This is a genomic window from Telluria sp. ZB4P37 (assembly GCF_059685855.1).
In genome coordinates this window covers 106837-163920 of record NZ_JCASID010000004.1, presented here as the reverse complement: position 1 = coordinate 163920, position 57084 = coordinate 106837, and the positions used below count along the sequence as shown (strand labels likewise).

At 63.7% G+C, this 57084-nt stretch carries 48 protein-coding genes and 3 tRNA genes (1 of these 51 only partly in view); 23 read left to right on the top strand and 28 right to left on the bottom strand.

What is annotated here, in order from left to right:
- Both rlmB and rnr read right to left on the bottom strand, forming a co-directional pair.
- Positions 1–75 carry the start of a 23S rRNA (guanosine(2251)-2'-O)-methyltransferase RlmB gene (gene rlmB / locus AC56K1_RS10070; protein ID WP_497157702.1) on the bottom strand. Its footprint begins 669 nt before the window's first position, so only the first 75 of its 744 coding nucleotides appear in the window; its start codon is at positions 73–75; its stop codon lies beyond the left edge, outside the window.
- A 3-nt stretch (positions 76–78) separates the two neighbouring features.
- Complete coding sequence (gene rnr, locus AC56K1_RS10065) at positions 79–2946, bottom strand: ribonuclease R (protein WP_497157701.1); 2868 nt, start codon at positions 2944–2946, stop codon at positions 79–81.
- A gap of 336 nt (positions 2947–3282) precedes the next feature.
- Between rnr and AC56K1_RS10060 the strand changes: the two genes are divergently transcribed.
- The 3 genes from AC56K1_RS10060 (at position 3283) to AC56K1_RS10050 (ending at position 3667) form a co-directional block, all read left to right on the top strand.
- A tRNA-Leu gene (locus AC56K1_RS10060) sits at positions 3283–3367 on the top strand.
- A gap of 62 nt (positions 3368–3429) precedes the next feature.
- Positions 3430–3514: transfer RNA gene (locus AC56K1_RS10055), tRNA-Leu, on the top strand.
- Positions 3515–3582: 68 nt separating this feature from the next.
- Positions 3583–3667 (top strand) — tRNA-Leu (locus AC56K1_RS10050).
- A 90-nt stretch (positions 3668–3757) separates the two neighbouring features.
- Here AC56K1_RS10050 and cueR read toward each other — a convergent pair.
- On the bottom strand, positions 3758–4168 hold the full coding sequence (cueR, locus tag AC56K1_RS10045) for a Cu(I)-responsive transcriptional regulator (protein WP_497157700.1): 411 nt from the start codon (positions 4166–4168) through the stop codon (positions 3758–3760).
- Positions 4169–4270: 102 nt separating this feature from the next.
- On the opposite strand from cueR, the gene AC56K1_RS10040 reads away from it, so the two are divergent.
- Complete coding sequence (locus AC56K1_RS10040; RefSeq protein ID WP_497157699.1) at positions 4271–4471, top strand: hypothetical protein; 201 nt, start codon at positions 4271–4273, stop codon at positions 4469–4471.
- Positions 4472–4525: 54 nt separating this feature from the next.
- On the top strand, positions 4526–5077 hold the full coding sequence (locus AC56K1_RS10035) for a phasin family protein (protein ID WP_497157698.1): 552 nt from the start codon (positions 4526–4528) through the stop codon (positions 5075–5077).
- Between the two features lie 71 nt (positions 5078–5148).
- Here the strand turns inward: AC56K1_RS10035 and tssA are convergent, their stop codons facing one another.
- The 7 genes from tssA to AC56K1_RS10000 form a co-directional block, all read right to left on the bottom strand.
- Entirely contained in the window at positions 5149–6135 is a 987-nt protein-coding gene (gene tssA, locus AC56K1_RS10030; RefSeq protein ID WP_497157697.1) for a type VI secretion system protein TssA, read from the bottom strand.
- 8 nt (positions 6136–6143) lie between these two features.
- A complete protein-coding gene (gene tssH, locus AC56K1_RS10025; RefSeq protein WP_497157696.1) occupies positions 6144–8798 on the bottom strand; it encodes a type VI secretion system ATPase TssH in 2655 nt (884 codons plus the stop codon).
- 51 nt (positions 8799–8849) lie between these two features.
- Positions 8850–9311: a type VI secretion system baseplate subunit TssE gene (gene tssE / locus AC56K1_RS10020; protein ID WP_497157695.1), complete on the bottom strand. Its 462-nt coding sequence runs from the start codon at positions 9309–9311 to the stop codon at positions 8850–8852.
- A 67-nt stretch (positions 9312–9378) separates the two neighbouring features.
- Positions 9379–9870 carry an Hcp family type VI secretion system effector gene (locus AC56K1_RS10015; protein ID WP_497157694.1) on the bottom strand — a complete coding sequence of 164 codons (492 nt, stop codon included), beginning with the start codon at positions 9868–9870 and terminating at the stop codon, positions 9379–9381.
- A gap of 31 nt (positions 9871–9901) precedes the next feature.
- On the bottom strand, positions 9902–11401 hold the full coding sequence (gene tssC, locus AC56K1_RS10010) for a type VI secretion system contractile sheath large subunit (protein ID WP_497157693.1): 1500 nt from the start codon (positions 11399–11401) through the stop codon (positions 9902–9904).
- Between the two features lies 1 nt (position 11402).
- Positions 11403–11915, bottom strand: coding sequence for a type VI secretion system contractile sheath small subunit (tssB, locus tag AC56K1_RS10005; RefSeq protein ID WP_497157692.1), 513 nt, complete (start codon positions 11913–11915; stop codon positions 11403–11405).
- A 53-nt stretch (positions 11916–11968) separates the two neighbouring features.
- Positions 11969–12574: a tetratricopeptide repeat protein gene (locus AC56K1_RS10000; RefSeq protein WP_497157691.1), complete on the bottom strand. Its 606-nt coding sequence runs from the start codon at positions 12572–12574 to the stop codon at positions 11969–11971.
- Positions 12575–12771: 197 nt separating this feature from the next.
- Here AC56K1_RS10000 and tssJ point away from each other — a divergent pair, with 197 nt between their 5' ends.
- The 3 genes from tssJ (at position 12772) to icmH (ending at position 15513) form a co-directional block, all read left to right on the top strand.
- Entirely contained in the window at positions 12772–13335 is a 564-nt protein-coding gene (gene tssJ, locus AC56K1_RS09995) for a type VI secretion system lipoprotein TssJ (protein ID WP_497157690.1), read from the top strand.
- 73 nt (positions 13336–13408) lie between these two features.
- Entirely contained in the window at positions 13409–14755 is a 1347-nt protein-coding gene (gene tssK / locus AC56K1_RS09990; protein WP_497157689.1) for a type VI secretion system baseplate subunit TssK, read from the top strand.
- Entirely contained in the window at positions 14752–15513 is a 762-nt protein-coding gene (gene icmH / locus AC56K1_RS09985; protein WP_497157688.1) for a type IVB secretion system protein IcmH/DotU, read from the top strand. The genes tssK and icmH overlap by 4 nt, the downstream gene beginning before the upstream one ends.
- 78 nt (positions 15514–15591) lie before the next feature.
- Here icmH and AC56K1_RS09980 read toward each other — a convergent pair whose 3' ends face one another.
- The 4 genes from AC56K1_RS09980 to AC56K1_RS09965 form a co-directional block, all read right to left on the bottom strand.
- A complete protein-coding gene (locus AC56K1_RS09980) occupies positions 15592–16356 on the bottom strand; it encodes an OmpA family protein (RefSeq protein ID WP_497157687.1) in 765 nt (254 codons plus the stop codon).
- The gene (gene tagF, locus AC56K1_RS09975) at positions 16353–17318 is read right to left on the bottom strand and encodes a type VI secretion system-associated protein TagF (protein ID WP_497157686.1); all 966 of its coding nucleotides are present in this window, start codon (positions 17316–17318) and stop codon (positions 16353–16355) included. Before tagF ends, AC56K1_RS09980 begins: the two co-directional genes overlap by 4 nt.
- Entirely contained in the window at positions 17318–21091 is a 3774-nt protein-coding gene (gene tssM, locus AC56K1_RS09970) for a type VI secretion system membrane subunit TssM (protein WP_497157685.1), read from the bottom strand. The genes tagF and tssM overlap by 1 nt, the downstream gene beginning before the upstream one ends.
- A 124-nt stretch (positions 21092–21215) precedes the next feature.
- Positions 21216–22058: a M15 family metallopeptidase gene (locus tag AC56K1_RS09965; protein ID WP_497157684.1), complete on the bottom strand. Its 843-nt coding sequence runs from the start codon at positions 22056–22058 to the stop codon at positions 21216–21218.
- A 92-nt stretch (positions 22059–22150) separates the two neighbouring features.
- On the opposite strand from AC56K1_RS09965, the gene AC56K1_RS09960 reads away from it, so the two are divergent.
- The 3 genes from AC56K1_RS09960 (at position 22151) to AC56K1_RS09950 (ending at position 26967) form a co-directional block, all read left to right on the top strand.
- Complete coding sequence (locus AC56K1_RS09960; RefSeq protein ID WP_497157683.1) at positions 22151–22960, top strand: hypothetical protein; 810 nt, start codon at positions 22151–22153, stop codon at positions 22958–22960.
- Positions 22961–23062: 102 nt separating this feature from the next.
- The gene (locus AC56K1_RS09955; RefSeq protein WP_497157682.1) at positions 23063–24709 is read left to right on the top strand and encodes a VRR-NUC domain-containing protein; all 1647 of its coding nucleotides are present in this window, start codon (positions 23063–23065) and stop codon (positions 24707–24709) included.
- Positions 24706–26967 (top strand): ATP-dependent DNA helicase, encoded by a 2262-nt coding sequence (locus AC56K1_RS09950; protein ID WP_497157681.1) that lies wholly within the window; start codon positions 24706–24708, stop codon positions 26965–26967. Before AC56K1_RS09955 ends, AC56K1_RS09950 begins: the two co-directional genes overlap by 4 nt.
- Here the strand turns inward: AC56K1_RS09950 and AC56K1_RS09945 are convergent.
- The 7 genes from AC56K1_RS09945 to AC56K1_RS09915 all read right to left on the bottom strand — a co-directional run bounded on the left by AC56K1_RS09945 (position 26964) and on the right by AC56K1_RS09915 (position 33747).
- Positions 26964–27692 (bottom strand): LytR/AlgR family response regulator transcription factor, encoded by a 729-nt coding sequence (locus AC56K1_RS09945; protein ID WP_497157680.1) that lies wholly within the window; start codon positions 27690–27692, stop codon positions 26964–26966. The two genes, AC56K1_RS09950 and AC56K1_RS09945, sit on opposite strands and share 4 nt — an antisense overlap.
- 10 nt (positions 27693–27702) lie before the next feature.
- Positions 27703–28773 carry a sensor histidine kinase gene (locus AC56K1_RS09940; protein ID WP_497157679.1) on the bottom strand — a complete coding sequence of 357 codons (1071 nt, stop codon included), beginning with the start codon at positions 28771–28773 and terminating at the stop codon, positions 27703–27705.
- Positions 28774–28786: 13 nt separating this feature from the next.
- Positions 28787–29500, bottom strand: a complete 714-nt coding sequence (locus AC56K1_RS09935) for a LiaI-LiaF-like domain-containing protein (RefSeq protein ID WP_497157678.1) — start codon at positions 29498–29500, stop codon at positions 28787–28789.
- Positions 29490–29867, bottom strand: a complete 378-nt coding sequence (locus tag AC56K1_RS09930; RefSeq protein WP_497157677.1) for a LiaF transmembrane domain-containing protein — start codon at positions 29865–29867, stop codon at positions 29490–29492. Before AC56K1_RS09930 ends, AC56K1_RS09935 begins: the two co-directional genes overlap by 11 nt.
- Positions 29868–30098: 231 nt before the next feature.
- On the bottom strand, positions 30099–30272 hold the full coding sequence (locus tag AC56K1_RS09925; RefSeq protein ID WP_497157676.1) for a hypothetical protein: 174 nt from the start codon (positions 30270–30272) through the stop codon (positions 30099–30101).
- 63 nt (positions 30273–30335) lie between these two features.
- Positions 30336–30497: a hypothetical protein gene (locus tag AC56K1_RS09920; protein ID WP_497157675.1), complete on the bottom strand. Its 162-nt coding sequence runs from the start codon at positions 30495–30497 to the stop codon at positions 30336–30338.
- 286 nt (positions 30498–30783) lie between these two features.
- A complete protein-coding gene (locus AC56K1_RS09915; RefSeq protein WP_497157674.1) occupies positions 30784–33747 on the bottom strand; it encodes a TonB-dependent receptor in 2964 nt (987 codons plus the stop codon).
- A gap of 232 nt (positions 33748–33979) precedes the next feature.
- Here AC56K1_RS09915 and AC56K1_RS09910 point away from each other — a divergent pair, with 232 nt between their 5' ends.
- The 11 genes from AC56K1_RS09910 (at position 33980) to AC56K1_RS09860 (ending at position 47764) form a co-directional block, all read left to right on the top strand.
- Complete coding sequence (locus tag AC56K1_RS09910; RefSeq protein ID WP_497157673.1) at positions 33980–34960, top strand: N-acetylmuramoyl-L-alanine amidase-like domain-containing protein; 981 nt, start codon at positions 33980–33982, stop codon at positions 34958–34960.
- A 492-nt stretch (positions 34961–35452) separates the two neighbouring features.
- Positions 35453–37363 carry a polysaccharide biosynthesis protein gene (locus AC56K1_RS09905; RefSeq protein WP_497157672.1) on the top strand — a complete coding sequence of 637 codons (1911 nt, stop codon included), beginning with the start codon at positions 35453–35455 and terminating at the stop codon, positions 37361–37363.
- Positions 37364–37410: 47 nt separating this feature from the next.
- Positions 37411–38739 carry a nucleotide sugar dehydrogenase gene (locus tag AC56K1_RS09900; protein ID WP_497157671.1) on the top strand — a complete coding sequence of 443 codons (1329 nt, stop codon included), beginning with the start codon at positions 37411–37413 and terminating at the stop codon, positions 38737–38739.
- Between the two features lie 19 nt (positions 38740–38758).
- Positions 38759–39820, top strand: a complete 1062-nt coding sequence (locus AC56K1_RS09895) for a Gfo/Idh/MocA family protein (protein WP_497157670.1) — start codon at positions 38759–38761, stop codon at positions 39818–39820.
- Between the two features lies 1 nt (position 39821).
- Positions 39822–40487: an acyltransferase gene (locus AC56K1_RS09890; protein WP_497157669.1), complete on the top strand. Its 666-nt coding sequence runs from the start codon at positions 39822–39824 to the stop codon at positions 40485–40487.
- A 3-nt stretch (positions 40488–40490) separates the two neighbouring features.
- A complete protein-coding gene (locus AC56K1_RS09885) occupies positions 40491–41621 on the top strand; it encodes a DegT/DnrJ/EryC1/StrS family aminotransferase (protein ID WP_497157668.1) in 1131 nt (376 codons plus the stop codon).
- Between the two features lie 145 nt (positions 41622–41766).
- The gene (locus AC56K1_RS09880; RefSeq protein WP_497157667.1) at positions 41767–42897 is read left to right on the top strand and encodes a glycosyltransferase family 4 protein; all 1131 of its coding nucleotides are present in this window, start codon (positions 41767–41769) and stop codon (positions 42895–42897) included.
- Positions 42869–43567: a hypothetical protein gene (locus AC56K1_RS09875; RefSeq protein ID WP_497157666.1), complete on the top strand. Its 699-nt coding sequence runs from the start codon at positions 42869–42871 to the stop codon at positions 43565–43567. Before AC56K1_RS09880 ends, AC56K1_RS09875 begins: the two co-directional genes overlap by 29 nt.
- The gene (locus tag AC56K1_RS09870) at positions 43564–44343 is read left to right on the top strand and encodes a hypothetical protein (protein WP_497157665.1); all 780 of its coding nucleotides are present in this window, start codon (positions 43564–43566) and stop codon (positions 44341–44343) included. Before AC56K1_RS09875 ends, AC56K1_RS09870 begins: the two co-directional genes overlap by 4 nt.
- Before the next feature lie 46 nt (positions 44344–44389).
- Positions 44390–45499: a non-hydrolyzing UDP-N-acetylglucosamine 2-epimerase gene (wecB, locus tag AC56K1_RS09865; RefSeq protein WP_497157664.1), complete on the top strand. Its 1110-nt coding sequence runs from the start codon at positions 44390–44392 to the stop codon at positions 45497–45499.
- Positions 45500–46498: 999 nt separating this feature from the next.
- On the top strand, positions 46499–47764 hold the full coding sequence (locus AC56K1_RS09860; RefSeq protein WP_497157663.1) for a right-handed parallel beta-helix repeat-containing protein: 1266 nt from the start codon (positions 46499–46501) through the stop codon (positions 47762–47764).
- Here the strand turns inward: AC56K1_RS09860 and AC56K1_RS09855 are convergent.
- The 6 genes from AC56K1_RS09855 to AC56K1_RS09830 form a co-directional block, all read right to left on the bottom strand.
- A complete protein-coding gene (locus tag AC56K1_RS09855) occupies positions 47761–48423 on the bottom strand; it encodes a hypothetical protein (RefSeq protein WP_497157662.1) in 663 nt (220 codons plus the stop codon). The genes AC56K1_RS09860 and AC56K1_RS09855 overlap by 4 nt on opposite strands.
- A gap of 49 nt (positions 48424–48472) precedes the next feature.
- The gene (locus AC56K1_RS09850) at positions 48473–49675 is read right to left on the bottom strand and encodes a DegT/DnrJ/EryC1/StrS family aminotransferase (RefSeq protein WP_497157661.1); all 1203 of its coding nucleotides are present in this window, start codon (positions 49673–49675) and stop codon (positions 48473–48475) included.
- A gap of 7 nt (positions 49676–49682) precedes the next feature.
- A complete protein-coding gene (locus tag AC56K1_RS09845; protein ID WP_497157660.1) occupies positions 49683–50264 on the bottom strand; it encodes a sugar transferase in 582 nt (193 codons plus the stop codon).
- 83 nt (positions 50265–50347) lie between these two features.
- Positions 50348–51580 carry a glycosyltransferase family 4 protein gene (locus tag AC56K1_RS09840; RefSeq protein WP_497157659.1) on the bottom strand — a complete coding sequence of 411 codons (1233 nt, stop codon included), beginning with the start codon at positions 51578–51580 and terminating at the stop codon, positions 50348–50350.
- 33 nt (positions 51581–51613) lie between these two features.
- Positions 51614–52819 (bottom strand): O-antigen ligase family protein, encoded by a 1206-nt coding sequence (locus AC56K1_RS09835; protein WP_497157658.1) that lies wholly within the window; start codon positions 52817–52819, stop codon positions 51614–51616.
- 34 nt (positions 52820–52853) lie between these two features.
- The gene (locus tag AC56K1_RS09830; RefSeq protein ID WP_497157657.1) at positions 52854–54137 is read right to left on the bottom strand and encodes a lipopolysaccharide biosynthesis protein; all 1284 of its coding nucleotides are present in this window, start codon (positions 54135–54137) and stop codon (positions 52854–52856) included.
- Between the two features lie 947 nt (positions 54138–55084).
- On the opposite strand from AC56K1_RS09830, the gene AC56K1_RS09825 reads away from it, so the two are divergent.
- Positions 55085–56287, top strand: coding sequence for an acyltransferase family protein (locus tag AC56K1_RS09825; RefSeq protein ID WP_497157656.1), 1203 nt, complete (start codon positions 55085–55087; stop codon positions 56285–56287).
- Between the two features lie 337 nt (positions 56288–56624).
- On the opposite strand, the gene AC56K1_RS09820 is transcribed toward AC56K1_RS09825, so the two are convergent.
- Positions 56625–57084 (bottom strand): choice-of-anchor Q domain-containing protein (locus AC56K1_RS09820; RefSeq protein WP_497157655.1); only part of this gene is annotated, 460 nt, incomplete at its 5' end.

Here is a 57084-nt window from a genome sequence, read left to right as displayed (position 1 = left end):
CTCTTCCACCGATTGCGCCTCATGCCGCAGGCGCGAGGTCACCGCGTGGAACCCGAATAACATTTTATTTTTCATTGCTTACTTCTTCCGGCTGGTTTTGGCGGCGGGGGTCTTGGCCTCTGCCTTGGTTTTCGGTGCGCTCGTCTTGGCGGCACTCTTGCTTGGGGTCTTGGCTACAGATTTCACTGCGGTCTTGGCCGGAGCCTTGGCTGGCGTCTTGGCCGGTGCCTTGGCCACGGTCTTCGCCGGGGCCTTCCTGGCCGGCGCCTTGGCCTTGGCTGGCGCCTCGGCTGGCGCCGCGACTTCGGCCGGGGCTTTGGCCTTGGCCTTGGCCTTGGCTGGCTTGGCTGCCGGCGCCGCAACAGGCGATACAGGCGTCACGGCATGCATGGCCACGCCCTGGGGAGCACGGTTGCCATTGGCGGCGCCATTGTCCGCGCTGTTAGCGGCATTCCGGGCTGCAGAAGCGGCCTTGCGGGCGCTGCGCGATGGACGCCTGGAAGACGCAGCCACATCCTGTTGGTTTGCAGTCTCGGCTTCGGTGCTCATGAAACGCGACGGCGCAGCGGCGGCAGCCTCCGGTGCGCGACCCTTGCCGCGGCCGCGGTCCTTGTCGCGGCCGCGGCGCGAACCGGATGACTTGTCGGATTTCTGGCCCTGTGGCTCCATCGCATCGATGGCTGCCTGGCGGGCGCGTTCCATCGGCGCCGGCATGCTCTCGCCGCTGTCGGCCAGCACCAGGTCGATCTTGCGCGACTCGAGGTCGACCTTCGCCACCTTGACGCTGACCTTGCTGGTCAGGCCGTAGCGCTGGCCGCTACGCTCGCCGCGCAACTCGTGGCGCGCTTCGTCGTACTGGAAGTAGTCAGTGCCCAGGGCGCTGATGTGCACCAGGCCTTCGACGTAGAGCTGGTCAAGCGTCACAAAAATGCCGAAGGCAGTCACGCCGGACACGGTGCCGGTGAAGTCTTCACCGAGCTTGTCCTGCATGAAGAAGCACTTGAGCCAGTTCTCGACGTCGCGCGAAGCTTCGTCGGCGCGGCGCTCGTTGGCCGAGCAGTGCACGCCGAGCGCGTCCCAGATGGTCAGGTCTTTTTCGTTCTTCTGCGTGCCGGCGGCCTTGTCCCTGGCGGCCTGCTTGCGCGCCGAATTCGACATGGTCGTGTTCAGCTTGCCCAGCTCGATGCCCTTCGGCTCGTAGCGCCTGCCTTGCAAGATGGCCTTGATGGCGCGGTGGGTCAGCAGGTCGGGATAGCGGCGGATCGGGCTGGTGAAGTGGGCATAGGCCTCGTAGGCCAGGCCGAAGTGGCCGACGTTGTCCGGGCTGTAGACGGCCTGCTGCATCGAACGCAGCAGCATGGTCTGCAGCAGCGCGGCGTCCGGGCGCTCCTTGATCTTCTGCATCGTCTCGGCATAGTCGCGCGCGGTCGGCTTGTTGCCGCCGCCCAGGTTCAGGCCGACGAGCTTCAGGAAGGTGCGCAGCTGGTTCAGCTTTTCTTCGGTCGGCACCGCGTGCACGCGGAAGGTGCCCGGGTGCTTGTGGTGGATCAGCAGGTCGGCGGCGCAGACGTTCGCGGCCAGCATGCATTCCTCGATGAGGCGGTGCGCATCATTGCGGGTGCGCGGAATGATCTTCTCGATCTTGCCCACGGCATTACAGACGATATAGGTCTCGGTGGTCTCGAAGTCGATCGCACCGCGCTGCTGGCGGGCCTTGAGCAGCGCGCGGAACACTTCGTTCAGGTGCAGCAGGTGCGGCACGATGCCCGGGCGGCGCTGGGCTTCCGGGCCGGCGGTGTTGCCGAGGATGTCGGCCACTTCGTTATAGGTCAGGCGCGCGGCCGAGTGCATCACGGCCGGATAGAACTGATAGGCCGTGACCTCGCCGTCCATGGTGACGACCATGTCGCACACCAGGGTGCAGCGGTCCACCGCCGGGTTCAGCGAACACAGGCCGTTGGACAGCTTCTCGGGCAGCATCGGGATCACGCGGCGCGGGAAATACACCGAGGTGCTGCGCTCGATCGCATCCTCGTCCAGAGCGTCGTTCGGCTTGACGTAGTGGCTGACGTCGGCGATGGCCACCAGCAGGCGGTAGCCGCTGGTCTTGCCTATCTTGACCGGCTCGCAATAGACCGCATCGTCGAAGTCGCGCGCGTCTTCGCCGTCGATCGTCACCAGGGGCACGTCGCGCAGGTCGACGCGGTCCGCGAGGTCGGCGTCGATCACTTCGTTTGGCAGGCGGTTGGCCTGCTTCAGTGCACTTGGGGAGAACACATGCGGCACGCCGAACTTGCGCACGGCGATTTCGATTTCCATGCCCGGGTCGTCCAGCTCGCCGAGCACTTCGTGGATTCTGCCGGTCGGCTGCTGGAAGCGCGATGGCTGCTCGATGACTTCGACGCTGACGACCTGGCCGGCCTTGGCCTTGCCCGGTCCGCCCGCCACCAGCACATCCTGGCTCATGCGGTTGTCTTCCGGCGAGACGATCCAGACGCCGCCCTCGTTCATCAAGCGCCCGATGATGTGGGTGTTGGCGCGCTGGACGACCTCGACGATCGTGCCTTCCAGGCGGCCGCGGCGGTCGGTGCCGGTGACGCGTGCGCGCACGCGGTCGCCGTTCAGGACCTTGTTCATTTCCTTGTCGTTCAGGAAGAGGTCGTCGCCGCCTTCATCCGGAATGACGAAGCCGTAGCCGTCGCGGTGCGCGTTGACGCGGCCGGTAATGAAGCTGGACTGGTCTGCCAGCGCATAGGTGCCGCTGTTGTCGGAACGGATCTGGCCGTCGCGCTCCATCGCGTTCAGGCGGCGGCCCAGCACTTCATGGGCGGCTGGCTTGACCTTCAGGGCACGCGCCAGTTCAGCCGCGTCGAGTGGGCTCTTGGCAGTACGGAAGACGGCGAGGATTTCCTCGCGGCTCGGAATGGTATGAGTAGGTTGCTTCAAATCGTTTTCTTATTTCTCTTGATTGTGGGCGCCGCCATTTGCGCAGCCGAGGATTGTGTTTGATTGACACCTTGACAGGCGTAGTGTAACGGAGGACGCAGGGATTCGCCTAACATATGGCGTGAAGCGTGCTCCGGGAAAAGCGCAAAGGGCCATGCTGCGGCTCTTTGACTTTTGCAAACCTTCCGCTATAATCTCGGTCTCTTCAGCAAGGGGCGCAAGCCGCAGCGGGAGCGAAGGCAGTAGTGGGAAGTTTGTTTTGCCGCGATGAGCGACGAAAGTTGATCTAGCGAAAAATGACAAAGCCTGCTATTGTAGCAGAGTAAGCAGTTCAGTGCCCACGTGGCGGAATTGGTAGACGCGCATGGTTCAGGTCCATGTGCCGCGAGGTGTGGGGGTTCGAGTCCCTCCGTGGGCACCACTCTACCGGAAGTAGATCCGCAGCAGTTCGTAGCAAAGCGTAGTTGATGTTGCAGTACCAGTGCCCACGTGGCGGAATTGGTAGACGCGCATGGTTCAGGTCCATGTGCCGCGAGGTGTGGGGGTTCGAGTCCCTCCGTGGGCACCACTCTACCGGAGATGTTTTCCGCGGCAGTTCGTTGTATCGCAGTTTGTTGTTGCAGTAGCAGTACCAGTGCCCACGTGGCGGAATTGGTAGACGCGCATGGTTCAGGTCCATGTGCCGCGAGGTGTGGGGGTTCGAGTCCCTCCGTGGGCACCAAACTCTACCTGGATATTATGTCCCGCAAAACGCCGTAAGCTTTGAAAAAGGCTTAAGGCGTTTTGCGTTGTGCGCCCCCTTTTCCCTTCGCTAATGCGCGGCCAGGTCGTCCAGGATCGGACAGCTCGAACGCGCGTCGCCATGGCAGGACGCGGCCAGCGCTTCCAGGGTACGGCGCATGGCTTCCATCGCCGCGATCTTTTTATCCAGTTCGGCGATATGGCTGCGCGCCAGCGCGCGCACGTCGGCGCTGGCGCGGTCCTGGTCGCGCCACAGGCCCAGCAGCTTGCCGATCTGCTCGAGCGAAAAGCCGAGTGCGCGGGCGCGGTGCACGAACTGCAGCACGTGCACGTCCTGTTCGGTGTACACGCGGTAGCCGGCGTCGGTGCGCCGGGCCGCGCCGATCAGCCCGATCGATTCGTAGTGGCGGATCATCTTGGCCGATACGCTTGACGCCTTTGCCGCGTCGCCGATATTGAACAGCGTTTCTCCCTGGCGCATTGTCATCTCCCGTTGTTTCCCGCAGCAGGATACACCTTCCCATCGTAGGAAGGTCAAGGCAGCGCTTGACATGCCGCCCCATCGGGGTAAGCTCGACTGGCCATGAAACACATTGTCCCTAGTCTCCTGATCCTCGTCCTCGCGGCAAACACCGCGCTGGCGGGCCCGGCGCCCTGGTTCCAGTGGCGCAGCAAACTCAACGGCGCGGTGGCTTGCTCGCAGACCCCGCTCGGACCCGGTTGGGAAAGATCTGCCGGGCCGTATCGGGACGCGCGTTGCGAAAAACTCATTGTTGCTAAATAATGGCGTAGCAAGCGCAGCTCAACGATCCATTCCAATCATACGGAGGAGACACCGATGTTCACCAGTCCGGAGCAGTTCGCCAACGCAACCAAGACCTTGTTCGACCTGCAGATGCAGACCTTTAACGCCCTCGCCAGCAAGACGGTGAAAGGCGTGGAACAGGTGGTGGCGCTGAACATGAATGTAGCGAAGAGCTCGATGGAAGGCTCGATTGCCGCCGGCCAGGAAATGGCCAAGGCCGGCGACCCGAAAGCGGCGATCGCCGCCCTGCATGCCCGCATGCAGCCAGGCGTGGCCGGCGCCACCGAGTACCGCGAGCAGATGAAGACCATCATCGACGAGATGCACCAGGAGTTCCGCCAGGCCGCCGATATCCATGTGGCTGAAGCCAAGAGCACCCTGTCGGCACTGATCTACGACGTCACCCAGAACGTCAAGCCGGGTTCGGAAAACGCCGTCGATATCATCAAGACCGCGATCGACAATGCCTTCAAGGGTTATGAGCAGGTGACGCAAGCCACCCGCCAGGCGGTCCAGACCGTCGAAGAGCAGATCGCCAAGGCCAGTTCGATGGTCCAGCCGGGAACGGAAAATAAGGCGGACTAGCCGCCGACCAGTCCGCCTTCCCCGTGAAAGAAAATTTCATTTTTCGCGCCACATGAAATTTTCTTTCACATTCACCCTTCAGCTTCCGCTTCGATCCCCAGCAAATCCTCCAGCCGCGCCAGCGACGCGTCATCCTTGATGACCGAGCGCAGCCATGCGTGCAGCGGCTGCTCGCCCCAGCGCGCGGCCTTGTCCGCCAAATAGGCCACCGGACTATGCGGCTCGGTGCGCCGGAAAAATTCGGCCACGGCCCGCAATTGCGCCAGCGCGCCCTCCCGGCTGTGCAGCGGGCCGTCCGGCACCCGCAGCTGGACACCCGCCGTCTCCATGGCCCGCATGGCCGGCTGCACCTGGGCCGGCGCCGCGAGCGGCGTGCCTGATGGCGGCGCCGCCATGTCGGCCAGGTCGCGCAAGGCCGCCCTGCCCGCTCCGAAGCTGGGGCCGTCCGCACCGAGCCGCTTGTCCACCGCGTGTTCGAGTTCGGCCAGCGCCGCGATGCAGTCCTCGGCCTCCTGCAGCAGCGCCTGGCGTGCCGCGTGGGGAGCGCGCGAGCGCACTGCATCGAGTTCGGCCACCGCCTCCGGACCGCGCGCCCGCGCCGCTTCCCAGGCGATAATGGTCACGCCCTCTGCCACCGGGATCTCCTTGACCAGGGGCGCGACGCGTGCCGCGATCCAGGCGAGGTTGCCGATGCGCCGTTCGTGGCCGTCTTCGTCAGGCAGCGGATGCACGCCCTCCCAATAGCGCTCGCACAGGCCGGCGACCAGGCGCAGGCCGGTCCCCAAGCCGCGCAGCCCGTTCGTCTTGGCGCTTGCCTCCGCCAGCCAGACCGCCAGCCCCAGGTGCTTGCTGCGCGATTCCAGCAGTTCGATGCAGCGCCTGGCGACGAACTTCCAGTCGGCCTCTTTCAGCGTGGTGACCCAGGCGCCCTGCTCGATCGACGGATCGTCGGCCTGGCGCGCGCGGTTGATGGCGTCGACGTCGGGCGAGAACGCGAGATCCTCGCCGCAGGGCCGGTCCATGCTGATCGGGACCAGCAATTTGTCGAGATTAAGCATGCTGCCTCCTAAGTCGCGTTAGCCTCGATGGCGTACTTGAACTTGCCGGCCTTGGTCGCGCTGACTTTCACGCGCGCGATCGCCCCGCCTTCGGCCATCTGCGCCAGCACGCTGTCGGCGATCTCGGGCAGCAGCGTGCCGTTGAGGATATTGTCGACATTGCGCGCGCCGGAATCGACTTCGGTGCAGCGGCTCAGCACCGCCGACACCAGCGCCTCGTCGTACTCGAAGCGCGCGCGGTGATTGCCCATCACGCGCTCCTTGATGCGATCGAGCTTGAGGCGAATGATCCGGGTCAGTACCTCGTCGCGGATCGGGTAGAAAGGCACGACGCTCAAGCGGCCCAGGAAGGCCGGCTTGAAATGCTTCATCAAGAGCGGACGGATCAGCTCCGCCAGCTGTCCGGGGTTCGGCACTTCGCTCGCCGGCTTGTTCAGGCAGGCCTGCATCATCTGGCTCGAGCCCACGTTCGAGGTCAGGATGATGATCGTATTGCGGAAGTCGATCTGGCGCCCCTCGGCATCATCAAGCACGCCCTTGTCGAACACCTGGAAGAACAGTTCCAGCACGTCAGTGTGGGCCTTCTCCACTTCGTCGAGCAGCACCACGCTGTAGGGATTGCGCCGCACCGCCTCGGTCAGCACCCCACCCTCGCCATAGCCGACATAGCCCGGCGGCGAGCCTTTCAGGCCGGAGACGCTGTGCGCTTCCTGGTATTCGCTCATGTTGATCGTAATGAGCTTGCGCTCGCCGCCGTAGAGGATGTCGGCCAGCGCCAGCGCGGTCTCGGTCTTGCCCACGCCCGAGGTGCCGACGAACAGGAACACGCCCTTCGGCCTGTTCGGGTCATCCAAATTGGCGCGCGCCGTGCGCACCCGCTGGGCTACCGCACCGCTGGCATGCGACTGGCCCAGGATGCGCTCGTCCAGTAGCGACTGCAGGTTGACGACCGTGCGCAGTTCGTCCTTGACCATGCGGCCCAGCGGAATGCCGGTCCAGCTGGCGACGATTTCCGCCACGGTGTTGCCATCGACCTGCACCGGCACCAGTGGCGACTCGCCCTGCAGGCTGCGCAGCGTTTCAACGCGGGCGTGCAGTGCCCCCGCGTCCTGGGTCCTGCCTTCTTCGAGCGCGCTGCGCATCTCGCCGATCTCTGCGGCGATGCGCTGTTCCTCCTCCCAGCGCCGCTGCAGGCCGATGCGCTCGTCATCCAGACCGGCGCGCTGCTGGCGCAGTGCGGCGACCTTCTCCCCGTGCGCGGCGCCGGCGCTCGCCTCGCGCAACAGGGACGCCGTCTGGGCATCGATGCGCTCGATCTGGCGCGTGCAATCTTCCAGCGCCGCCGGGGTCGAGCTTTTACCCAGCGCCACCTTGGCGCAGGCCGTATCGAGCACGCTGATCGCCTTGTCCGGCAGCTGGCGCCCGCTGATATAGCGGTGCGACAGGCGCACGGCCTCGGTCACCGCATCGTCGTAGATGCGCACGCCGAAGTGGGCCTCCATCAGCGGCGCCATGGCGCGCAGCATGGCGCTGGCGGTCGCTTCGTCCGGCTCTTCGACCTTGATCACCTGGAAGCGGCGCGCCAGCGCGGCATCCTTCTCGAAGTATTTCTTGTATTCGCTCCAGGTCGTGGCCGCGATGGTGCGCAGCTCGCCGCGTGCCAGCGCGGGCTTGAGCAGGTTGGCCGCATCGTTCTGGCCGGCCGCGCCGCCCGCCCCGATCATCGTGTGGGCCTCGTCAATGAACAGGATGATCGCGTGCGGGCTCTTCTTGACCTCGTCGATCACGTTCTTCAGGCGGTTCTCGAACTCGCCCTTGACGCTGGCGCCGGCCTGCAGCAGGCCCATGTCCAGCGTATGGATTTCGACGCCGCGCAGCACCTCGGGCACGTCGCCCAGCGCAATGCGCAGCGCCAGGCCCTCGACCACGGCGGTCTTGCCCACGCCCGCCTCGCCGGTCAGGATCGGGTTGTTCTGGCGCCGGCGCATCAGGATGTCGATGGCCTGGCGAATCTCGGGATCGCGCCCGATCACCGGATCGACCCGGCCGTCGCGCGCGCGCCGGGTCAGGCAGGTGGTGTACTGGTCAAGCGCAGGCGTAGAGCGCGCCGGACCGGCTGCGATCTCGTCGGCCGCGTCGCCCGGTGTCTCGTCCACCTCGATGGCCGCCGGCTGCGCCTCCAGCGAGCCGCGCGTGATTTTCTGGAAATCGTGCTTGAGCCGGTCGATCGGGAATTTGCGGAACAGCTTTGACGCGCGCTGCGCCAGTTGCGCCAGCGAGGGCTCGCTGAGCAGGGCCAGCAGCATGTGGCCGCTGCGGATCTGGGTCGGTTGCCCCTTATTTGGCGACTCCAGCGAGGCAATCAGCCAGGCTTGCTCGAAGAGCGTGGGCAGGTGGCGCGAGAATACCGGCGTGCGCGCGCTGCCGGTGGCGAAGCGCGCGATCTCGTTGCGCAAATCGGTCTCCAGGCCGGTCAAGCTGATGTCGCAGGCCTGGGCGACGGTCGCCAGGTCGCTGCCGGGCTGCTCGATCAGGCCCAGGAACAGGTGCTCGATCTCGACTTCGTACTGTCCCAGTCCGACGCAGATGGACGCCGCGCGCGTGGCCGCGGCGCGGGTGGTGTCGTTCAACTTGCCGATCAGGGTCTTGAGATTGATGTCCATCGTGTGGCGTCCTTTGAATGATTGGTGAGCGCAGGGCCGGCACGCTCGCGGCTAGCGGTTGCGCTTGACGGCGTAATGCAGCGACGAGGGCTGCAGCACCGCATTGAAATTCACCGGCTCGGCGCCGGGCGACACGGCGAGCCGGGCGTGAATGGCGAAGTTGAGGCGGTTGACGCTGCCCTGGTCGAGTTCGAGCGTGGCGCTGACATTGACCAGGCGCGGCTCATGGGCTTCGATCGCGTCCTGGATGCTGGCGCAGACGGCGGTGCGGTCGATGCTGCTGGTCAGGCAGTAGCCGGCGAAGTCCGCCAGGCCGTAATGCAGGAGCGAGCAGCGCGCTTCGGGGTAGCCAACCAGGATCGCGGGGTCGAACGCCAGCCGGGTATTGAGCAGCGCCTCGAGGTCGCGCGCCACGCTGTCCTTGAGTTGCTCGCTCGTGACCGGGGCGCCGGCGGCGTCAAGCGGGCGCTCGTCCATCAAACGATCCAGCAGGCCCGGGGTAAAGTCCTTCATGGTCTCTCCCAAAAAGAAGCGCGGCGCCGCGCTGAGCCGCGTGGCGCCGCGAGAGCGTGCTGCTGCCTCAGACGATCTTGTTGGCTGCCAGGTCCCAGCCGCCCGAGGTGTTACCGCCGGAGCCGCCGTTGATCTTCTGCTGGGTGTACTTCCACTTGATCTTCGAGAACTTCAGGCCGACTTCTTCCTGGATGATGCTGCCCTCCTTGACGCTTGGCTGCACGCCGCCGATCAGGACGTTTTCCAGTTCGATCTCGAAATACTTGATGCGCTCGCCCTGGCCATCGGCACGCATGAATTCCAGCTTGGCCTTGGGGATGGTCTTGCCGGCCGAGCAGGTCTGCAGCAGGATCGGCGAAGCCAGGTCGGCCAGCTTCTTGAACTTGATCTCTTCGTGCTCGCAGCGCTCGGCGGTGTGGCCGCCGCCGGTCGAGGCAGTCGCCGAACGTGGTTGCGTCACGCCCCAGTCCACGGCAATGCACTCGATCCAGTCGCGGTGCTTGTCATCCATCGATTCGCCTTTGATACCATCGATTTGCAGATATACGTCAATTGCCATGTTCTACTCCATTCACGTTGAGAAAAACTGCTTAAGCCTTGGTCGATTGGGGAAGCTCCGCGACCAGTCGGAGCGAAACGGACAGCTCGTCGAGCTGGAAGTGCGGGCGCAGGAAGGACACCGCGCGGAACACGCCGGGACGGCCCGGTACTTCCGACACCTGCACGCTGGCTTCGCGCAGCGGGAACTGGGCCTTCTGGTCCTGGCTCGCGTTGTCGTCGAGTAGCACGTACTGGGTCAGCCAGCGGTTCAGGTAATCCTCGACGTTCGAGGCGGCGGCGAAGCTGCCGATCTTGTCGCGCATCATGGCCTTCATGTAGTGGGCGATGCGCGAGACCGCGAAGATGTACTGCAGCTGCGAGGACAGCACCGCATTCGCATTCGCCGCCTCGTTGTTGTACTTCTTGGCCTTCTGCGCCGACTGCGCGCCGAAGAAGGCCGCGTACGAGGTATTCTTGCAGTGGACCAGCGAGATGAAGCCCAGATCCGACAGCTCCTTTTCGCGGCGGTCGGTGATGGCCAGCTCGGTCGGGCACTTGAGCGCGACTTCGCCTTCGTCGGTCTTGAAGGTGTGGGCTGGCAGGTTCTCCACCAGGCCGCCGCCTTCGACGCCGCGGATCGCCGCGCACCAGCCGTAGTCCTCGAACGCCTTGGCCAGCTTCGAGGCAAACGCATAGGCGGCGTTACACCACAGGTATTTCTGGTGATCGCTCCCATCCACGTCTTCCACGAAATTGAAGCCCTCGGTGGCCGTGCCGTCGAGCGGGTTGTAAGGCAGGCGCCCCAGGAAGCGTGGCAGGGTCAGGCCGACGTAGCGTGCGTCTTCCGATTCGCGGAAGGCCTTCCACTTGGCGTATTCGACGGTGTCGAACACCTTGGCCAGGTCGCGCGGTTTACCCAGGTCGCCGAAGCTGTCGACGCCGAACAGTTCCGGCGAGCTTGACGTGATGAAGGGCGCATGGCTGGCGGCGGCCACGTGCGACATCTGCTCGAGGAAGTAGATGTCTTCGGGCTGGCGCGAGATCTCGAAGTCGCCGATCAGGGTGCCGTAAGGGGCGCCGCCGAAGGTGCCGAATTCTTCTTCATAGACCTTCTTGAACATCGTGCTCTGGTCGAACTCCATGGCCGACTGGAAGTCCTTGACCAGCTCGCGCTTGCTGGCGTTGAGCATGCGCACCTGCAGGTTGGCGCCGGTGGCGCTGTTCCTGACCAGGTAATTCAGGCCGGTCCAGCTGCGCTCGAGCTTCTGGAATTCAGGCGCGTGCATCACGCTGGACAGCTGCTCCGAAATCATGCGGTCGAGCTCCGCCAGGCGCGCATCGATCATGGCCGACAGGTTGTTCGACATGACCATCGTGCCCTGCATGACCTGGGTCACCAGCTCCGAAATAATGTCGCGCGCGCGTACGTGCTCGCTGCTGGATTTGGCCACCCGGCTCTGCTCGACGATCTGGTCGAGCAGCGAAGTTTCCAGCTCCACCACCTGGGCCGGCGCCGCCCGGCCGTTCGCGCTATCGAGGACTGCCGCCATCTCATGCCTCCTTGTCTTCGGTAGCCTGCTTGCGCAGGCCGTCGAGTTTCTCGGTATTGCCCAGCACTTCGCTGAGGATGTCCTCGAGCTTGTCGTTCCCGGCCAGCTTGTTGCGCAGGTCGGCCAGCTTGGTGCGGGCTTCCAGCAGGCCGCTCAGGGGTTTCACCTGGCGCACCACCGACTCGGGGCGGAAATCGTCCATCGACTTGAACTGCAGCTCGACCCCGAACTGGCCGCCCTCCGGCGACAGGTGGTTCTCCACCTTGAAGCTGGCCACCGGGGCCACGGCGCCGAGCACCTCGTCGAAATTGCCGGCGTCGACGTTGACGAACTTGCGGTCCTTCAGGCGCCTCTTCTCGGCGCCAGGGTCGTTGCCGAAGTCGCCCACCACGCCGACGACGAAGGGCAGTTCCTTGTTCTCGGTGCCGTCGCCGATCTCGACGTCGTACGTCATCTGCACGCGCGGCGCGCGCACCTTCTGCAAGCGTTTCTGGACGCTTTCATTCTTGGCCATGTCGACTCCAGGTTGCGGGGGATGGTGATGGGCCGGCGGCGCCGGCCGCGGGATTATTTGAGACCGCTGAAGGGGTCCTTGTCGTTGCTGCTGCTATTGGTATTGCTGTTGCTGGCGGCCCTGGTTGGGACTACTGCCGGGTCGCGTGGCGCGCGCACACGCACCGGGGTGGTCTTGGCCGCATCGCCCTTCTTGAACAGCTCGTGCTCGCCGAGACTGGTGCGCAGCAGCTTGGCCAGGTCCTGCGCCTCGCTCTTCACGTCGCCATTCAGGTTGTTCTTGCGGGTCAGGTCGGCCAGCGCCTTGCTGGCCACGCGCAGCCCGCTGACGGCGACGATGCTGTGCGCGACCGCATCGTCCGGGTCGCGTTCCAGCGCCTCGTGCGCATTGGTGATCGCCTCGCCATACACGCCGGCGTTGAAGCGGATCTGCGCCATCTTCACCCAAGGCCGCTTGTCGACCGGGTGGGCGTCCCCGGCGGCCTTGAGCATCGCATAGGCTTTCTCTTCCTGTTTGGCCGCGATGGCCTTGTCGGCCTCGGTAAAGACTTGTTCCCCGGCAGCGGGATTGGACCGGCTGCTTGCGACTTGCGGGCCGCTGGCGCACCCGGCCAGGGCGACGACTCCCACGATCAACGGCATCAAGCGTTTCAACATCATGCTGGCTCTCCACGACAGTTAAACCAGCCATCATTATTCTCATCGCCGTCTTTGCGAAATTGCGCCCTGTCAATCAATGCCGAGTTCGCTTCAAAGCGCTGCACCATGCCTTGAGCTTGCGCGCGATCACGGCAATCCTGCGCCAGTCCGGTTCAATCCCAGCTTGACCTCGCAAATTTTGAGTAAAGGAAATGGCGATGAGAACAGGTACTCTGTTGACGGCGCTGGTTTCAAGCGCGCTGCTGGCCGGCTGCGGCAGCAACGGGCTGGCCAACGCGGCGCTCGAGGCCACCGGCTTGCGCAAGGCGCCCGAACTGCCAGACGCGCAAAAGCCCCCACGCACGGTCGCCCTGCGCCTGCATGCGTCGAACAAGCTCAACGTGGACAAGAACGGCCAGCCGCTGGCCTTGAGCGTGCGCCTGTACAAGCTGCGCCACAAGGAGGCCTTCGAGCAGGCGCCCTATGCCGCCTTCATGAGTCCGCAGGGCGAGCGGGAGAGCCTGGGCGGCGACCTGGTCGAGGTGCGCGAGATCATGCTGATGCCGGGCCAGCGCTACGAGGTGCTGGAAAAGGTCAGCCGCGAAGCCGGCCACCTGGCCGTGGTCGCCCTGTTCCAGCGCCCGGCCGAGCGGCGCTGGCGCGCCAGCTTCCCAGCCGCCGAGCTTGAGCGCGACGGCTTGACAGTCGGCCTGCACGCCTGCGCCATGACCGTGGGCGGCAGCTCCCTGTCGTCGACGCTTTCGTCTGTGCGCTGTCAATGAAGCGCTTGTTGTTTCCGCCAATCTAGGAATTTCAGGACGAAACCTGGGCACGGAAGGCGAGGTCGATGTGAGCATGCCGGCGAAACTACTCTGGGGTGAAGGACTCTTCCTGCGGCCCCAGCATTTCCAGCAGCAGGACCGCTACCACGAGGCGCGCCTGAACCAGACCGCCTGCGCGCTCCATCCCTATGCCTGGGGCGTGCGCAAGCTGACAATCGACCATGACGCCCTGCGCCACGACGTGCTGCGGGTGGAGGAATTGTCGATCCTGTTCCCCGACGGCGAGGTCTACCGCGCACCCAGCGGCGACCCCCTACCCCTGCAGGTGCGGCTCGGCGAGCTGCCGGCCGGGCTGCAGGCGGTCACCTTCCACGCCGCCCTGCCCTCGCTCAAGGCCTATGGCGAAAACTGCGCCCTGGATGGCCAGGGCGAACTGCAGCCGGATGCGCGCTTTTCCAGCATCGACCGCGAGACCCAGGACCTGTACACGGGCGCGGCCGAGGCGCCGATTACCTACCTGCGCAAATGCCTGAAGCTGGTGGCCGACAACGGGCCACTCGAAGCCTACGACAGCTTCCCCCTGGTACGGCTGCGGCGCACGTCCCTAGGGGGCTTCGAGGCCGATCCGTCCTTCGTGCCACCGAGCCTGTCGATTGACGCAGCGCCCGGCCTGCACCTGAACCTGGCGCGGCTGATGGAAAAGCTGCTGGCCAAGGTCAATGCCCTGTACGGCCACCTGCGCGAGCCGAGCAAGAACGTGATCGAGATCCGCGGCGGCGACGTCTCGGCCTTCTGGCTGCTGCATACGGCCAGCACAGGCTATGCGTCGCTGTCGCACTACCTGGGCCACCGCGACCTGCACCCGGAGCGCCTGTTCGGCGAGCTGCTCTCGCTGGCCGGCGGCCTGATGACCTATTCGCGCAGCTACCGGCTGGAGGACCTGCCCGCCTACGTGCACGCCGATCCGGGCCCGCAGTTCGCCAAGCTCGATGGCATCATCCGCGACCTGCTGGACACCGTGATTTCGTCGCGCTATTTCACGATCGTCCTGAACCGCGAGCGGCCCTCCTACTACCTGGGTGCACTGGACTCGGGACGCATCAACCTGCAGACCACGCTCTACCTGGCGGTGGCGGCCGACATGCCGGCGCTGCAGCTGGTGGACGTGGTGCCCCTGCAGTTCAAGGTGGGCGCGCCGGAAGACGTCGACAAGTTCGTCCTGTCGGCCCTTCCCGGCGTGAAGCTGGTGCATGCGCCGCAGGTGCCCGCGGCGGTGCCGGTGCGGCCCGATACCTATTACTTCATCCTGGAGAACCGTGGCATGCTGTATGAAACGATGCTCAAAGCGCAGGCGATCTCGGTCTTCGTCCCGAACGGGATCCGCGACCTGCGCCTGGAACTGATCGCGGTGGCGGCATGAACGCATTCGTCGAACGGCGCGTCGCGCCCCAACCCGGCCAACAGCAGGCGCGCCCGCCCCAGCGCCTGTCCGACATCATGTACGAGGGTTTTTACGCCCTGTTCCTGCTCAAGAACGGCTGCAGTCCGCAGGACAAGGTGGCCTTCGCCGACAACATGACGGCCTTCCTGGGCGACGTCGACCGCAATGCCAAGGCGCTCGGCATCTCGGCCGAAGACGTCACCGCCGCCAAGTACGCGTTCTGCTCGGCCGTGGACGAGATCATCCTGCGCTCGACCTTCGACGTGCGTGAAGCCTGGGAAACCCGTCCGCTGCAGCTGCGCGTGTTCGGCGACCAGCTCGCGGGCGAGCACTTCTTCCACCGCCTGGAAGACCTGCGCGCCAAGGGCCAGGTGCACGTGGAGGCGCTGGAAGTCTTCCATATGTGCCTGCTGCTGGGCTTCCAGGGCCGCTACGCGCTGGACGGGCGCGACAAGCTCGATTACCTGGTGGCGCGGCTGGGCGACGAAATCGCCCGCATGCGCGGCCGCACCCGCGGCTTCGCGCCGCACGCCGAGCGGCCGGACCAGGTGGTGAACCGGCTGCAGAGCGACTTGTCGCTGTGGGTGCTGGGGGCGGTGTTCATGGTGGCGGGGCTGGGAGCCTACCTGGGCTTTCGGACCGCGCTATCGAACGAGACCGGGATGGCGATGGCGCAGTACAACGATCTGGTGAAGCTGCCGCCGAAGGCGGCGCATGTGACGATAACTTTGCCTTGATGTGCTCAGGATCCCGTTACGCGACGAACTTGGACGGGCCAATGCCAGTGGCATTGGCCCGCTCAATTCAACTAAACGCTACTGGATCACCTTGAACTCGATCCGCCGGTTGCGCGCCTTGCCGTCCGCCGTCCGGTTATCCGACACCGGCCTGTCCGGCCCCTCGCCCGACACCGCGATCGACGCCGCCGCAATCCCCTTCCCGACGATATAGGTCTTGACGGCCTCGGCGCGCGCCTGGCTGAGCGACAGGTTGCCGGCGCGCGAGCCGGCGTTGTCGGTGTGGCCGATCACCTCGACCTTGACGCCCTTGAGTTTTTGCATCGCGGTGCTCATCTGGTCCAGCACCGTCATCCCCGCCTCGGTCAGCGTCGCCTTGCCCGATTCGAACTCGATGATCCGGTCGGCCAGCGCCGCGTCGAGCACGCGTTGCTGCGACTCGGCCACGCGCAGGCCGTTGCTGACGGTATAGGTCGGGTTCAGGCTGGCCGCGATATCGGTGGCGATCTGCCGGCGCTGCTCTTCGTTGGCGACGTCGCCACGCAGGTTGACGCTGTTGCCCTCGACCTTGAGCTGGCCGCGGCTGACCAGCTTCAGGTTGGGGTTGATCAGCTTGGCCACGTACTCGCCCCAGGCGGCCGGCGTGGCTACGGTGCCCACCGAGAGCTGGTCCACCACCCGCGAAGCGCCGTAGACGATGCGCAAACGCTCGAGCAGCGCTGCCTTGGTCGGCTCGTCGGCCACGGTGCCGCTGACCACGATCGGAGGCTCCTGGGCCCGGGCAGCGCCGGCGGCCAGCAAGGACGCGAGAAGGATGGCGGTGGGTTTGACGGGTAATCTCACGGCGCGGCTCCAATGAAGGTCTTCATGAACATGTCGCGCGCCAGCCCTAGCGGCAGGTCGGACTGCGCCAGGTAGCTGGCCAGCGAGCGTACATCGGTGTCGATATACAGCTGCTCGTCGATCCAGCCGGTGTCGCTCAGGCGCACCTGCTGCTCGGCGCCGACCAGCGGATCGACCAGCCCGCGCAGTGTCTCGGCCAGCGCGGCGCAGAAACCGATCACCAGCACCGGCCGGCCTTCCTGGCGGGTGACGAAGATCGCCAGGTCGAAGCTGGCGCGGCGCAGGAAGGGCGCCACCAGCTGCAGCCAGAAGGCCGCCACCGGGTAGCGCGCCCCTGCATCGTCCGGCAGCGGCAGCACCAGGCTTTTATGCAGTTCGCTCGGCTGGCTGTGCATCACCGGCTGCAGCAGCAGCCCGAGCGCCAGCAGCATGCGCGCGAACTGGCGCTCCTCCAGCAAGCCGCCGAGCGAGCCGAGCGTGCCGTTGGCCAGCAGGTGCGACAGGGTCGGCTCGGCGTCGCCCAGGGTGATCGCAGCATCGGCAATCGCATGCAGGTGCGGCGCCGGATCGGCATCGCACAGCACCCGCGGGCACATCGTCTCCAGAAAAGACCACAGTGGGCCGAAGGCCAGCGGACAGCGCGTGACGAATCCGGCCGGATCAAGCACCTCGTGGGTACGTGCAGCCAGGAAGGGAAAGCGCCGCCCCGACTGGTCGTGGCTGGCCAGCAGGTGGCCGGCCACGGCATGCCGGCGCGCCGGGCCCACCAGGGCAAAGCTCACCGGCGGCATGGCGTCGTAATTGATGCGCCAGCGCGCGTCCGAAGGCAGCAGCGTCATCACCTGGGCCAGCCAGCGGTCCAGCATGGCGATCGCCGCCGGGTCGTCGGCCAGCTTGACGAAGTCGGCGCGGGCCGGCACTTTCCCGAAATACCCGATCCGTTCCGAAGTGGGGCCGCGCATCACTGGCCCCCAATGGTAGCGGCCAGCGCGGGCTGGTTCGGCGCCAGCTCGGGCGGGCGTCCGACGATGGTGGGGGGCAGGCGCAGGCCGCGAAAGCCCACGCCCTGCTCTCCGCTGCCGCTGGCGCTGGCGCTGCTGACGATCTTCAGGTCTACCGCCACCGACACGTTCTGCGCGCTCCAGCGCAGCTCGAACACGCCGCCGTCCTTGCGCTTCTTCTGGGCGGCGTCGATCATGCGCTTGAGTCCCGACTGTCCCGGTTCGTTGAACAGTTCGACGCTGCGCCCGTCAAACGTGACAGCCGAAATGCGCACCCCCGCCATGCCCTGCGGCCCCGGATGGACCATGTTGGTCCAGCTCGGCGGCGTGTTCTTGTAGCGCAGCTGCTGGCCATCGATGTCGAGCGTGTATTCCAGCGTGCCGGGCGCGGCTTGCGGCAGGATCTGGAAGACGGTCTGCGGGCCGCTGTTGGTGGCCACGCCTTTCGAAGACAGCGGCGCGACCCAGCCCGGGAAGCCGGAGACGGCCTGGGGCGCCAGCGTGATGCCGATGTCGGCCCAGGTGCGGGCGGCCAGTACGTCGCCGCGGCGCACGACCAAGGGGCCCATGGCGGTGTTGACGAATTTCGCAACCTCGCCCTGGGGACCGAAGATCTGCCCGATCTCGTCCGGCGTCGCCTCGACGCTGGCGCCCGCCGCGAACGGGTACTTGCCCGCCAGGGTGCGCTGGAAGGGTTCGACCACCTGCACCTGCCAGGTCTTGTTGATCTCGGCCTCGGAGGGCAGCACGATCATGGCGAAGGTCTGCATCAGCGGGCGCACCAGCAACGGGCGCAGGGCCTGTTTCTGCGAATCGCTCATCCCGGTCAGCATCTGCTCGTCGACATAGCGCAGCGCGTCGGCCAGCTCGGAGCCGCTGCCCTCCAAAGTCTGCTGCATGAACTGCTTGGCGCCGGGACCGGGGTCGCCCTGGTTCTTCAGGGCGTTCAGGCGGGTGCGCAATTTAGAGAGGGCGTCCAGGTAGCCGGTCATCAGGGAAGCGTCCTTCTCCTTGGCGCCGACCAGGCGCGCGACGCCGGCAAACTCGCGGCCGATCGGTCCGGCGCCCTGCTGCTGCCCGAGGAGCGTAGCCGGGTCGATCACGTTGGCGAGCGTGCGTGCGTCCGACGGCGCGCGGCGCAAGATCTTTTCCTTGAACCAGTCGGCAAAACCACGCTCGGTCTTGCTCAAGCCCGCGCCCAGGGCGCCGGGATTGTCCCAGATGGTTTCGTCGTAAATCGTTTTCAGGAGCTTGGCGGTCGGCGAAGTCTGCGGATCGCCGAGCCGGTTCATGGCCTGCACGCTGGCGTCGAAACCCTTCAGGTCGGCAATCGCCACCCCCTGCACGAATTTCAGCCACTCGCGCGCATATTCGGCCTTGTACAGGTCGATCAGCGCCTTCTGGATCTGTTCCGGGCTGCCTTCCAGGGTCAGGTCGTCCTTCGACACGGTTTTCAGCACCCAGTCGGCGCTGGAAGCTTCGCTGTTGGAAGCGTCTTTGATGGCGCCCAGCACGAACTCCTTCCAGGCCTGGCGGGTGAAGGCACCTGAGACCGCATGGCTGCCCGCCACCAGGTTCTGGTCCTGCTCGCCCACGATGCGCGCCACCGTCACCGCCGGATACCGCGTGGCGGCGCGGGTCTTGATATCGTTGTAGACGCGCTCCCTGGCAGGCGTGCCGCGCACTACCCGGCGCAAGTGCTCGCGGATGCTGTCGAGCAGGCTGAGTTTGAGCGTCATCTGCGGCCAGGCCTGGTCGTTGATCTGCGAGAGGTGGAAGGTCAGCAGGCGCTCGGCGCTGCGAATCATCTGCTCGCGCGGCATGCTGCCGCGATTGGCTTCCAGCCAGGTTCGCCAGTAGCGCGTCAGCTGGTCGTTCAGATGCCCCGGCTCGGCGTGGTTCTTGTCGCCCAACATGAGATAGGTCTTGAGGGCGTTGTAGGCGTCGGCCACGCTGGTGGCCGAGACGCTCTGGTAGGGCTGGCCGGCAGCTGGCTGTCCTTCCGGTTGCGCCGGGGCCGGCGCGGTTGTCCGCTGCGCGTCCACCTGCTCCACCGGCGCCAGCTGCCCGGCATTCGCATTCACTTCGGCCAGCATCGCTTCGAGCGAAGCGGTGACCGGCTCCACCATCACCGCGCGCACCCCGGCGAAGTATTCGTCGCGCAGCTTGCGCTCGAGCGCCTCGCCCTGGTACAGGCCGAAGGCCAGCGCCCACGGCTTTTCCTTGCGATATTTGTCGAGCTGCTCGATGCGGTCCTGCAGGATGTCGAGCGCCTCCAGGCGCGACTGCAGATCGATGCGACCGGCCTGCAGCTTGGCGACCTTGGCCAGGTCCTGCTCGACGTTCGCCACCAGCTGGCGGTTGCCCATGTAGGACCAGCTCCAGCCGCCCAGCGCGCAGCCGAGCAGGATGGTTGCCCCGAAAAAGGCCGCCACTTTCCAGCGCGCGCTGGTCGGGTTGGTGTAGCGCTTGACCAGTTCCTTGTCGGCGAAGATCACCTTGCGGAACAGGTCGAGCAGGAAGAAGCCGGATTGCTCGGCCACTTCCGCGCCCTGCTGCTCGCGCAGCGCCAGGTCGAAGCGGCTGGCCACGCGCTTGCTCGACAAATCCTGCACCGTGCCTTCCTGCAGCGCACTGGTGAAGTAGAAGCCCCGGAACACCGGCTTGAACTGGTAGGTATTTTCCTCGAACAGGGTCGAGAGGAAGGCGCGCAGCGGCGTCTTGATGGCCGCGAACTCCAGCGGGAAGGTAAACACGCCGGGCCGCATCCGGGTGCTGCGATTCGCTCCCATGTTGGCCAGGCTCATTTCCTTGAGCCCGTCGTAGAGCTCGTCGAAATGCTCGTCAAAGAAGCCCAGCACGTCCTGGGGCGCGCTGCGGCGGTTGTAGCGCAGCGTGGCGCCCCAGATGCGGTCGCGCTCCAGGCGTTCGGACCCGGCGAAGAAATCCGTGAAGCCGGCCACCAGGTCGGCCTTGGTAAACACCACGTACACCGGCGCATGCACGCCGAGGCGCTCGGTGAGTTCCTGTACGCGGGTGCGCAGGCTCTTGGCCAGTTCGTGCGAGGCGCTGGTGGGCCCGGCCACCAGCTCGGCCACGCTCACCGCGATCAGGATGCCGTTGATCGGCGCCTTGTTGCGGTGTTTTTTCAGCAGGTCGAGGAAGCTGAACCATTCTTCGCGGTCGTCGTCCTGCACCGAATAGCGGCCCGCGGTGTCGAGCAGAATGCCGTCGGTAGTGAAGAACCAGTCGCAGTTGCGGGTGCCGCCCACGCCCTGCAGCGCCTTGTTGCCGGGGATCGGGAAGCTCAGGCCCGAGCGCGCGATGGCGCTGCTTTTGCCGGCTGCCGGATTCCCGATGATCATGTACCAGGGCAGCTCGTAGAGCGCCGCGGCGCCCCTGGTCAAGCCCAGCTTGGACGTCTTGACGGTGGAGATGGCCTCGAGCATGTTGCGGCGCAGGATGGCCACCTCCCCGCCTCCCGGCCCCGCCGCGGCCTTGTCTTCGCCGGGGATGATGGCCTCGCCCAGCCGGGCGGCGGCGCGGCCCCGGATGTGGCGCCGGATGGCCCAGGCGATGCCCCAGCAGGCAAGCAGGGCGAGCCCGGCGATCAGGGCCCATATCAGGTCGATGCCGATCAGGTCGGCGCCGATGAGGAGGCAAGCCGCTAGCGCGGCGATGCCGATCACGACCAGCACACGGCTGTCGGTCAGTAACTGCCAGATTCTTGCCATGGGGGACCAGGAAGGTGGGTTGGAGGAGTGCTCTAAAGGAAATGCTCGCACGGCAGTGCCCGGCAACTTTTGCGACGCCTCAATAGATGCCCGGCCAAGTCCGGCCGGACACCAAGGGCGCCGCTCAGCGCTGCATGACGCCGCGCATGCGCAGTTCGGTGTGGCCAAAATCCATCATTTTCCAGCGCCCGCCCCAGGTCAGGCCGAGCGACTCGGCCACTTCGCCATAGAGCTGGTAGCCGCGCATGGCCCAGGGATCTTTTTCCGAGATCACCAGCTTACCGTCGCGCCAGAATGCGCAGTCGGCGGCCAGGCCGTACTGGTGCCAGCTCTGGAAGGCACGGGCGTTGGTGACGTGGTTGCCGGCATTGGCCAGCTCGTCCTGGCGCGCCGGGCTGCGATAGCCTTCCAGCAGCGCCATCTCGTAGCCGTGCTTTTCCTTCATGATCTTGAAGGCCAGCAGCAGGCGCTGGCTGAAGTCGGGGTGCATCAGGCCCCAGTTGCGGCTGGCGTTCACCAGCAGCGGCCGTACGAGCGTGACTTCGGCGGTGCTGAAGGCCATCGGCGGCAAGGCCACCGGCGGCACCAGGCGCTCGCCCTGCAGCAGGGCCGCGACCTGGGCGTCCGGCATCGCCGTGCCGCCCTCGTAGACCGGCAGCATGGCCGGACTGCTCAGCGCCAGCGCGAGCAGCGAAGGAATCAAGACGGCTGGCACGCCGATGGCGCAGGCGATGCGGTGGCGCCGGACGAAGCGCAGCAGATTGCCGCGGATGTCTCCCGGAATCCCGCCGCGCACGTTGTCGGCATAGCGACTGCCCCTGATCTGCCAGCCGAGCGCACGCTGCGACATGCGCTGCTTCAGCGCGAACAGCCCGCGTGCGAAGACGGCTCGCCCGTTCGGGAACAAGGCAAGCCAGATTGCACCGGATGCGAGACAAAAGTACAGAAGGGCGAGAAAAATCATCATCGCTATCCCCAAGATTGTTTCTAATCAGAATTAGAAGAACCAATCTTAGGAGTAATGCCGTGCGGCCTACAGACGAAAATCAATCCCCGTCCATGCGTCCGAACCTGATGTCGTCCCGCCGCACCTCGGGCGAGGACAGCATCCTGGCGATGCTTGAGCGCGATCCCGCACGCAAGCGCGGCGCGGCTGGCGGCTCGGGTGGGCGTCTCGCATGGTATGGCGCCAGCGCCGCCGTGGCGATTGCCCTGACCGGCACCCTGGTGTGGCTCGCTGCCGGCAACGACGGGACCGCCCTGCCGCACGACCAGCCGGTACTGGCCGGTGCCGCCGCCACGCCGGCCGAGTCCGGCAGCCGCGCCGGTCCGCCTTCTCCCCCCTTGCCCGAGCCGGCGCCCGCATTGCGCCATGTCGCGATGGCCACCACCGCCGCGCCATCCCCGCCGCGTACGGACAAGGCTGCCGTGATCGTCGACCAGGAACCTGCCGATAACGTACCGCCGATGCGCCTGCTCAAGCCGGCCCCGGCGAGGCCAGCCGCGCTGCCGCCGGTGCGGGTGCCGGTACCGGCAGCCCCGGTGCGCCCGACGGCCCGCAGCACGCTACCCGCCGCCAAGCCTGCTCCGCTCGCCGCGAGCGCGTCGCGCCAGGCGCTGCGTCCGGCCGCTTCCCCTGCCCGGCCGCGTCCAACGGTCGTGGCCCGCAACGCCGTGCGCCCGGGCCCGGCCAAAACGCAGAGCGGCGCCACCCCTGCGGCCAAGGGTGCCGACGGGCACGTGGATGCGGACGTCGCCCTGATCTCGGCTGTGATCGTGCATGCCAACGGCCACGCACCCGAGGGCTCGCAGATGACCGAGCTCTTGTGCCCGAACCTTGCCTGTAAAGCAAAACCCGCTACCCAATAGCGTGGCGAAAAGCCACCATCACTGGCGAAAATCCGGGATATTGCTGGGTGGTTGATGCCTCGTGGAGCTATACTGTACATAAGCACAGTACGGCAACACGAGATGATCAGGGTTCTGGAAAACGAGTTTTATTATCTGGACAATTTCCAGCGCGTCCTCGACTGGATCGGCGAACGCTATCGCGACCTGTTGGGCGAGGAAGAGCTCGCTTTCCTGTCCGCCTTCCCCGCCCTGCCCCAGAATGCGCGTGCCCTGTTCGTGCGCATGGTCATGCGCAAGGGGAATCTGTTCCGCGCCAGCAAACTGAACTATGCGGAAATCGGCTGCCCGGTCGAAGCTTCCCAACACCTGCTCGCCACCGGCTGGGTCGACACCAACCCGAGCCTCTCCCTCGACGAATTGTTCGACCTGTTGTCAAAGCCAGAAATCGCCGCCGCCTTTCGCGAGCGCCTTGAGCAGAAGAACGCGCGCAAGGGCGATCAGCTCGAGGCCTTGCGCCCGGCATTTCAAGAACAGCGCCCCTTCGCCGACTGGTATCGCGACTGCACCGACCTGGCCCTGCGCATCCTGGTCAAGCCACTGTGCGACCGGCTGCGCCTGATCTTCTTCGGCAACCTGCGCCAGGACTGGACCGAGTTTGTGCTGTCCGACCTCGGGATGTTCCGTTACGAACAGGTCGAGATCTCGCAAGCTTCGCGCGGCTTTCGCTCGCGCGGCGACATCGACCATTTCACCGTCCTGCACGCCTGCAAGGAACGCTTCTCCGCCGGCGAACCGCTCGACGAAGTGGTGCGCGACCTGCCGTCCCACGCCTTCGACAACGACTGGCTGGTCAGCCGGCGCGAGAAGCTGCTGTTCCAGATCGGCCAGCAGTACGAGAAAGCGAAGGACTGGGACAATGCCCATGCGGTCTATGCGCGCTGCCGCTTCCCCGGCGCGCGTGGCCGCGCGATCCGTGTGCTGGAAAAGCACGAGCGCTTCGATCAAGCCTATGAGCTCTTGAGCCTCGCGCAAGCCGCACCCGAGAGCGAAGCGGAGCGCCAGCACCTGCTGCGCGTGGCCCCGCGCCTGGCGCGCCGGCTCGGCCACGCCAAGCTGGCGCCGCGCCGCACGCCGGTCGCCCATCGCCTCGACCTGTGCCTGCCGATGCCCGCGGGCGACTGGTGGGTCGAGGGCGTCGTGCGCGACCACCTGGCAGGCGAGGATGCGCCCGTGTTCTATGTCGAGAATGCGCTGGCCAATTCCCTGTTTGGACTGTTGTGCTGGCGCGCGATCTTCGCGGCGCTTCCCGGCGCCTTCTTCCACCCCTTTCACCGCGGTCCGGCCGACCTGTACAGCCCCGACTTTCATCAGCGCCGCGAAGCGGAATTCGCCGCCTGCCTGGCCGAACTCGACGACGGCAGCTACCGCGACAACATCCGCCGTACCATTCTGGAAAAGGCCGGCATTGCCTCCCCCTTCGTGCATTGGGAAGCGCTCAGCCCCGAACTGCTCGAGCTGGCCCTGGCCTGTATCCCGCCCGCGCACCTGCGCAAGTGGTGCGAGCGCATCCTCGCCGACGTCAAGGCCAACCGCACCGGCTTCCCGGACCTGATCCAGTTCTGGCCGGGCGAAGCGCGCTACACCATGATCGAAGTGAAGGGCCCGGGCGACCGCCTGCAGGACAACCAGCTGCGCTGGATCGACTACTGCGCGGCGCACGAGATGCCGGTGTCCGTGTGCTACCTGCAGTGGGAGCAGGCTGCTTGACATACAGCGTCGCAGTACGCGCCCTGTGCGAATTCACCGCCAAGGCCGGTGACCTCGACCTGCGCTTCACGCCCTCGCCCACCGCCCAGGAGGGCATCGCCGGGCACGCCGTCGTCCAGGGCCGGCGCGGCGGCAACTACCGCACCGAGGTGTCGCTCTCGGGCGAGTGTGGCGATTTGCACGTGCGCGGACGCGCCGACGGCTACGACCCCGACCAGAACCTGGTCGAAGAGATCAAGACCCACCGCGGCAAGTTCACCTCGATCCCCGACAACCACCGCCATTTGCACTGGGCCCAGGTGCGGGTCTACGGCCACCTGCTGTGCCGTGAGTTGGGCCTGGCGCAGGTGAACCTGGCGCTGGTGTATTACGACATCGGCAGCGGGATTGAGACCGTACTGCGCGAGACCCGGGGTGCGGCAGAACTGGCCGCCTTGTTTGCCGAACTGTGCGAGCGTTTCTCGAGCTGGGCGGCGCAGGAGGCGGCGCATCGCGCCGCGCGCGACGGCGGCTTGGCCACCATGCGCTTTCCGCACACAGAGTTTCGGCCCGGCCAGCGCGAACTGGCGGAGAATGTCTACCGCGCCAATACGAGCGGGCGCTGCCTGCTGGCGCAGGCGCCGACCGGCATCGGCAAGACCATCGGCAGCCTGTTCCCGGTGCTCAAGGCGATGCCGCAGCAAAGCCTGGACAAGCTGTTCTTCCTGGCCGCGAAGACACCGGGCCGGCGCCTGGCGCTGGACGCCACCGCCAGCCTGACGGGCAAGGCCGGCATCCCGATCCGCGTGCTGGAACTGACCGCGCGCGACAAGGCCTGCGAACATCCCGACAAGGCCTGCCAGGGCGACGCCTGCCCGCTCGCGAAAGGTTTTTATGACCGCCTGCCGGCCGCACGCTTGGCTGCCGCCCAGGTATCCGTCCTCGACCGCGACGCCTTGCGCGAGGTCGCGCTGGCGCACGATGTCTGCCCCTATTACCTCGGCAGCGAAATGGCGCGCTGGGCCGACGTGGTGGTGGGTGACTACAACTACTATTTCGACGGCGGTGCGATGCTGTATGCGCTGACCATCAACAACGGCTGGCGCGCCAGCGTGCTGGTCGACGAAGCCCACAACATGGTCTCGCGTGCGCGCTCGATGTACAGCGCAGAGCTGGACCGCGCCAAGCTGCGCATCGTGCGTGCCAACGCGCCCGAGGTCATCAAGAAAGCACTGGAACGCGTCGGCCGCGCCTGGACTGGCGTCGACAAGGAAGCCCCGGCGCCCTACCAGGTGCTGCAGGAAGTGCCGTCCAAGCTGATCGACGCGCTGCAGAACGCGACCAGCGCGGTCAACGACTTCCTGGCCGAGGTGCCCGGGCCGCTCGACCCGGACCTCCAGCGCTTCCATTTCGACGCCCTGGGTTTCCTGCGCCTGGCCGAATCCTTCGGCGAGCATTCGCTGTGCGACCTGGAGCGCGCAGGACCGCGCGACTCCGTGATCAGCATCCGCAACGTGGTGCCGGCGCCCTTCCTCAAGCCGCGCTTCGCGCAGGCGCACTCGGTGACGCTGTTTTCGGCCACGCTCGGTCCCTGGCATTATTTCTGCGACCTGCTCGGCATGCCGCCAGACACCGCCTGGGCCGACGTCGCCTCGCCCTTCACCGCCTGCCAACTCGAGGTGCACATTGCGGGCGGCATCTCGACGCGCTACCAGCACCGCGCCGCCTCGCTCGGTCCCATCGCGGACCTGATCGCGCGTCAGTACGCGGCGCGGGAAGGCAACTACCTGGCTTTCTTCAGCAGTTTCGACTACATGGAGCAGGTAGCGGCGCAGCTCGAACAGCGCCATCCGGGCGTGCCGGCCTGGCGCCAGGAACGGCGCATGAGCGAGCCTGAGCGGGCCGCCTTCCTCGATCGCTTCACCCTTAGCGGGCGCGGGGTCGGTTTCGCCGTGCTGGGCGGCTCTTTTGGCGAAGGCATCGACCTGCCGGGAGATCGCTTGATCGGCGCTTTCGTGGCCACGCTCGGCCTGCCGCAGGTGAACCCCGTGAACGAGCAGCTGCGCGAACGCATGGGCGCGATGTTCGGCTCCGGCTACGACTACACCTATCTGTATCCCGGCATGCAGAAGGTGGTGCAGGCCGCCGGCCGCGTGATCCGCACCGAGCAGGATCGCGGCGTGGTCTGGCTGATCGACGACCGCTTCGGAAAATCGGATGTGCTGTCCCTGCTGCCCGCCTGGTGGAAGGTCGACGGCCGCGACGGCGCGCCGGCCTAGCGCATCAGCTCGCGCAGCTTCTGGTAGCCGCTGCGGCTGATCGGCAGCCTGGCCCCGTCCTGCAGCACGGCGCAGTAATTGTCCTTGCTGCTCGGTTCGATGCGCGCGATCGAACCCAGGTTGACGATATAGGAGCGGTGGATGCGGATGAAGACCTGCGGGTCGAGCTGGGCTTCGAGCTCGGCCATGCGCTGGTTCTTGAGCCAGGCCTTGCCGGCGCTTGTGACCTGCACGTAGTCGTCCTGGGCTTCAATGTAATCGATGGTGGACGCAGGCACCATGTGCACGCGGGCGCCGTCCTTGATCAGCACGCGTTCTAGGTAGCCGTGGCGCTGGGCCGCTTCGGCGACCACGGCCTGCAACTGCGCCGGCGGCGTGCGGCGGCTGCGCGCATGCGCCAGCGCCTGCGCCAGGCGTTCGCGCGAAAAGGGCTTGAGCAGGTAGTCGATCGCATGCACCTCGAAGGCGCGCAGCGCGAACCCGTCATAGGCGGTGGCGAAAATGTAGTGCGGCCCGGCTCCCGCCAGCTCGACCACTTCGAAGCCATCGAGCTTGGGCATCTGGATGTCCAGGAACACCAGGTCTGGATCGAGTTCGCCGATGGCCTTGACCGCTTCGAAGCCATTCGCGCATTCGCCGACGATCTCGACGTCGGGATGGGCGCCGAGCAATTCGCGCAGCAGCGCGCGCGCCAGGTATTCGTCGTCCACGATCAGCACGCGCATCCAGCTCTCCTCATGATTTCTCGTTTGTCTCTGCGGGCAGCACCAGCTCCACCCTGAATGTCTTGTCGTCGCGTGCCCAGTGCACGCTGCCGTCCCTGCCGTAGGCCGCGGCCAGCCGCTGGCGCACGTTGACCAGGCCGATGCCCTTGCCGGGCTGCTGCGCTCGCGCGTCGTCGGGGTCGATGTCGTTCTCGACCCGGATACGCAGCAGCGAGCCCGCGCGTTCGGCCGTTACCGTAATGGTACCGCCATCGAGCAGCTGGCCAATCCCGTGCTTGACCGCGTTCTCCACCAGCGGCTGCAGGATCATTGGCGGCAGCAGGCAGTCGCCGGCGCCTTCGCCGACCTGCTGCGCAAAGGCCAGGCGCGGGCCGAAGCGCACCTGCTCGATCGCCAGGAATCGTTCAACCAGCCCGACCTCCTCGCTCAAGGCCACCTTGCGGTGGGCCTCCAGGCCGAGCGTCTGGCGAAAGAAGCCCGCCAGCTGCAAGCTCATGTCGCGCGCGCGGCTCGCATCGATGCTGGTGAGCGCACTGATCGAGTTCAGGCTGTTGAACAGGAAGTGCGGATCGACCTGGGTGCGCAGCATGCGCAGTTCGGCGTCCTGCGCCAGCAGGCGCGATTCGAGCGCACGGGTCTCGGCGCGGCGCGCGCGCTCGAACTCCAGCACGAGGTAGTGGGCCACCGCGGTCATCCAGTACAGCAGCATGCCGATCCCGAGCATGAGCGCCACGAAGGGACGCGTCACCTCGACCGCCTCAGGCAGCACCAGCGTGCAAAGGTAAGCCCAGGCGCTGCCCGCCGCGCACCAGAGGATGGCGGCGCTGAGGGCGCTAAAGAAGAACACCGACAGCACCGCGCCCAGCGGGCGCTGCCCCAGCGGATAGGCGCGGCACAGGTAGTAGGCGGAAAAGCCGCAGGCGCTGGCATAGAACAGCGTCAGCGGCAGCGCGAACAGCAGGCTGGCGGCGGGACCAAAGCCCGTGGTCGTAGTGATCAGCCCTGCCAGCAGTACGCCCAGCATCAGCCAGGCCAGCAGGTAGAGCGCGACGCTGCGCCGCGCCCAGGATCCGCCGTTCATCGGGTCTCGACCATCAGTTGCGTACTTCCACGCCGCCCATGATGGCGTAGCCGCGCACGACCAGGCGCTTGCTGTTGTCCGGCGGTGCGATGGTCTTTTCCTCGAAGCCGCCCATGAGCGGCGTGCCGTCCAGGATCACCGTCCAGTCGGGCGGAACCTTGAGCGTGACGCCGCCCCAGAAGGCGAACACGTTGACCACCGCCTCGCCCTGGATCGACGAGTTGCGCAGGTCGAGCGCGCAGCCGCCCATCACCGCCGTGATCTCGCCGCCGCGGAAGTTCGGCGTGAAGACGCGCCGCTCAAAGCCGCCCAGAATGGCGGTGATATCCACCACACCTTCGCCGCCGAGATCCGTTTCGCCCTTGACGCCGTCGATCGAAATCAGGCGCCGCCCGGTGCGCGCCTTGACCAGGGTGTAGATGCCGAAGCCGATGAAGAACAGCGGCCACAGCACACGCCAGTTGAAATCGATGATGTCCATCCGGTCCAGCATGATCACCACGCCCAGGGCGATGAAGCCGGTGCCCAGCATCCGCCCGCCGCGGGTCTGGGTGTCGCACAGCTTGACGGTGCCGACGATGATGAACAACATCGGCCAGAACGACACGGCGCGGCGGGTGTCGAGAATGTCGAGGTTATCGAGCAGGAACAGCATGCCCACGAAGATCACCAGGAGGCCCAGCACGACCTGGCTGGTCACGCCCTTGCGCTGAAGTTTATTTTGCATGGTCGTTCTCCGGATGGTTGAGGGCAAGGCGGCGCGCAATAAAAGGCTCGGCGACCATCTTCACGCCCCAGGCCAGGATGAACAGCGGCCAGCTGTTGCGGAAGGTGAGGCCAAAGACGTGCTCGAAACAGGCGAACAGCCACAGGCCGATGAAGACGGTCCAGAGTCCGTTGCCGAATTCGCGCGGGCTCGGGTAGCCGATGGTCTGGTTGATGCCGACGACGACCAGCAGCAGCGGCCAATAATGCCACAGCGAGCTGGCGTCGAGATAGTCAAGGCGGTCGAGCAGGATGACCGCACCAACTACAATCAGGAACAGGCCCCAGACGACCTGCTTGCGCCACCGGTATGCATCTTCGTAGTTCATGTTGCGACTCCTCGTATGTGATCGGAATGGACATACGATAGCGGACAGCCAAGGTCCGGGAAAAGCGCAAATCGGTGAACGGCGGCCCCAGGGCGGTGAACGGCGAAGAATTCGGCGTGTTGCGAAGCAGGACGGTGGATGGCGGCCAATTGCAATCTAGCGGGCCTGATACGGAAGATGGACGAAAAAAAGCCCGCCTTTGAAGGGCGGGCTTGCGGGCCGGGCGGTCTATCAGGCTTGAGCCGACAGGTCCATCTGTGGACGGCCCTTGACCTGGTTGCGGTATTTGCCGCGGGCTTCGGCCATTTTCACGGCTTCGCGCGCGATGTTGATGCGGCGGATTTCCAGGCGTTCCTGTTTGCCGCGGTGTTGTGCTTCGTGTTTGTTGCCGATCTTGTTAGTCATGAACGTCTCCTGGTTGACACCGTGCTGTCGGTGATGCCCGCCCCGTCCTGGCGCGGAATGGATTTACGAGCGGTTGCTGCCCATCTTGAGATCGGCCGGCATCAGCATGCCCCATCCCAGCTGGCGCCGGATTTCTTCCGGCGTCGGGGGCGGTGCGGAATCCCGCGAGCGACGCTCGAGGTATTCGCGTACCAAATGCTTGGGTGGGTGCTTGATCTCGGACATGGCATCCTCCGCTACTGTTTGGGGCCTTCGCTGTCGCGCCGGCCCGGATCTGGTGCCGGTCCTCGAGGCGACCGGCTAACCTGTTGAGCTGTTGGCGCCGCGCTTGTCGCGCAGTCCCTCACTCACACAGGTCCATCATAACGATGGCCCGGCAAAACGACCGTTAGGTAGCACACACTTTTCGATAGGCCACCTCCTACAAGGCGGTTAGCCGCAAAGGAAAGCGCAGCGTCCGGTCGAAAAAAAGGGGAGCCGGAGCTCCCCTTCTAAACGGACCTGCAAGTGATCAGAAGCGGTACTTCAGGTTCAGGTAGTAGATGCGGCCCGAAACGTCCAGCTTCTGCTGCTCTTCTTCGCTGTAGCGGTAGTAAGCGCGCTTCACGTTGGTCAGGTTGGTCGCGTTGAACGACAGCTGCAGGTTCGGCATCAGGTTGTAGCTGGCGTTGAATGCCAGCGTGGTCACCGGTGCCGCGATGGTCGGCGCGACCGGCATCAGGATGCCGTTGATGGTCGACAGGCCCTGGCTGTTGGCGTTCGGCGCCGGCGCGGTCGAGGTGTTGATGTACTCGCTGCGATAGTTGGCGACCAGGCGGGCCGACAGCTTGTCGTTCTCGAAGTACAGGCCCAGGTTGGCCGCGTATTCCGACGCGCCCACCATAGGACGGCCGTCGTCGACGCGGGTCCTGGACTTGCTGGCGTTCGAGGTGAAGCCGAAGCCGGTGTCGCCGAAGGGCTGCTCGTACATCACTTCGATGCCGCGGATGCGCGCGCCCTGCTGCGAGGCCGAATTGACCGCGAAGTTCTTGACCTGCGAGTCGCGCGGATCGAGCAGCTGCACCGTGTCCTGGCTGGCGACGCCTGTCTTTGGATAGCCGGTGATGTTCGAGGCGAACAGGTTGAAGCCGAACATCGAACGGCTACCCAGGTACCACGAGTAGGACAGGTCGAGGTTCTTGGAGAACAGCGGCTCCAGGTTCGGGTTCGGGCCGTTGACCTGACAGACGCCATCGGTACAGGCCGGCGAGCCGTAGCCGGCGCCGAGCAGGTTGTAGTTCTGGCGCGCGATGGTCTTGCTGGCGCCGAAACGCAGGATATGGTCCTTGGCCAGCTCGTAGCGCACGTTCATGCTGGGCAGCAGGTTGTTGAAGGTGCTTTCCTTGGCTTCCTTGAAGTACATCACGCCCGAGTTGACCACGAAGGGCACGCCATCGTAGTACTGCACGCCGTCGCTGGCGGTGGTGATCGCGCCCGGCACCGCGGCGCAGGTGGTCACCGGCTTGCCGGGTTCGGTGCGTGGGCACAGGCCGGCCGGGATCGGCGACGGTACCGCGGCATTGATCTTCGTGCGCACATAGCGCAGGCCGAGGTCGCCCGACCAGCGGTCGCCTTCGAGGTTGGCCATGACATAAGCCGCGCTCTGGCGCTCGCGCATGTCCAGTTCGGTCGAGACGCGGCGTTCCCATTCCGCGTTGGTCGGCTTGTAGTTGGCGGCGAAATAGGCCTTCAGCGCTTCCGGGGTCAGGGTCCAGCTGGTGTTGTCCCAGCCGGCCGGGCCGTCCAGGTCGGCGCCGAAGTCGGATGGATACTGGATGAAGTTCGAGGCCGCGGTCGGCTCATTCGCCGACAGGGCGCCGGTGCGCAGCTGCGGGAAGCGGCGCGCGCTCTCGCGGCGGTGGTCGGCATGGCGCGCGCCGAAGTCGAGCGACTTCAGCAATCCGTGGTCGAGCTTGTATTCGGCATCGAGGTTAAGGCTGGTTTCCTTGTCGGTGGTCTTCACGCCCGAAGCGGCGCGGCCGCTTAGCACGAAGCCGCTGCCGTCGGCATTGCGTCCCGGGACGTTCGGGCCGGTGCCGAAGTACTGGACGAACGGTGCGTCACGCAGGTCGCCCAGCGCATAGCGCACGCCGGTGCCGTAGCGGGTGTAGGTCAGGCCCTGGTCAAGACCGGTCTCGCCGGTGCCCTTGGTGCTCGACAGCAGGCCCTTGACGGTCAGGTCCTGGCTCACGCGGTACTTGACGTCGAGGTCGAGGAAGGCGCTGGTGGCCTTGGCGCCCTCACGGTAGGCGCCCTCGGTCTCGCCGATGTACTGCGGGGTGGTGCCCGCCGGGTAGACGATGTCGGCCGATTTGAGCACCTTCAGGTCGTGGCCGTAGATGGTGCGCTCGGTCACGATGACCGGGTTCTTGATCTGCGCGTAGACGCGCTGGCCGTTCGACAGGGTCGGCGCGGCGCCGCCCTGCACGCCGCCCTGGCCGCGCAGCATGCTGAACATGGCGCCGGCGTTGAGGCGGCCGAAGTTATCGGCCTTCATCTCGGAATGGAAGCCGGTCATGGTCATGTCGAGGTCGGCGTTCGGCTTGAACTGGGCAGAGAACATGCCGCCCTTGCGGTCACGCACGCTTTCGACGAATTCGGTGCTCATCGAGCCCGGGATGCGCACGCCGTTCAGGTCCGAGGCCTTGTAGCCGGTGCCGGCCAGCGACGCGTCGGTAACGCCCAGCATGGTTGAGGTATTGATCACGTCCCAGCCGCTGCCACCAGCGTAGGCGAAGCGCGAGGCCGAATCACGGCGCACGAAGCGCTTCTCGGCGAAGCCCTGCGCGATGAAGCCGAAGGTATTCGACTCGTTCTTCCAGTTGATCGACGCATTGATGTCGTGCGCCGCCTTGCCCGGCAGCTCGGAGTACACGCCGCCGAGGTTGACGACGCCGGTCAGGCGCTCCTTCTGTGCCAGCGGCTTGCGGGTGCTGACGTTGATCGTGCCGGCCATGCCGCCGTCGACGATGTTGGCCTGCGAGGTCTTGTACACGATGGCCTGGTTCAGCACCGAGGACGGCATCAGGGACAGGCTGGTCGAGCGGCTGCTGGAGAGCTGGTCGGCGACGTACCAGTCGCCGCCCGAGACGGTGTGGCCGTTGAACAGGATCAGGGTGTGGTCCGGGTTGGAGCCGCGCATGGCGACCTTCTCGGCTTCGTCGTAGTCGGTGCGCACAGCCACGCCGGCGAGGCGCTGCAGCGAATCGGCCAGGTTCTTGTCCGGCATCTTGCCCACGTCTTCGGCGGTGATCACCTCGACGTTCGCGCCCGCATCGCGCTTGACGGCCAGCGATTTCGCCATCGAGGCACGGATGCCCGTGACTTCGACGGTCTGGATCTGGCCCGCGGGTGTATCCTGCGCCATGGCCGGCACGGCTGCCAGGCTCCATACCGCCATCGATACGGCCGCGGCGAGCGGCTTCTGCTTGAACATGTGTCTCTCCTGATGATTTTAGCTGTAGTGTGGTGCTGTCGATCTGCCAAGGCAGGCGCCATCGCTGCCATTCTCGGAGTATTGATGAAGTAGGCCCTTGCTGAATAATCACTTGTTTTAGACGCTATATAACTTTGAGGAATGTACATATTCAGGGCTTGCGAAAGTTATACGGTGCGCATCAAATTTCATTACCCGGCAAGCCGCACGCGGGAGTAGCGTTAGGATATCGATGACGACTCCTCCACTCCTTCCGACGACCATGCGCCTTGCCCTCACGTTCCTGGTTGCCGCTGCCCTTACCGGCTGCGCCAGCCCTCCCCGGACCACTCCCGCTACGCCCCCGGCCGAGATTGCGCTCGCCGCTGTGCTGCAGAAGCAGGTCTACCAGATGACGCCGCAGGAAGCCGGCCGCTACATCGCCCATATGCAGTCCAGCGAGCCGGGCCTGCGCAAGCGCATCGCCGCGATCGGGCGCAAGAACCTCGGCCAGCCCTATTCGCTGCACCTGCTGGGCGAGTTCCCGTATGAAATCCACGACGATCTGCCGCTGTTCAGCCTGAAGCAAAGCGACTGCGTGGTATTTGCCGAACATACCTATGCGATGGCGCTGTCCGGGTCGTGGGAAGAATTCTTCTGGATGCTGCAGCGGATCCGTTACCGCGACGGCGTGATCGGCGTGGCCACCCGCAACCACTACACCGAGATGGACTGGAACGTGGCCAACCGCTGGCTCGTGACGGACATCAGCGCGCAGCTGGCGGGCGCGGACGGGCCCTCGTATGCAATGACGGTGGACCGGGCGCGCTTCCTGCGCACCCGCCACGGCACCGTGCGTGACATTCCGGTGGAGAGCAGCCGCCAGTCCTTTGTTGCCAAGGAGTCGGTGGCGGCCATCGCCGCCCAGCTGCAGGAGGGCGATTTCGTGAACGTGATCTCCACCCGCGACGGCGAATACTGGGCCTCGCACGTCGGCCTGGTGGTGCTCGGGCCGAATGGCGAGCGCCACCTGCTGCATTCGCAGGCGCCGCAGGTGCGCGAAGAGACCTTCGACTCCTTCATCGCGCGCGCCCTGGAGCGCGAAGCGCGCAATGCACGCGAGGGCAAGCGCGGCCAGGTGCTGGCCGGCTTCAAGTTCCTGCGCCTGAATGAACCGCTCGTGGTGCCGCCAATGGCGCCGCAACCGCGTCCGGCCCGCCCGCCCGGCGCCTGATGTTTGTATGCGTCGCCGGTGCATGCCGGCGCCGCGTAGTCCTTCCTTCCCTGCTTCCTTCCCCGGCTTCCTTCCCCGGCTTCCACCAGCCGCGCCTGCTACATCCCTCCTTCGCCTTTGTTTCGGGTTGCTCGCGGCCAGAGCCCCTGCCGTTTAGGCAGTTTCTCAACAGTTAAATAATCAATAGAAATTAAACAAGCGATTTATTTCCTTTTTACATTTCTTATATTTAATTCTACCCCCTTTCGTTTTAATTCACTCTTTGCCGTTGAGTCAAGTCAAGCTCCACACGTAGTGGTCGCCAGATAATAAATTTACAAAATTTATTGAATGCCCACACTTGGCTTGGTGCCGAAACCTGATTCATTCTTTTCAAATAATCTCCGCCAATCAATTAAACGCAGCGTCACTCTTTTTATTAACCACCAGCGGATCGCCATGTCGAATTCTAGCTTCGATCTTTTCAGCCAGTTGTGCACCAGGATGGTGTCAATGAGCCGCACCAGCAAGATCGCCCTGATGGTGACGGCCGACCTGCTGGCATTGCCGGTGTGTTTTCTGATCGCAATGATATTACGCGGTGGAGATTTGCAGCTCGCAATGAATTACGGGCCAGCGTCGTATGTCCTGGTCGCCGCGGTCACCATTGCGGCATTTTCCATTTCCGATCTTTATCGCGCGGTGATCCGGTTTATCGACCAGCGCTTATTAAGTTTGACCGGTGCAGCCCTGGCATTCGCCATATTATGTGTTTATGTCGTATTAATCGTGATGAACGAGCCGCGTTTTCCACGTAGCGCACTCGCAATTTACTGGTTTGTCGTTTTTTCGTATGTCGTCATGTCGCGCATCGGGCTGCGTAACCTGCTCCGGGCGCGCGGCGGGCGCCCCACCAGCAAATCCGACGCGGTGGCCGTCTACGGGGCCGGCGAAGCTGGCGCGCGCCTGGTGCAGGCCATGCGCCACAGCGACGAATACCGCCCGGTCTGCTTCTTCGACGACAAGCGCGCCCTCAGCGAACGCACCATTTCCGGCCTGCGCGTCTTCAATACCGCGCGCCTGGGCGAACTGGTGGCGGCCCAGGGCATCCGCACCATCGTCATCGCCCTGCCCTCGGTGCCCCCGGAACGTCTGCGCGACATCATGCAGCGCCTTGGCCAGGCCGGCGTGCCGACCAAGATCCTCAGCCGCGTGGTCGACCTGGCCGACGACCGTCCACCGGCGCGCGGCACCATCCGCGAACTCAAATTCGAAGACCTGCTGGGCCGCCCGCCGGTGCCGCCGCGGCTCGACCTGTTCGCCCGCTGCGTGCGCGGAAAAAGCGTGCTCGTCACCGGCGCCGGCGGCTCGATCGGCAGCGAGCTGTGCCGCCAGATCGTCACCCTGACCCCGAGCGAACTGCACCTGCTCGACCACTCCGAATACGCGCTCTACACCGTGCGCCAGGAACTGACCACGCGCTTCCCGGCGCTGACCATCCATGCCCACCTGGGCTCGGTCTGCAACAGCGACCTGGTCGAGCGGGTCCTGCGTGAAGGCAAGGTCAACACCATCTACCATGCGGCCGCCTACAAACACGTGCCCCTGGTCGAGACCAATATCGTCGAAGGCTTGCGCAACAACGTGGTCGGCGCCCAGGTCGTGGCCAGCGCCGCCGCCAGGCACCAGGTCGAGACCTGCGTCCTGATTTCCAGCGACAAGGCTGTTCGCCCGACCAACATCATGGGCGCCAGCAAGCGCATCGCCGAACTCATCTTCCAGGCCGCCGCCGTGCGCCACGGCGCCCACACCACCTTCTGCATGGTCCGCTTCGGCAACGTGCTCGGCTCGTCCGGCTCGGTGATCCCGCTGTTCCAGCGCCAGATCGCCAGAGGCGGCCCGATGACCATCACCCATCCGGAAGTGTCGCGCTACTTCATGCTCATCGCCGAAGCGGCCCAGCTGGTGATCCAGGCCGGCGCGATGGCCAAGGGCGGCGACGTGTTCGTGCTCGATATGGGCGAGCCGGTCAAGATCGTCGACCTGGCGCGCACCATGATCGCCATGTCCGGCCTGACCGAGCGCACGCCGCAGAACCCGCGCGGCGACATCGAAGTCCAGTTCGTCGGCCTGTTCCCAGGCGAGAAGCTGCACGAAGAGCTGCTTACCGACGGCACCGTCTTCCCGAGCGAGCACCCGCGCATCATGCGGATGAAGGAAAGCGCGCTGCGCCCCAGCGTGCTCGAGACCTGCATCAGCTGCCTGATGATGGCCTGTGAAACCCATGAGCGCGGCACGATCGAATCGATGGTCAAGGCCATCGTCGCCGAATACGTGCCCACTTCGCCCGACCTGGCGCCGCCGCTGGTGGCCGACACGCCGCGTCCGAGCCTGATCAAGAAGTTCGTACCGTTCCGGATCTAGGTCCGGAACCCTGCCCTACCCACTGTCACTGACTGACGAGGATACCCATGCGCGACGAGAACACCTCCCCTCACCTGGAGCAGCTGCTGGCAAAGCTGCAGGACCGCACCGCCGTCATCGGCATCGTCGGCCTCGGCTATGTCGGACTGCCGCTGATGCTCTGCTACGCGGCACAGGGCTTCCGGGTGCTCGGCATCGACATCGACAACGACAAGATCGAGCGCCTCAACCGCGGGGAGAGCTATATCAAGCACATAGACGCCAGGGCCATCTGCGCCGCGCGTGAGCTCGGCTTTGAGGCCACCGCCGACTTCACCCGCGCCCGCGAAGCCGACGCCCTGATCATCTGCGTGCCTACGCCCCTCAATGCCTATCGCGAGCCCGACCTGTCCTTCGTGCTCGGCACCGTCACCGCCCTGCTGCCCTATGTGCGCCAGGGCCAGGTGGTGTCGCTCGAAAGCACCACCTATCCCGGCACCACCGAAGAAGAACTGCGCCCGCGGCTGGAGTCGCGCGGCTTCACGGTCGGGCGCGACCTGTTCCTGGTGTTCTCGCCGGAACGCGAAGACCCGGGCAACCCCCATTTCCAGACCCGCACCATCCCCAAGGTGTGTGGCGGCACCACTCCCGCCTGCCTGGAAGCCGGCCTGTCCCTGTACCGGGCCGCGGTCGACCATGTGGTGCCGGTCAGTTCCACCCGCGCGGCCGAATTGACCAAGCTGCTGGAGAACATCCACCGCGCGGTCAACATCGGCCTGGTGAACGAAATGAAGATCATCGCCGACCGCATGGACATCGACATCCACGAGGTGATCCGCGCCGCCGCCACCAAGCCCTTCGGCTTCACGCCCTACTACCCGGGCCCGGGCCTGGGCGGACACTGCATCCCGATCGACCCCTTCTACCTCACCTGGAAAGCCCGGGAGTACGGCGTGCACACCCGCTTCATCGAACTGGCCGGCGAGATCAACAGCGACATGCCGCACTGGGTGATCGGCAAGGTGGCCGACGCCCTCAACGAGCGCGGCCGCTCGATCATGGGCAGCCGGGTGCTGGTGCTAGGCATCGCCTATAAAAAAGACGTCGAGGACATGCGCGAGTCGCCCTCGGTGGCGCTGATGGAGATCCTGCGCCGCAAGGGAGCGACCGTGGATTACTCCGACCCGCACGTGCCTAGCTTCCCGCGCATGCGCGAACACCGCTTCGAGCTCTCCAGCGTGGCCCTGACCCCGAACGCGATCGCGTCCTACGACGTGGTGCTGGTCGCCACTGCGCATACCGCCTTCGACTACGAGCTGTTGCGCCAGTACGCCAACCTGATCGTCGATACCCGTGGCGTGTATACCGAGCGCCTGCCGAACGTCGTCAAAGCCTGAGCCCAGCCCGGAGACCATCATGCGTTCCTATCCTCCCGCCATCCTCGATCGCAAGATCCGCTTCGCCCTGGTCGGCTGCGGCCGCATCGCCAAGAACCACATCAACGCTATCCGCGGGCACCACGACCGTTGCGAACTGGTCGGGGTCTGCGACATCAACCCGCGCACACTCGACGAAGCGGCGGGCGCAAGCGCTGCGCATCCTTACCGCAGCCTGGACCAGATGCTGCGCGAATGCGATGCCGATGCCTTTGTGCTGGCCACGCCCTCCGGGCTGCATCCGCAGCAGTCGATCCAGATTTCCCGTGCCGGGCACCACGTCATCACCGAAAAACCGATGGCCACGCGCTGGGAAGACGGCAAGGCCATGGTGGCGGCGGCCGACGCGGCCGGGATGCACCTGTTCGTCGTCAAGCAGAACCGCCGCAACGCTACCCTGCAGCTGCTCAAGAGCGCGGTCGAGAAGAAGCGCTTCGGCCGCATCTACATGGTCAACCTGAACGTGTTCTGGACCCGGCCGGACGAGTACTACAACAGCGCCAAATGGCGCGGCACCTGGGAGTTCGACGGCGGCGCGTTCATGAACCAGGCCAGCCACTACGTCGACCTGATCGACTGGATCGTCGGCCCGGTGGAAAGCCTCCAGGCCTACACCGCCACCCTGGCGCGCGACATCGAGGTGGAAGACACCGGCGTCATCAGCCTGCGCTGGCGCAACGGCGCGCTCGGCTCGATGAACGTCACCATGCTGACCTACCCGCGCAACCTGGAAGGCTCGATCACCATCCTGGGCGAACACGGCACGGTGCGCATCGGCGGCGTCGCCGTGAACGAGGTGCAGCAGTGGGAGTTCGCCACCCCGGATGCTGACGACGAACGGGTCAAGGAAGCGAGCTACCAGACCACCTCGGTCTACGGCTTCGGCCATCCGCTCTACTACGACAATGTCATCAAGGTGCTGCGCGGCGAGGCCGAACCCGAGACCGACGGCCGCGAGGGGCTGAAATCGCTCGAGGTGCTGGTTGCCGCCTACCGCTCGGCACGCGACGGCAAACGCATCGCATTGCCGCTGGAGTACTAATATGGCCATCATCATCCATTCCAGCGCCATCGTCGACCATGGCGCGGCCCTCGGCGACGGCAGCAATGTGTGGCATTTCGCCCACGTCTGCGCCGGCGCCCGCATCGGCACCGACTGCTCGCTCGGCCAGAACGTCTATGTCGGCAACGACGTCCGCATCGGCAACCGGGTCAAGGTCCAGAACAATGTCTCGATCTACGACGCGGTGACGCTCGAAGATGACGTGTTCTGCGGACCGAGCATGGTATTCACCAACGTTTACAACCCGCGCGCGGCGGTGGTGCGCAAGCACGAGTACCGGCACACCCTGGTGCGGCGCGGCGCCACGGTCGGCGCCAACGCCACCATCGTGTGCGGTGTGACGATCGGCGAGTTCGCCTTCGTTGCCGCCGGGGCCGTGGTCAACCGCGACGTCGCCCCGTTTGCCCTGGTGGCCGGGGTACCGGCGCGCCAGATCGGCTGGATCAGCCGCAATGGCGAACGACTGGCCCTGCCCCTGGCCGGTGACGGCGAGGCGCGCTGTCCGGCAACGGGCGAAGCCTATGTCCTGCGCGGCGGCGCCTGCGCTCCCGCCAATGTCCCTGCCCACGATCATGCCGGTGAGCTCGCCTACGAGTTCACCCGTGAGCCCGTCCACGAAAGCGCCGTCACCCCTGAACAAGGATAATCCATGGAATTCATCGACCTCAAATCGCAATACGACGCCTCGCGCAACCTGATCAACAGCCGCATCCAGGGCGTCCTCGACCACGGCCAGTACATCATGGGACCTGAAGTGGCCGAGCTCGAGCAGCGCCTGGCCGACTATACCGGGGCGCGCCATTGCGTCACCGTTTCCTCCGGCACCGAGGCACTGGTGATTGCGCTGATGGCACTCGGCGTCGGCCCCGGCGACGAAGTCATCACCACGCCGTTTTCCTTCATCGCTACTGCCGAAGCGATCGTGCTGGTCGGCGCCAAGCCGGTATTCGTCGACATCGAGCGCGCCACCTGCAACATCGACGCGCGGCTGATCGACGAAAAAATCACCCCCGCCACGCGCGCCATCATCCCGGTTTCCCTGTATGGACAGCCGGCCGACATGGACTCCATCAATCAGGTCGCCGCGCGCCACCGCCTGGCGGTGATCGAAGACGGGGCCCAAAGCTTCGGCGCCACCTACCGCGGGCGCCAGAGCGGTGACCTGTCCACCATCGGCTGCACCAGTTTCTTCCCCAGCAAGCCGCTCGGCTGCTACGGAGACGGCGGCGCCCTGTTCACTAGCGACGACGCGCTGGCTACCGCGATGCGCGAGATCCGCGTGCACGGCCAGTCGCGCCGCTATGTCCACACCCGGCTGGGCGTGGGCGGACGCATGGACACGCTGCAATGTGCGATCGTGCTGGCCAAGCTCGAACGCTTCGGCTGGGAGGTCAAGCAGCGCCGCCGCGCGGCAGCCGCCTACGACGAGATGCTGCATCCCCACCTGCCGGTCATCGCCTGCCAGCCCGACCGCACCAGCGTCTACGCCCAATACACGGTGCTTGTGGAACAGCGCGACCTCGTGCGCAGCGCCCTGGACGCCGCCGGCATTCCAACCGCCGTTCACTACCCGCTGCCGATCCATCAGCAGCCGGCCTATGCCCACCTGGCTGCAGGCGAGCGCTATCCCGTGTCCGAAGAGATGGCCGCGCGCGTGCTCAGCCTTCCGATGGGGCCCTACCTCGCAGCCTCCAATGCCGACAAGGTCGCCGCAAGCCTGCTGCATGCGGCGGGCATCATCCGCTCCGGCAGCGTGGAAGCGATGGAGCTATCGGAATAAGACCGTTCGCATGGCGTGCCGGGTCGCCCGAACCGGCGCGCCGGGCATGCCTCCGGCGCCCTAGGCATCAACCACATGAAACGGGTCAATGCGCTCGGGCTGCCTCGCATGGAAAGTGCTCGTATGTTTACTCAGGGGTAACAGCATGTGCAAGATCGTCCATCTCACCTCGGCCCATCCTCGCAACGACACCCGCATCTTCATCAAGCAATGCCGCACCCTGGCCGCCCATGGGTATGACGTGACGCTGGTGGTGGCAGACGACCGCGGCGACGAATGCCGGGAAGGCGTGACGATCGCAGACGTGGGCCGCCTGCCCGGCCGCTTCCAGCGCATCTTCAGTACCACGCGCCGCGTGCGCGACAAGGCCCTGGCCCTGGACGCCGACATCTACCAGTTGCACGATCCCGAACTGCTTCCGGTCGGCCTGGCGCTCAAGCGCCGCGGCAAGAAGGTCATCTTCGATTCGCACGAAGACGTACCGCGCCAGTTGCTGAGCAAACCCTACCTCGGGCCAATCGCCGGCAAGCTGGTCTCCATGGCCTTCTCCGTGGTCGAGCGCTACGCCTGTTCCCGCTTCGACGGCATCATCGCTGCAACACCTTTTATCCGAGACAAATTCCTCAAAATTAATCCGTGTACCGTCGACGTCAACAACTTCCCTCTGGCCGGTGAACTCGAGAGCGCCACGCCATGGGAAAACAAGCGCGACGAAGTGTGCTACGTCGGCGGCATCGGCGAGATCCGCGGGATCCGGCAACTGGTGGAGGCCGGCCAATACCTTCGTTCGCCGGCCCGGCTGAACCTGGTGGGAAAATTTTCCGAGCCATTCGTCGAGGCCGCGGCCAAGGCCGATCCCGGCTGGAGCCGCGTGAACGAGCTTGGCTTTCTCGACCGCAAGGGGGTCCGCGGCGTGATGGAACGCTCCCTGGCGGGGATCGTGACCTTTCACCGCCTGCCGAACCACCTGGAATCGCATCCAACCAAGATGTTCGAATACATGTCAGCCGGAATTCCCGTGATCGCTTCCGACTTCCCTTTATGGCGCGACATTATTGAAGGGAATAAATGTGGCTTATGCGTCGATCCGGCCGATCGAAAGGCGATCGCCGGCGCAATCGACTACCTGGTGACCCATCCGCAGGAAGCGAAAGCGATGGGCGAGAATGGCCGCAAGGCGGTACTCGAAAAATACAACTGGGCAGTTCAAGCAAACAGGCTTACCGACTTTTATGGAGCGATATCGCATGCCAAGCAAATTGTCGCGGCTGTTTGATCTTGCAATCGACATCGCCAAGCTTCCGGTTGCGAGTCTCGAGTTCCGCCTGGACGAAAATCCGGATGAGGTCCGGCGAATGCATGCGCATTTCACCAAGCCCCACCCCAAATACAAGGTTTTTCAAAACAAGACTTTAGGCGCCGCGTTGGTCGACTTGAACCGCTTCGGCAATCGCGACGAATATATGGGGAATATCAAAGGCGGCCGCAACTCAGCCGAGCATTATACTAAGAAGGCGACGTCGCGAGGTTATATAGTCGTCGAGATCGACAGGAACGAATTTGTTGATGACATCCATGCGATCAATACCTCGCTCGACTCGCGCCAGGGCCGGCCCATGGATGACACCTATCTGCGAAAAGTGGCGCATTACCCGCGCGAGCGGAACTACCAGTATTTTGGCGTGCTGAATCCCGCGGGCAAGCTCATGGCATATAGCAATCTCGGTGCCTATGGCAATTTTGCCGCCTTCGACCAGCTGCTTGGCATACGCAACAACGACGGCATGATGCACCTGATGCTAGCCGAAATCATCGGCCAGATGATCGAGAACCGAAAGTATTCATATCTGATGTACGACACGTTTTTCGGTGCCAGCGCCGGGCTGCAGTCATTCAAGAAGATGCTCGGGTTTGAACCTTACCGCGTCAAATACTCACTCCAATGAAAGCCTTTTTCAGGCGTATCTACAGCGACTACGGCATGCCGTCTCGGCTGGCCATGCACGAGAAGCTGATTTGTGATGGTCAGACCGCCGGTTTCATCCAGACCTCGGTGCGCGATTTTTTCGACACCGTGAAAGCCGGGCAGTTTTCCTCGTCCAAATTCCTCGTGCACAGGCACGATATCGATACCGACCTGCGAACGACCCGGAAACTGTTCGAAATCGAAAAAAAACATGGCATCAAGTCCAGCTATTATTTTCGGCTGTCGACGCTCGACTTTGGCTTGATGCAAGAGATAGAAAATTACGGCAGTGAAGCCAGCTACCATTATGAAGAACTGGCTGCCTTTGCCAAGAAACATAAATTAAAAGACCCCGCCATCGTACGTAGCCGGCTTCCGGAAATCCGCGAGGTTTTTCGAAAGAATTTCGCATGGATCGAACATCGGCTCGGAAGAAAAATGCGTACGGTTGCGAGCCACGGCGATTTTGCCAATCGCCGTTTGAAACTGAACAATGCGGAAATCCTCACAGACGAACAATTGCGCAAGGATTGCGGCATCGAATGTGAGGCCTACGACCCTGCACTGCTGGACCATATCGGCATCTATATCGCCGATCGCCCTCCACCACAATATTATTGCCCCGCATCGCCTTTCGACGTCATCGGCAAGCACCAGCGGATTTGCCTGGTGACGCACCCACGGCAGGTGGAAACAAATTGGAAAGAAAATACCAAGGACAATCTCTTCCGTTTTTATGAAGCTGTCACCTGGTAGACAACAGTTCGACCAGCACCCACCTGTAGGCAACCGGAACTTTTCTATGAATCCAAAGAAAATCGTCACCGTGATCGGCGCGCGCCCCCAGTTCATCAAGGCCAGCGCCGTGTCGGCAGTGTTGCATGAATCGGACTATCTGCGCGAAGTGGTCGTCCACACGGGCCAGCATTTCGACCGGAACATGTCGGATGTGTTCTTTTCCGAACTGGAGATTGAGCCGCCCGCCTACCAATGCGCTATCCACGGCGGCCAGCATGGCGAGATGACCGGACGGATGCTGATCGACATCGAGAAACTGTTATTGGCCGAAAAACCCGATGCCGTGCTGGTCTATGGCGACACGAATTCCACCCTTGCAGGTGCGCTGGCGGCAGTCAAACTGCACATCCCGGTCGCCCATGTCGAGGCGGGCCTGCGGTCATTTAACTTGCGCTCGCCTGAAGAAGTCAATCGCATCCTGACCGACCGCGTCTCGCGCTGGCTATTCACCCCGAATGAGGGCGCCGGCAGGCATCTGCTTGCCGAAGGCGCTGCGCAGGATATGATCCACCAGGTGGGCGACGTCATGTTCGACGTGGCGCTGCGTCACGGTGCGCGCGTGAGCGAAGACGGAGGCGTGCTGGGCGAGCTGCGGGAAACGCACGGTGTCCGGCCCGGCGCGTATTGCCTCGCCACGATCCATCGCGCGGAGAACACCGATCATCCGGCCAGGCTGGCAACAATCGTCGAAGCGCTCACGCAGTTTGCCAAAGACATCAAGGTGGTGCTGCCTTTGCATCCGCGCACGCGCAGCGTGCTCGCCAGCCAGGGCAAGCTCAAGGACCTCGAGCGGGCATTGGTACTGGTCGAACCCCAGGCTTACCTGGCCATGGTGCAGCTCGAGAAATATGCGGCGATCATCGCCACCGATTCCGGCGGCGTGCAAAAAGAAGCCTTCTTCTACGGCGTGCCCTGCGTGACCCTCCGCGACGAGACCGAGTGGAGCGAGCTCGTCGAGTCGGGATGGAACCGGCTGGCGCCGCCCATCGACGCCGTGTCCGTACTGCAGTCCCTGGGCGCGAGCCTGGGCAGCACCGGGCAAGAAGTCTTGCCCTATGGTGCGGGCGATGCTGCCCAGCGGATCGTGGAACGGCTGATCGGCGACCTTCTCTGAGGCTGGGGCGGGGCCGGGGCTGAGGCTGAGGCTGAGGCTGAGGCTGAGGCTGAGGCTGAGGCGGGGGCCGGGGCCGGGGCGGGGGCTGGGGCTGGGGCTGGGGCTGGCCAGGGTTGCGGCGCCCGCCGGGCACGTCGCACATTCGCTGTCGACGCCGTGCACGACGGCGAATGGCGGAGCCCGCGATCACAGGGCGCACCCGCCCCTGCCGCGTCCTGTCCTGCCGCGTCCTGTCCTGCCACATCCTGTCCCACGGCCGTTGCCAAGGTCGCGCCCTCCCCGTTAATTGACCCGAATAAAGGAGAGCCCAGGGACGCGTCCGGTCACGCCGATTCGCGCGTTTGCCGGGCGCGTCGGCTTGAGTGGAGTAACTGTTCCAAAAGCCTGTGCGGATTGCTTCGTCATTCATCCGTGAATGCGATTGCTCTGTCCCGCGTCTTCTGGCAAGCATTCGTGGAGCAGCTCCCCCGCCATCTCCATGCATGCATCCCAATGCTGGTCAGCGCAGCGCACGATGCACCGGATATCGCCCCTCCTCAAGCGTTCGCTACTTGCGCTTCTTGGCTGGGGAGATGGCGTTGCAATAGGTTGCGCATGCCGGCATTGCCAGGCGCCACGCACGATGCCGCAATCGACGACCCTCGTGCATTCGCATCTCGCGCTCGGTGACCTTGGGTGGTGTCCCTGGCTGAAACGCGCGGCCTGATCTTGCAGGCACGAGGTCCGTAGCTGCCGGGCAGGCCCTGCAGCGCGATTTATTCACCGCGGGCAAAACCGCGATGCCTGCCTCCAGCCGATGGTTTAAATAAACGCAAGACCGAATATTCCAGCGTGCGCGTGCGATCAAATGCCGAACAGGCAAGAAGGTCCACTATTCTGACTTGTAGTTCACAGCGAGCCGCCAGGGTTTCCGACTCGCGCGCCGCAGGATAGGCAGTCGTCGCACTGCCGGCTCGTGTACATGAGGATGGCCATTTCCACGCTAAGAGATATGCATTGATGAAAAACACACTCCAGGTAGGCCTACAGGGCAAGGTTCTCGAGAGCAGCAGCTTGTGCAGGCTGGCGGTCCAGCGCCGGGAAAGTCCCGTGCACGATGGCTCCGGTTACCTCGCACCCTGCCCGCGCAAGTATGCCACCAGCACCAAGCCAAGGCTGCGATCGCTTGTGCAATGGATGTCGTATGCGGGCCTGGCTGCCTTGCTTGCCGCCTGCGGCCCGGACAAGCACCTCTATGTCGCGCCGGATGGGGTGGACTCGAACCAAGGAACGAAAGGATCTCCGTTCCGGACCATCGCCCGCGCCGATGCCCAGGCTACCCCCGGATATACCATCCACGTCGCGCCGGGAATCTACGAAGTCGCGGCACCCAGCGCCCACAGCGCCGGGATCGTCACACTGCGCAGCGGTACCGAGGCGGCCCGCATTAAATTCGTCTCTGACGTGAAATGGGGCGCGAAAATCGTTGTTACCGGAGCCGGCACCGCATGGCAGTCGAAGGGTAACTATGTCGACATCGATGGCTTCGACATCAGCGGCAGCGGCCGGCATGGGATACTTGCCGATGGAGCGAATCTGACGGTTACCAATAATTTCATCCATGACCTGACCGTCAGCGGCGGCTGCACCGGCAGCGGCGGCGCTGCAATCGATACGAATGGCGGCCCGGGAAACGTCCTCATCAAAGGCAATGTAATCCGGAACATCGGCTATTCCATGATGGGCAACTGCCGCACTGTGCAAGGCATCTACATCGCGAACCCGAACAATGTGGTGGTAAACAATATTGTGTCGGGCGTGGCAGCTGCCGGCATCCAGCAATGGCATGGCGCGACGGACTCGACAATCGTCAACAACACCGTCTTCCGCTGCAAGATCGGCATCCTCATCGGAGGCGGCGATGCCGGCGCCCTGCCGGACGGATCAAAGAATAATTATGTCGCGAACAATATTGTCTATGACAACATCACCTTCGGCATCGTCGAAGGCGGCAAGGTCGGGGTGAACAATCGCTATGTCAACAACCTGGTGTACTCCAGTGGGACGGGCCTGCGGGTCAGTGGTGAAGTCAGCGGGACCATTTCGGCGGACCCGCAGTTCATCGATTACCAGGCAGACGGCAGCGGCGACTACCGCCTGAAGCGCGGCTCGCCGGCAGCCCGGAACAGCCGCGAGGCCGCCTCCGGCCCGATGCATGCCTCGCTGTCGGCACTCGATCTGCCACCCCAGCTCGGCGCCTCCGCCGTCGATCGCAGTGCCAATTAATACCTGGCGCGCGCCCGGCATTGTTTGTCGGCGCCTTCCGGTTCGTAGGCAGGCGGCGCCAGCTGTCCACGACTATGCGACCAACGATAAGGGGAGTCGCGACCGGAAAGATACAGCGCAACATCCACCAGGCGGGGCGTCATCACCGAAGGTTTCAATCCCCAAATGATGGCAAAGGTCAGCAGGCCCACGGGAACGGTCCAGGGGCTGGCGCGCTGCGGTACCGAGCACCGTGCCAAGCGCATGAAACTGCAACTGGCGCCGATGCCGAGCACGGTGCTGGCAATGACCTCCGACGCCGTGTGAAAATCGAAGGCGACCAGCAGCGCGCCCAGGCCCAGGCTTAGCGCGACCCCCAGCAGCACTCCCCCGCTACGCCAAGCACCGGGCGCGCTGCGCAGCAGGACGAAGAACAGGACAGGCAGGACCGCGGTCGCGCGCCATGCATGGCCGCTCAGGGCCTTGAACCCGACCGACGGAAGTTCCACTCCCCAGCCGAGAAAGACAATCTTCGACATGGCGACCAGGCCCAGGCCGCTTGCGAAGATCGTGCACCACCAGAATGCCAGCTTGTATGCCTTTGCAGAAGCGAGCGAGGCGGCAATGGCCCCGGCGACCGGGATCATCACCGCCGTATGGCCGATATCGATGATCTGCATCCATGAGATCATTACGTGCTGCCACTACCGACGCTCGGGGCCCGGCCGTTCACACCGGCTGCAGGCACGGCAGGTCTTCGCGCATCCCTGCCCGCGAAAATACTTCCGCAATGGCCTGGCACGTCAGCTCGAGATCGGCATTCGTCAAGGTCGGATGCACCAGGAACATCAGGCTCGTTTCGCCCAGTTCCTTCGCCACCGCCAAGCGGTGTCGCGGACGGTATCCCGAATTATCGAAGGCTTTTTCCAGATACAGTTCGGAACAGCTGCCTTGCGTGCAGGCGACGCCCATCGCGGAGATCTCGTCCATGATCCTGTCGCGGGTCCAGCCATCTGCCAGCTCTTCCGGCCTGACAAACGTATAGAACTTGTAAAACGCGTGCTCGACGCCGGCCGGGACGGACGCTACCCTCAGGGCTGAGATCCGGGCGCATGCGAAAGCGATCCGCTGCGCGTTTGCAATACGCTGCGCAGTCCATCCGGACATGCGCCGCAACTGGATGCGCCCGATCGCGGCCTGCACTTCCAGCATCCGCCAGTTCGTCCCGAACGATTCGTGTACCCAGCGGTAGCCAGGGGGATGCTGGCGCTCGTACATTGCTTCCCAGGATTTGCCATGGTCCTTGTAGGACCACATGGCTTGCCACCAATCCCGCCGGTTGGTAGTGACCATGCCACCCTCGCCGCCTGTCGTCATGATCTTGTCCTGGCAGAATGACCAGGCGCCGATGTGGCCGATGCTCCCGACCATGCGGCCCTTGTAGCGCGCGCCGTGGGCTTGGGCGCAGTCCTCGATAACGAAGAGGCCATGGGCTTCGGAGAGCGCCATGATGGGATCCATGTCGCAGGGCCAGCCGGCCAGATGCACACAGATGACGGCCCTGGTACGCGGCGTCAGCACGGCCTTGATCGTCTCGGCCGTCAAGTTCTGGCTGTCGCGGTCGACATCTGCAAACACGGGAATGGCGCCGGCGTTGACGATGCAGCTTGCGGACGCAAGGAAGGTCCGCGGCGTGACGATCACCTCGTCGCCGGCCGAGATGCCTAGCGCCTTCAGTGCGCAATCCAGCGCAAGCGTTCCGTTCGATAATGAAACCGCGTATTCCGTCCCTGCCCAGGCCGCAAATTCCTTCTCGAATTCGCGGCACTGCGTTCCGGTCCAGTAATTTACCTTGTTCGACAGGACGACTTGTTTGACTGCCTCGGCTTCTTCCTCGGAGAAACTGGGCCAGCTAGGGCTTGGGTTGGTCATGTGAGCCTCAACGGAAAAAAGTCTGCAGGATGTATTTGAAATCCAGGAACAACGAGTAATTGTTTAAATATTCTTTATTGATCCGGATCTTGTCGGGCCAGATGATCTTTTCGTTATAGTCAAGCGGATCGTCGACCCCTGCCAGGATGGATTCTTCATCCTTGTATTTGATCGAGGCAGGTCCGGTAATTCCCGGGCGCAGCGACAGGATGACCCTGTCGCTCCCCGCAAGGCGGTCCGCATAGCCCGGCACATCCGGCCGGGGACCGACGATGCTCATGCTGCCGATCAGCACATTGAATAACTGGGGTAACTCGTCGAGCTTGTATTTCCTAAAAATGCTGCCCGAGCGGGTAATGAAGGCGGTGTTGCTGGACGCAATCGGGTTTCTCCTGCTGTCCCCCGGATACATGGTTTTGATCTTGCAGACATGGATGATCCGTCCATGTCTGCCGACACGCCGCTGGATAAAGAAGCCATTGCTCCGGGTATTGATCGCAGCGATGAGCCAGCAAACGCCGATCACCGGGAAAAGCAGTACCAGGCCAAAAAACGCAGCGAGGATATCGAACAGCCTTTTCAGGAACATGTCGGTTCGTGACATATAGCACCAACAAAGAGTGACGAATGAATGGACTTCACGTGTACGCGCTTGCGCTCCGATGCCTAGCGTCAGGCACAGGCGGCCAGAAAACGCTCGCTCAAGACCGGATACGTAAAATTACGCAGCACAAAATCCTTGCCCCGCGCTCCCATGGCCTCCCGTTCGGCGCGACTCAGGCGCATCAGGGTGCGAATGCCTTCGACGATCGCGCCCGGGTTTTCCGGTTCGATCGTCAGGCCGCAGCCCGCCTCGCCGACGGAATCATTGCCCGCTTCGACCGCATGCAACACGGGACGCGCCGCCATCATGTAATCCATGAGCTTGTTCGGGGCGATGCCGAATCGATATAGAGGTTGTCGTTGCCAACCGATATAGGCGATGTCAAACCATTCCAGCAAGGCGGGAATCTGCTCCTTGGGGATGGCATCGATGAAGTGCACGTTCAGCAATTGCTCCGCCTGCACCCAGCGCTTGAGCGCCTCTCTTTCCGGGCCGCCGCCCACCAGGACGAAGGCCAGCTTTTTTTCGCCGCGCATGATCTTCGCCGCCTGGAGGAGCGTATCCAGGGAATTCGAAATCCCATGGTTGCCCGAATACCCGACGATCGTGTAGCCCTCTCGGGAGATTTCTGCGAGCCTGGTTTCCACAGCGGCTTGCAATGGCGGCAGCCTTGCTGGCCATTCCTGGGGTGCGATGCCGTTCGGGACGATGTGCAGGCGCTCGCCTGCCATTCCACGCGTCGCTACGTAGTCATGTACCTTCGGCAGCATCGACACCACGGCGCCGGCCTTGCGGTAGACCGCATTCTCGGCAGCCTGGGCCACCATAATAAACGGGTGCCATTTGGACATTCCACCCAGCTCCATCGGCGTGAGCGGCCAGAGATCATGGATCTCGAACACCAGCCTGGCCTTGGCAAGCCGCGCGATGCGCTGGGCGGGCCAGATATCCATCGGATAGGTACTGGAGGCGATCACGACCTCGGGCCGGCATGCGTCTGCAAACTGTTTGGCGTCCCGGTACAGGCGCCACACGAAGGCGCCGATATTGCGCACCCTGCCCAGGCCGTTACCCGCATAGGGAGCGGTCTTGAGCCAGGTGTAGTCGATCCCGTCAATGGTTTCCTCCAGCCGAGCGCGGCCGTCAAGCTGGGGCTGCCGGTGGCGAAGGTGGGAGTGGTCCGCTGCGACGATGTTGACGGTATGCCCTGACCGCACCCATTCCCGGGCCAGGTAATAGGGCCGAAACTCCATTCCGTGGCGTGGAGAGCCTGCATAGTGGTTGATATAGAGAATGCGCATCGTTCGGATCCAATCGACAGGCTGCCCAGTGAGCTAGTTGTGTGCCGGATAGCGTTTCAGGTACTTGTATCGTGCGAACGCGCCGAGCGCCGCGCCGACGCACATGTCAGGCATTGTTTTCGCGGTAAGGGACCAGAGAATCGTCACACAGATGAAGGACCATGCCAGCACGAAGTCCCTGGTCTTTTTTCGCCAAGCGAACCCATTGAAGAATAGCCAGCCCGCATGCCATATCAACAAGAGCGCGAAAAAGACAAAGCCGAACAGGCCGAAATCCACCCACATGGTGATCATGTTATGGGCGTAGTGCCCGTCGGGATAACTGGCGAAGTCGCCGAACACGGGATTCTCCGAGATGGTACGCAAGGCATCGTTGGCAAATCGTCGCCGGGTACTTGCCGAGCTCGAATGCGACAAGTCGAGCAGCTGTAATATCCGGTTTTCCGGCAACATGGTTACGATGTAGTCGACACCGCCGACGAGGAATATCGACAGCAGGACCAGGGTGAAGATGGCATATAGCCTGTGCTTGGCAAGATATAACTCATTCACCGGAATGAGGAACAAGACCGCGGAGAACTCGCTGCGCGCCCCGTTCAGGAATAGCGCGCTGGTGACGACGGCATACAGCACATAGCGTATCGCCAGGTAGCGCACCGTGGCGATCAGGACGAGGAAGGTATAAATGTAGGAGCGGGCAAATCCCTGGTAGGTGGCGAGGCTTTTCGGGTCTTTGGCCTCACCCAGGGCCTGCAGGAAGAAGAAGCCGCCCACCGAGAAATAGAAGGTGATCACCGACATGATCAGCAGCGAGACGGCGACCATCCTCATGAACTGTTTGTCATCGAGGTCGATCAGCCGAAATATTACATAGGTCTCGAAGCAAAAAATGATCGCCTGCAGATACCTTTCGACGATCATCGTATCCTTACCGGCAGCGAAATTCACGACCAGCACAAGCAGGTAATACGCCGCGATGAACATCAGGCAAAGATCGAGTTTCGTGACGTAGTTCTTGTTTGACTTCACGGCGTACATGAACGAATAAGTCAGCGGGAATAACAAGACCAGCGCCACCAGCGTGAAATAGCCTCCGAGATAGGCGCCGATCGCGCCTATCCCCAGCAAGGTCTGGTAAAAGAAAAATCCCGGGAATAGCAACAGGAAGGCGGCGTGCGCCACGAACCTGGGGCTGAGCCTCACTGCCCTGCGGCTTATCGCGATACCAGTTGCTTGCATGATTTTTCTGCCATTTCCGCGTCGAGCCTGCGCATTAACCGCCTTCGGCCGCCCCTGCATCTCCTGGAGATCGCAGGCCAGAAGTATTCTTTGAAAACTGGTACGACAGATACAAATAAACGAGATACAGGGCTGAATAGGCGAGCGTGTAATGCAGGAGAATTTCTTTCAGGGGGATAGGGGCGATGAATATCGTGATCGTCGTGATGAATAAGGCGATCTGCCAGACCAGTTCCACTTTTTGCTTTCCTGCGACGAAAAAGACATAACTGAGCGGGCTGGCGACAAAATTAAGGAAGTACAGGGGCGCCAGTATTTGTGCAAACTCCCCCGCTTCACGCCATGGCTTCCCGAATACCCAGGCGCACAGGTCGGGAGCAAACGCGAGAATGATCAGCGCCGGTCCGCAGCCAAGTATCACCAGGGCCTTGAAGGTGCTTTTGAACGCTGCCGTACAGTTCCCCAGCGTCTGAAACTCCTGGACCGACTGGCGCTTGAAGACTTCGAGGACGGAGGCCGCCAGCAGCGATACAGGCGCGGTCAATATCCGCTCCGTCAACGCAAACAGGCCGGCAGCGAACATCCCGTACTTGGCGCCGACGAGGAACAGTGGAAATTTGCCGGCAGCAGTATTGAGCAAGCCTGCAGGCAGGGAGAATCGCCAGAAGGACTGGTGCTTCCTGAGGTAGGCCAGTTGGGTGGGGGTGGGCAACAGGGAGAGCCGGGGGCGTGGAGGAGACAGCAGATACAGGCCAGCCGCCAGGCCGACAATCAAGCCGAGGATTTGTCCTGCCAACAAGGCCCCGCCTCCCGCCCCGGCCAGCAGCAAGACCAGTTGCCCTACCGCGATCGTTCCGGCGCCGCAGACTTTGGCCATTGCCGCCTTGCCGAATGCGCGATAAGACGTTGCGTACGCAATAGTGGTCTGGTTATAAGACATGAACCAGGCGCCAACGCCGATGGTCAGCAATCCAAACCAGGACATATGTTGCACTTGCGGGACTTCGGCAAGCCGGGCGAGCACGGCAGCCAAGGTGACGACTAGTGCGAGCAGCGTGGAACAATAAGCGACGACGCTGAAACAGGTCTGCTGCTCATCTGAATCGTGATCGAGGATCATGGCTGCTTCGAGCCGCAGCGTTCCGACGGTCGAGACGATTGCGATAATGCCGAGCCAAACGCTGAATTCCCCTAAATCGGCTGGAGTACACAGGCGTGTGATGAGCGGTGCAACGAGCACGGGCAAGGCCTGTGCCACTACCGTACCGGTAAGAACGGTCGTCGCGTGCTTCCAAAACACAGGGACGCGCGCACTCATCGGTGGCAGCCATGCGTGTGAACTGGACGTCCTTCGCGAGAGGTCAACATAAAGCTGGACGAGTAGGTATATCGGAGGATGGACCATGCGCTTACTGGGGCAATCGCGATCCGGATAAACGGTGGAAAAAACACAGCACGCGACACCGGTAAACGCGTTGAATCAATCGCTTTGCGCTGGAGTCGGCACCGGCGACATATATTGCCAACACATCAAGCATCTTCTTTCGAATTATCGTGCCGCGCAGGATTATCGGATTGATGAGCATCAATCCGGTCGATCAAATTCCGCGAATACAATTGCCACGCGGAGCAAAAATGCAGCGCGATAGTTTATTCCATCTTACAAACACAAACAATTTTTCCGCGCCAACGCATCGTCCAGCTTGAGTATTTTCCAATGACCTACAAGGCTGATCGGGGATCAATCACTTACTCACACAATTATTAAATAATAATTTTCCATCATTAATTCGGATCGCCGGGAAAAATAATTTTATTAGTGGATTCATAAGCACTTGCATCTTTCTCTTTGCGTCGTTTCAAAACAGCCTGTTTTGCGTTTGTTAAGGTCGGCATACGCAGGCATGAGTGGGCCTGCAGATCAATTCGAGCCGGATATTCCCGGAATCAATTTACGGACGACCCAGAAGCGGCAATATCGAGTTTGACGGTCGGCCTGGCTGGAAAGCTGGCATGGCCAGGACATGGATTAAGCGCTTCAACTGCGTCAGGACACGATCGTTCAACGGTCTGGGCAGGCAGCACTTTTCCTGCCTGATCGTTCTTGGTGCGTTTCCAGCTCGCCTCTCCGATTATGTCTTGCAAAGGCGACAGAAGTTACGGTGACGTATTGATGCAGTGTTGCGCTATTTCTGGGAAACCGGACGCCCCGCGCCGCGCCGCGCGCAGCAGTGATGAAACTTTTTTTTATGCCAGGGAGAAAAAATGCAATTTCCCAACGTGCCGCGCGCAGCCATTCAGCGCAAGGGCCAGTTTGATGAAACGAGCTGGCATTCGATCTGGATTTCGCTATTACGCGGCCTGGCAGCATTTATCGTTGCCACTGCACACTTGCGTGCAGCGATGTATCCTGCACTGGGCGACGTTGCCGATCCGCCGCTCTGGTTCCAGGGCCTTGCTTTCGTCAGCGGCTTCGCCCATCAGGCGGTACTGGTATTTTTCGTCATCAGCGGTTGGCTGGTGGGAGGCAGCCTCCTGAACCGTCTTGGCGAACCGAACGCCATCGTCAACTACGCGATCGACCGCGCCACGCGGCTGTGGACCGTACTGATCCCGACTTTCCTTCTCACCCTGGTCATCGCTCTCGGGATCGGCGCAACCAGTCTCGACCAGCTCGACTTTTCGCCTGCTGAACCATATTCCTTCCTTGCCCTGGCCGGCAACCTGGTCGGCTTGCAGCGTGTTCTGGTGCCTGTATTCGGCGGGAACTTTCCGCTCTGGAGCCTGGCGAACGAGACGTGGTACTACGTGATGTTCCCCTTGCTGGCGGTAGCATGTATTTCGTGCGAGAAGGCAATGCGCCTGGCATGTGCTGCCGCGCTGCTGCTGCTCGGCTTCCTGCTGCCGACGGCAATGGTGGGCTATTTCCTGGTCTGGCTGCTGGGCGTCGTGTTCTCGCGGATCCGCATCGAATGCGGAAATATCGCGCGCTGGGGCTGCCTTGCGCTCACGCTTGGAGTGGCCGCATACTTCCGGCTGACGGGCGAACTCGACGCATTCGAACTGGCGACGCTCGGTTACGACCTGGTGTGCAGCCTGCTCTACCTGGTGTTATTGTCCAGCCTTCAATTCAAGGCGCCGCCGACATCGCTGCTCGCAACACAGCTTCGCAACAAGGGCAAGTTCTTCGCGGAGTTCTCGTTCAGCTTCTACGTGCTGCATGTCCCCTTGATTGGTTTGCTGCATTACTGGAGCAATGCTTACCTCGGGCTGGCCCAGCTGTCGCCATACGAACCACTCCATGCGCTGCTCTACTTCCTGATGCTGGCCACGCTCATGGTCGCGGCTTACCTGTCCTACCTCTTGTTCGAGTCCAGGACTTACCGCATTCGAAGCGTGCTCAAGAATAAGGTGCTCCGCCGTCGGGTCAATCAAAAGAATACAGGCGCGATTTCGACCAAACCTTGAGCAGTGCTGCGTTTGCCATTCGAGAACGTGGTGGACGTGCTGCTGGCGCCGCCGGACGCGACCTCCTGCCCAGCTTGCCGGAATGCGTCTTGATCCGGCTGGCAGCGCGTGCAAGCCTGCAGGCAAAAAAAACCGCATCGACGAATCGATGCGGCTCGGGCCAGCTTGCTGCAGTCGGTGACCATTGAGGAGCGATGATTACCGATTCACAGCTGGCCGCTGTGACTGGCATGTGCAGCGTATTGGCTCTCGCTTCCTGGGCAAGGAAGCGATGGGCCTCTCGTGCATCGCTGGCTACCGCTTCCTGGTGGAAAGCGGTTGTCCAGTGAACGAATTTTTAGAATTCGTAGGCGCCGATGTCGTGTGCTGCGCCGCGCGGCCGGGCCACGCCTGCGAAGTCGACAGTTGGTGCCTTGGTCGCGGTGCCACGGTCGATGGCCGGCGAGCTGCTCGACAGCTTGTAGTTGCCGGTGCCGGTTGCGTTGTAGCTCACGAACAGCGGTTCCGACGAGATCGAACCGGTCACGGTGCCCTTCACTTTCCAGTTAGTGCCGCTGCGTGCAACCAGGTTGTTGGCGTAGCGGTTATTGCCGCCCATCTTGCCGCCTTCGACGATGCCGTAGGTGGTGTTGTCGTAGGCGATATTGTTGGCGACATAGTTGTTCGCCGAACCGGTCGTTGTACCCGAATCGCCCTGACCCAGCAGGATGCCCATCTTGTTCTTGAAGGTCGTGTTGTTGACGATCGTCGAAGCGGTGGCGCCGTGCCATTGCTGGATACCGACTGCTGCAACGCCC

Excerpts from the sequence above, each read along its gene's own strand:
- wecB (WP_497157664.1), top strand. The coding sequence starts at position 44,390 with ATGAATCCAAAGAAAATCGTCACCGTGATCGGCGCGCGCCCCCAGTTC.
- AC56K1_RS09920 (WP_497157675.1), bottom strand. The coding sequence starts at position 30,497 with ATGTCCGAGATCAAGCACCCACCCAAGCATTTGGTACGCGAATACCTC.
- AC56K1_RS09830 (WP_497157657.1), bottom strand. The coding sequence starts at position 54,137 with ATGAGTGCGCGCGTCCCTGTGTTTTGGAAGCACGCGACGACCGTTCTT.
- AC56K1_RS09930 (WP_497157677.1), bottom strand. The coding sequence starts at position 29,867 with ATGAACTACGAAGATGCATACCGGTGGCGCAAGCAGGTCGTCTGGGGC.
- AC56K1_RS10015 (WP_497157694.1), bottom strand. The coding sequence starts at position 9,870 with ATGGCAATTGACGTATATCTGCAAATCGATGGTATCAAAGGCGAATCG.
- AC56K1_RS09935 (WP_497157678.1), bottom strand. The coding sequence starts at position 29,500 with ATGCAAAATAAACTTCAGCGCAAGGGCGTGACCAGCCAGGTCGTGCTG.
- tssE (WP_497157695.1), bottom strand. The coding sequence starts at position 9,311 with ATGAAGGACTTTACCCCGGGCCTGCTGGATCGTTTGATGGACGAGCGC.
- AC56K1_RS10040 (WP_497157699.1), top strand. The coding sequence starts at position 4,271 with ATGAAACACATTGTCCCTAGTCTCCTGATCCTCGTCCTCGCGGCAAAC.
- AC56K1_RS09880 (WP_497157667.1), top strand. The coding sequence starts at position 41,767 with ATGTGCAAGATCGTCCATCTCACCTCGGCCCATCCTCGCAACGACACC.
- tagF (WP_497157686.1), bottom strand. The coding sequence starts at position 17,318 with ATGCGCGGCCCCACTTCGGAACGGATCGGGTATTTCGGGAAAGTGCCG.
- AC56K1_RS10035 (WP_497157698.1), top strand. The coding sequence starts at position 4,526 with ATGTTCACCAGTCCGGAGCAGTTCGCCAACGCAACCAAGACCTTGTTC.
- AC56K1_RS09960 (WP_497157683.1), top strand. The coding sequence starts at position 22,151 with ATGCGTCCGAACCTGATGTCGTCCCGCCGCACCTCGGGCGAGGACAGC.
- tssC (WP_497157693.1), bottom strand. The coding sequence starts at position 11,401 with ATGGCGGCAGTCCTCGATAGCGCGAACGGCCGGGCGGCGCCGGCCCAG.
- AC56K1_RS09850 (WP_497157661.1), bottom strand. The coding sequence starts at position 49,675 with ATGACCAACCCAAGCCCTAGCTGGCCCAGTTTCTCCGAGGAAGAAGCC.
- AC56K1_RS09840 (WP_497157659.1), bottom strand. The coding sequence starts at position 51,580 with ATGCGCATTCTCTATATCAACCACTATGCAGGCTCTCCACGCCACGGA.
- AC56K1_RS09890 (WP_497157669.1), top strand. The coding sequence starts at position 39,822 with ATGGCCATCATCATCCATTCCAGCGCCATCGTCGACCATGGCGCGGCC.
- AC56K1_RS09875 (WP_497157666.1), top strand. The coding sequence starts at position 42,869 with ATGCCAAGCAAATTGTCGCGGCTGTTTGATCTTGCAATCGACATCGCC.
- AC56K1_RS09965 (WP_497157684.1), bottom strand. The coding sequence starts at position 22,058 with ATGATGATTTTTCTCGCCCTTCTGTACTTTTGTCTCGCATCCGGTGCA.
- AC56K1_RS09945 (WP_497157680.1), bottom strand. The coding sequence starts at position 27,692 with ATGCGCGTGCTGATCGTGGACGACGAATACCTGGCGCGCGCGCTGCTG.
- icmH (WP_497157688.1), top strand. The coding sequence starts at position 14,752 with ATGAACGCATTCGTCGAACGGCGCGTCGCGCCCCAACCCGGCCAACAG.
- cueR (WP_497157700.1), bottom strand. The coding sequence starts at position 4,168 with ATGCGCCAGGGAGAAACGCTGTTCAATATCGGCGACGCGGCAAAGGCG.
- tssM (WP_497157685.1), bottom strand. The coding sequence starts at position 21,091 with ATGGCAAGAATCTGGCAGTTACTGACCGACAGCCGTGTGCTGGTCGTG.
- AC56K1_RS09955 (WP_497157682.1), top strand. The coding sequence starts at position 23,063 with ATGATCAGGGTTCTGGAAAACGAGTTTTATTATCTGGACAATTTCCAG.
- tssK (WP_497157689.1), top strand. The coding sequence starts at position 13,409 with ATGCCGGCGAAACTACTCTGGGGTGAAGGACTCTTCCTGCGGCCCCAG.
- tssB (WP_497157692.1), bottom strand. The coding sequence starts at position 11,915 with ATGGCCAAGAATGAAAGCGTCCAGAAACGCTTGCAGAAGGTGCGCGCG.
- tssH (WP_497157696.1), bottom strand. The coding sequence starts at position 8,798 with ATGGACATCAATCTCAAGACCCTGATCGGCAAGTTGAACGACACCACC.
- AC56K1_RS09855 (WP_497157662.1), bottom strand. The coding sequence starts at position 48,423 with ATGCAGATCATCGATATCGGCCATACGGCGGTGATGATCCCGGTCGCC.
- AC56K1_RS09860 (WP_497157663.1), top strand. The coding sequence starts at position 46,499 with ATGAAAAACACACTCCAGGTAGGCCTACAGGGCAAGGTTCTCGAGAGC.
- AC56K1_RS09915 (WP_497157674.1), bottom strand. The coding sequence starts at position 33,747 with ATGTTCAAGCAGAAGCCGCTCGCCGCGGCCGTATCGATGGCGGTATGG.
- AC56K1_RS09900 (WP_497157671.1), top strand. The coding sequence starts at position 37,411 with ATGCGCGACGAGAACACCTCCCCTCACCTGGAGCAGCTGCTGGCAAAG.
- AC56K1_RS09825 (WP_497157656.1), top strand. The coding sequence starts at position 55,085 with ATGCAATTTCCCAACGTGCCGCGCGCAGCCATTCAGCGCAAGGGCCAG.
- AC56K1_RS09870 (WP_497157665.1), top strand. The coding sequence starts at position 43,564 with ATGAAAGCCTTTTTCAGGCGTATCTACAGCGACTACGGCATGCCGTCT.
- AC56K1_RS09885 (WP_497157668.1), top strand. The coding sequence starts at position 40,491 with ATGGAATTCATCGACCTCAAATCGCAATACGACGCCTCGCGCAACCTG.
- AC56K1_RS10000 (WP_497157691.1), bottom strand. The coding sequence starts at position 12,574 with ATGATGTTGAAACGCTTGATGCCGTTGATCGTGGGAGTCGTCGCCCTG.
- AC56K1_RS09845 (WP_497157660.1), bottom strand. The coding sequence starts at position 50,264 with ATGTTCCTGAAAAGGCTGTTCGATATCCTCGCTGCGTTTTTTGGCCTG.
- AC56K1_RS09895 (WP_497157670.1), top strand. The coding sequence starts at position 38,759 with ATGCGTTCCTATCCTCCCGCCATCCTCGATCGCAAGATCCGCTTCGCC.
- AC56K1_RS09905 (WP_497157672.1), top strand. The coding sequence starts at position 35,453 with ATGAGCCGCACCAGCAAGATCGCCCTGATGGTGACGGCCGACCTGCTG.
- tssA (WP_497157697.1), bottom strand. The coding sequence starts at position 6,135 with ATGCTTAATCTCGACAAATTGCTGGTCCCGATCAGCATGGACCGGCCC.
- AC56K1_RS09925 (WP_497157676.1), bottom strand. The coding sequence starts at position 30,272 with ATGACTAACAAGATCGGCAACAAACACGAAGCACAACACCGCGGCAAA.
- AC56K1_RS09940 (WP_497157679.1), bottom strand. The coding sequence starts at position 28,773 with ATGAACGGCGGATCCTGGGCGCGGCGCAGCGTCGCGCTCTACCTGCTG.
- AC56K1_RS09910 (WP_497157673.1), top strand. The coding sequence starts at position 33,980 with ATGACGACTCCTCCACTCCTTCCGACGACCATGCGCCTTGCCCTCACG.
- tssJ (WP_497157690.1), top strand. The coding sequence starts at position 12,772 with ATGAGAACAGGTACTCTGTTGACGGCGCTGGTTTCAAGCGCGCTGCTG.
- AC56K1_RS09835 (WP_497157658.1), bottom strand. The coding sequence starts at position 52,819 with ATGCAAGCAACTGGTATCGCGATAAGCCGCAGGGCAGTGAGGCTCAGC.